46 protein-coding genes and 3 tRNA genes (1 of these 49 cut by a window edge) are annotated in these 51,703 nt (G+C 39.5%); 34 read left to right on the top strand and 15 right to left on the bottom strand.

Going from position 1 to position 51,703, the window contains the following annotated elements; all coding sequences use genetic code 11:
- Positions 1–229 precede the first annotated feature (229 nt).
- Complete coding sequence (locus tag HDE70_RS19700; protein ID WP_041883359.1) at positions 230–706, bottom strand: Lrp/AsnC ligand binding domain-containing protein; 477 nt, start codon at positions 704–706, stop codon at positions 230–232.
- A gap of 154 nt (positions 707–860) precedes the next feature.
- Between HDE70_RS19700 and HDE70_RS19695 the strand changes: the two genes are divergently transcribed.
- The 12 genes from HDE70_RS19695 (at position 861) to HDE70_RS19640 (ending at position 9,236) form a co-directional block, all read left to right on the top strand.
- Positions 861–971, top strand: a tRNA-Asp gene (locus HDE70_RS19695).
- Between the two features lie 23 nt (positions 972–994).
- Positions 995–1,140: transfer RNA gene (locus tag HDE70_RS19690), tRNA-Asp, on the top strand.
- 175 nt (positions 1,141–1,315) lie between these two features.
- Positions 1,316–2,302, top strand: coding sequence for a phosphatidylinositol-specific phospholipase C (locus tag HDE70_RS19685; RefSeq protein WP_183891633.1), 987 nt, complete (start codon positions 1,316–1,318; stop codon positions 2,300–2,302).
- A 59-nt stretch (positions 2,303–2,361) separates the two neighbouring features.
- Positions 2,362–2,826: a cytochrome B gene (locus tag HDE70_RS19680; protein ID WP_317617423.1), complete on the top strand. Its 465-nt coding sequence runs from the start codon at positions 2,362–2,364 to the stop codon at positions 2,824–2,826.
- Positions 2,827–3,041: 215 nt separating this feature from the next.
- Positions 3,042–4,454, top strand: a complete 1,413-nt coding sequence (locus tag HDE70_RS19675; protein WP_183868435.1) for an anthranilate synthase component I family protein — start codon at positions 3,042–3,044, stop codon at positions 4,452–4,454.
- A gap of 9 nt (positions 4,455–4,463) precedes the next feature.
- Complete coding sequence (locus HDE70_RS19670) at positions 4,464–5,036, top strand: anthranilate synthase component II (protein WP_183868434.1); 573 nt, start codon at positions 4,464–4,466, stop codon at positions 5,034–5,036.
- Positions 5,037–5,045: 9 nt separating this feature from the next.
- The gene (gene trpC / locus HDE70_RS19665) at positions 5,046–5,837 is read left to right on the top strand and encodes an indole-3-glycerol phosphate synthase TrpC (RefSeq protein WP_183868433.1); all 792 of its coding nucleotides are present in this window, start codon (positions 5,046–5,048) and stop codon (positions 5,835–5,837) included.
- A 22-nt stretch (positions 5,838–5,859) separates the two neighbouring features.
- Entirely contained in the window at positions 5,860–7,053 is a 1,194-nt protein-coding gene (gene hflX, locus HDE70_RS19660) for a GTPase HflX (protein ID WP_183868432.1), read from the top strand.
- A 19-nt stretch (positions 7,054–7,072) separates the two neighbouring features.
- Positions 7,073–7,462 (top strand): 30S ribosome-binding factor RbfA, encoded by a 390-nt coding sequence (gene rbfA / locus HDE70_RS19655; protein WP_183868431.1) that lies wholly within the window; start codon positions 7,073–7,075, stop codon positions 7,460–7,462.
- 6 nt (positions 7,463–7,468) lie between these two features.
- Entirely contained in the window at positions 7,469–8,176 is a 708-nt protein-coding gene (locus tag HDE70_RS19650) for a peptidoglycan DD-metalloendopeptidase family protein (protein ID WP_183891632.1), read from the top strand.
- 16 nt (positions 8,177–8,192) lie between these two features.
- A complete protein-coding gene (locus tag HDE70_RS19645) occupies positions 8,193–8,843 on the top strand; it encodes an energy transducer TonB (protein ID WP_183891631.1) in 651 nt (216 codons plus the stop codon).
- Complete coding sequence (locus HDE70_RS19640) at positions 8,844–9,236, top strand: hypothetical protein (RefSeq protein ID WP_183891630.1); 393 nt, start codon at positions 8,844–8,846, stop codon at positions 9,234–9,236.
- A 12-nt stretch (positions 9,237–9,248) separates the two neighbouring features.
- Here HDE70_RS19640 and HDE70_RS19635 read toward each other — a convergent pair whose 3' ends face one another.
- Positions 9,249–10,112: a diacylglycerol/lipid kinase family protein gene (locus tag HDE70_RS19635; RefSeq protein WP_183868427.1), complete on the bottom strand. Its 864-nt coding sequence runs from the start codon at positions 10,110–10,112 to the stop codon at positions 9,249–9,251.
- A gap of 67 nt (positions 10,113–10,179) precedes the next feature.
- Between HDE70_RS19635 and HDE70_RS19630 the strand changes: the two genes are divergently transcribed.
- Entirely contained in the window at positions 10,180–11,157 is a 978-nt protein-coding gene (locus tag HDE70_RS19630; RefSeq protein WP_183891629.1) for an App1 family protein, read from the top strand.
- On the opposite strand, the gene HDE70_RS19625 is transcribed toward HDE70_RS19630, so the two are convergent.
- Both HDE70_RS19625 and HDE70_RS19620 read right to left on the bottom strand, forming a co-directional pair.
- Positions 11,154–12,353, bottom strand: a complete 1,200-nt coding sequence (locus tag HDE70_RS19625; RefSeq protein ID WP_183891628.1) for a DUF1501 domain-containing protein — start codon at positions 12,351–12,353, stop codon at positions 11,154–11,156. The genes HDE70_RS19630 and HDE70_RS19625 overlap by 4 nt on opposite strands.
- 10 nt (positions 12,354–12,363) lie before the next feature.
- Positions 12,364–13,791 (bottom strand): DUF1800 family protein, encoded by a 1,428-nt coding sequence (locus HDE70_RS19620; RefSeq protein ID WP_183891627.1) that lies wholly within the window; start codon positions 13,789–13,791, stop codon positions 12,364–12,366.
- A 72-nt stretch (positions 13,792–13,863) separates the two neighbouring features.
- On the opposite strand from HDE70_RS19620, the gene aat reads away from it, so the two are divergent.
- Complete coding sequence (gene aat, locus HDE70_RS19615) at positions 13,864–14,502, top strand: leucyl/phenylalanyl-tRNA--protein transferase (RefSeq protein WP_183891626.1); 639 nt, start codon at positions 13,864–13,866, stop codon at positions 14,500–14,502.
- 31 nt (positions 14,503–14,533) lie between these two features.
- Here aat and HDE70_RS19610 read toward each other — a convergent pair whose 3' ends face one another.
- On the bottom strand, positions 14,534–17,428 hold the full coding sequence (locus HDE70_RS19610) for a DEAD/DEAH box helicase (protein ID WP_183891625.1): 2,895 nt from the start codon (positions 17,426–17,428) through the stop codon (positions 14,534–14,536).
- 320 nt (positions 17,429–17,748) lie between these two features.
- Here HDE70_RS19610 and HDE70_RS19605 point away from each other — a divergent pair, with 320 nt between their 5' ends.
- A complete protein-coding gene (locus tag HDE70_RS19605; protein WP_183891624.1) occupies positions 17,749–18,381 on the top strand; it encodes a GIN domain-containing protein in 633 nt (210 codons plus the stop codon).
- A 168-nt stretch (positions 18,382–18,549) separates the two neighbouring features.
- On the top strand, positions 18,550–18,954 hold the full coding sequence (locus HDE70_RS19600; RefSeq protein WP_183891623.1) for a hypothetical protein: 405 nt from the start codon (positions 18,550–18,552) through the stop codon (positions 18,952–18,954).
- A gap of 48 nt (positions 18,955–19,002) precedes the next feature.
- Here the strand turns inward: HDE70_RS19600 and HDE70_RS19595 are convergent, their stop codons facing one another.
- A complete protein-coding gene (locus HDE70_RS19595; protein ID WP_183891622.1) occupies positions 19,003–20,541 on the bottom strand; it encodes an aldehyde dehydrogenase family protein in 1,539 nt (512 codons plus the stop codon).
- 381 nt (positions 20,542–20,922) lie between these two features.
- Here HDE70_RS19595 and HDE70_RS19590 point away from each other — a divergent pair, with 381 nt between their 5' ends.
- From HDE70_RS19590 to HDE70_RS19560, 7 genes are all read left to right on the top strand, one after another.
- Positions 20,923–22,326 (top strand): tetratricopeptide repeat protein, encoded by a 1,404-nt coding sequence (locus HDE70_RS19590; RefSeq protein WP_183868419.1) that lies wholly within the window; start codon positions 20,923–20,925, stop codon positions 22,324–22,326.
- Between the two features lie 155 nt (positions 22,327–22,481).
- Complete coding sequence (locus HDE70_RS19585) at positions 22,482–23,249, top strand: phosphosulfolactate synthase (RefSeq protein WP_183868418.1); 768 nt, start codon at positions 22,482–22,484, stop codon at positions 23,247–23,249.
- A gap of 22 nt (positions 23,250–23,271) precedes the next feature.
- Positions 23,272–24,015, top strand: a complete 744-nt coding sequence (locus tag HDE70_RS19580) for a shikimate dehydrogenase family protein (protein ID WP_183868417.1) — start codon at positions 23,272–23,274, stop codon at positions 24,013–24,015.
- 12 nt (positions 24,016–24,027) lie between these two features.
- Complete coding sequence (locus HDE70_RS19575) at positions 24,028–24,615, top strand: gliding motility lipoprotein GldD (protein WP_183868416.1); 588 nt, start codon at positions 24,028–24,030, stop codon at positions 24,613–24,615.
- Between the two features lie 12 nt (positions 24,616–24,627).
- Positions 24,628–25,266: an MBL fold metallo-hydrolase gene (locus HDE70_RS19570; RefSeq protein ID WP_183868415.1), complete on the top strand. Its 639-nt coding sequence runs from the start codon at positions 24,628–24,630 to the stop codon at positions 25,264–25,266.
- A 31-nt stretch (positions 25,267–25,297) separates the two neighbouring features.
- On the top strand, positions 25,298–26,530 hold the full coding sequence (locus tag HDE70_RS19565; RefSeq protein ID WP_183868414.1) for an ABC transporter permease: 1,233 nt from the start codon (positions 25,298–25,300) through the stop codon (positions 26,528–26,530).
- A 1-nt stretch (position 26,531) separates the two neighbouring features.
- Positions 26,532–26,912: a hypothetical protein gene (locus tag HDE70_RS19560; RefSeq protein ID WP_068405022.1), complete on the top strand. Its 381-nt coding sequence runs from the start codon at positions 26,532–26,534 to the stop codon at positions 26,910–26,912.
- Between the two features lie 11 nt (positions 26,913–26,923).
- Here HDE70_RS19560 and HDE70_RS19555 read toward each other — a convergent pair whose 3' ends face one another.
- Together HDE70_RS19555 and mqnB are read right to left on the bottom strand one after the other, a co-directional pair.
- Positions 26,924–27,775, bottom strand: coding sequence for a menaquinone biosynthesis family protein (locus HDE70_RS19555; RefSeq protein ID WP_183891621.1), 852 nt, complete (start codon positions 27,773–27,775; stop codon positions 26,924–26,926).
- A 34-nt stretch (positions 27,776–27,809) separates the two neighbouring features.
- Positions 27,810–28,460: a futalosine hydrolase gene (gene mqnB / locus HDE70_RS19550; RefSeq protein WP_183891620.1), complete on the bottom strand. Its 651-nt coding sequence runs from the start codon at positions 28,458–28,460 to the stop codon at positions 27,810–27,812.
- A 99-nt stretch (positions 28,461–28,559) separates the two neighbouring features.
- Here mqnB and HDE70_RS19545 point away from each other — a divergent pair, with 99 nt between their 5' ends.
- Genes HDE70_RS19545 through HDE70_RS19530 form a run of 4 tightly spaced genes read left to right on the top strand, consistent with a single transcriptional unit; the run spans position 28,560 to position 34,279 of the window.
- Complete coding sequence (locus HDE70_RS19545) at positions 28,560–28,970, top strand: 6-carboxytetrahydropterin synthase (RefSeq protein ID WP_068405027.1); 411 nt, start codon at positions 28,560–28,562, stop codon at positions 28,968–28,970.
- Positions 28,971–28,983: 13 nt separating this feature from the next.
- Entirely contained in the window at positions 28,984–29,619 is a 636-nt protein-coding gene (folE, locus tag HDE70_RS19540) for a GTP cyclohydrolase I FolE (protein ID WP_183868411.1), read from the top strand.
- An 18-nt stretch (positions 29,620–29,637) separates the two neighbouring features.
- The gene (gene fabD / locus HDE70_RS19535; RefSeq protein ID WP_183891619.1) at positions 29,638–30,522 is read left to right on the top strand and encodes an ACP S-malonyltransferase; all 885 of its coding nucleotides are present in this window, start codon (positions 29,638–29,640) and stop codon (positions 30,520–30,522) included.
- A 28-nt stretch (positions 30,523–30,550) separates the two neighbouring features.
- Entirely contained in the window at positions 30,551–34,279 is a 3,729-nt protein-coding gene (locus HDE70_RS19530) for a HAMP domain-containing sensor histidine kinase (RefSeq protein ID WP_317617422.1), read from the top strand.
- A gap of 1 nt (position 34,280) precedes the next feature.
- Here HDE70_RS19530 and HDE70_RS19525 read toward each other — a convergent pair whose 3' ends face one another.
- Positions 34,281–35,189: a hypothetical protein gene (locus HDE70_RS19525; RefSeq protein WP_183868409.1), complete on the bottom strand. Its 909-nt coding sequence runs from the start codon at positions 35,187–35,189 to the stop codon at positions 34,281–34,283.
- 216 nt (positions 35,190–35,405) lie between these two features.
- Between HDE70_RS19525 and HDE70_RS19520 the strand changes: the two genes are divergently transcribed.
- On the top strand, positions 35,406–36,938 hold the full coding sequence (locus HDE70_RS19520) for a glycoside hydrolase family 10 protein (protein ID WP_183891618.1): 1,533 nt from the start codon (positions 35,406–35,408) through the stop codon (positions 36,936–36,938).
- A 52-nt stretch (positions 36,939–36,990) separates the two neighbouring features.
- Here the strand turns inward: HDE70_RS19520 and HDE70_RS19515 are convergent, their stop codons facing one another.
- From HDE70_RS19515 to HDE70_RS19500, 4 genes are all read right to left on the bottom strand, one after another.
- Entirely contained in the window at positions 36,991–39,846 is a 2,856-nt protein-coding gene (locus HDE70_RS19515) for a M16 family metallopeptidase (RefSeq protein WP_183891617.1), read from the bottom strand.
- A gap of 107 nt (positions 39,847–39,953) precedes the next feature.
- Positions 39,954–41,879, bottom strand: coding sequence for a glucosamine-6-phosphate deaminase (gene nagB / locus HDE70_RS19510; protein WP_317617424.1), 1,926 nt, complete (start codon positions 41,877–41,879; stop codon positions 39,954–39,956).
- A 650-nt stretch (positions 41,880–42,529) separates the two neighbouring features.
- Positions 42,530–43,231 carry an ABC transporter ATP-binding protein gene (locus HDE70_RS19505; protein ID WP_183868405.1) on the bottom strand — a complete coding sequence of 234 codons (702 nt, stop codon included), beginning with the start codon at positions 43,229–43,231 and terminating at the stop codon, positions 42,530–42,532.
- 1 nt (position 43,232) lies between these two features.
- On the bottom strand, positions 43,233–44,708 hold the full coding sequence (locus HDE70_RS19500) for a DUF5687 family protein (protein WP_183891615.1): 1,476 nt from the start codon (positions 44,706–44,708) through the stop codon (positions 43,233–43,235).
- Between the two features lie 143 nt (positions 44,709–44,851).
- Here HDE70_RS19500 and HDE70_RS19495 point away from each other — a divergent pair, with 143 nt between their 5' ends.
- A complete protein-coding gene (locus HDE70_RS19495; protein ID WP_111636124.1) occupies positions 44,852–45,067 on the top strand; it encodes a hypothetical protein in 216 nt (71 codons plus the stop codon).
- 41 nt (positions 45,068–45,108) lie between these two features.
- Complete coding sequence (locus tag HDE70_RS19490; RefSeq protein WP_183891614.1) at positions 45,109–46,806, top strand: S41 family peptidase; 1,698 nt, start codon at positions 45,109–45,111, stop codon at positions 46,804–46,806.
- Here the strand turns inward: HDE70_RS19490 and HDE70_RS19485 are convergent.
- Positions 46,803–47,132: a 2Fe-2S iron-sulfur cluster-binding protein gene (locus HDE70_RS19485; protein WP_068405051.1), complete on the bottom strand. Its 330-nt coding sequence runs from the start codon at positions 47,130–47,132 to the stop codon at positions 46,803–46,805. The two genes, HDE70_RS19490 and HDE70_RS19485, sit on opposite strands and share 4 nt — an antisense overlap.
- A 3-nt stretch (positions 47,133–47,135) precedes the next feature.
- Positions 47,136–48,146 (bottom strand): NAD(P)/FAD-dependent oxidoreductase, encoded by a 1,011-nt coding sequence (locus HDE70_RS19480; protein ID WP_183868402.1) that lies wholly within the window; start codon positions 48,144–48,146, stop codon positions 47,136–47,138.
- 203 nt (positions 48,147–48,349) lie between these two features.
- Between HDE70_RS19480 and HDE70_RS19475 the strand changes: the two genes are divergently transcribed.
- From HDE70_RS19475 to HDE70_RS19460, 4 genes are all read left to right on the top strand, one after another.
- Positions 48,350–49,105: a UDP-2,3-diacylglucosamine diphosphatase gene (locus tag HDE70_RS19475; RefSeq protein ID WP_183891613.1), complete on the top strand. Its 756-nt coding sequence runs from the start codon at positions 48,350–48,352 to the stop codon at positions 49,103–49,105.
- Between the two features lie 225 nt (positions 49,106–49,330).
- Complete coding sequence (prfA, locus tag HDE70_RS19470; protein ID WP_183868400.1) at positions 49,331–50,404, top strand: peptide chain release factor 1; 1,074 nt, start codon at positions 49,331–49,333, stop codon at positions 50,402–50,404.
- 89 nt (positions 50,405–50,493) lie between these two features.
- Positions 50,494–50,567: transfer RNA gene (locus HDE70_RS19465), tRNA-Asp, on the top strand.
- Positions 50,568–50,814: 247 nt separating this feature from the next.
- On the top strand, positions 50,815–51,703 hold the 5' portion of the coding sequence (locus HDE70_RS19460; RefSeq protein ID WP_183891612.1) for a site-specific integrase. 353 nt of this gene lie beyond the right edge of the window; 889 of the gene's 1,242 nt are visible here — the first part of the coding sequence; its start codon is at positions 50,815–50,817; its stop codon lies off the right edge, out of view.

Here is a 51,703-nt window from a genome sequence, read left to right as displayed (position 1 = left end):
TGGTACTGCGGTAACACGTGGGAGAGTAGGTCGGTGCCAAATCTTAAAGAAAGCCTGTAGGAAACTACAGGCTTTTCTTGTTATAGGACATTTTTTATTAAACAGGATAAGCCCTGTCCTGATATAACCAGGTATCCCCCATTATAAGCCCTGTAAAGCATTATCTATAACTGATCATCATAACGTATTACCTTATGCGTATTATTTGATCTGAGCGCAGGTAAATATTCTATCCTAACTCTATTTGCCTTCTGATACTTTCTTCCAGAGAGATCAATGTCTCCGTTCGCTGTATACCTGCCACTGCCTGGATCTCCTCATTTAATACGTGCCGTAAATGATTGGTATCTCTGCATATGATTTTAGCGAACATACTATAAGCACCAGTCGTATAATGTAACTCCACAACTTCTTTAATTCTGCTCAGCTGTTCCACTGCGTCTTTATATTGAATCCCTTTTTCCAGGTATATACCAAGAAAAGCACAGATGTCATATCCCGCTTTTTGCGGATCTATAATTAAATGTGATCCTTTTATAATCCCCATCTCCTGTAATTTTTTCATCCGGACGTGAATTGTTCCTCCCGAAACGATCAAATCTTTCGCTATTTCTGTGTAGGGTTTGGTTGCATCCTGCATCAGTTGCTTTAAAATGTCAATATCGAGGTTATCAATTTCTAAATTTTGGCTTTCTTTTTTGAGCATGATTTCAATTAATTATAATGATGATCTAATATAATTACAATAGTCGTAATAATGAAATTAAATCGTTAAAATATTTGCAACGTATGTAGTCTATCATTACATTTGTATCAAGCAAGTAAGAAAAAAACGTTCATTTTAATAATTGCTTATACTCTGTAGGGTGGTGGAACTGGCAGACGCACCTCCTTGTCTCGGTGGTGGAGAATATGGAAAACCTGTAAAGGCTAACTACTCCTTGAAGGTTCGACTCCTTCCCCTACAGCCAAAGAATGATTGTTCTTTATTTAATGTTGGGTGGTGAAATTGGCAGACACACCTTCTTGTCTCGGTGGTGGGGATCATGGGATAAACACAGTTTATGGGTTGACCACAAATTAATTTTTTGAACTGCGGCTAACTTCCCCTTGAAGGTTCGACTCCTTCCCCAACAGCCAGTTTTTTTATTTTAATAAGTTAGTTAATTAGGGTGATCCGGAGGCGGATTACCCTTTTTAGTTTTAAACTTAATCCGTTGTGCGTAGTAAATTAACAATTCAAGGGTAGCTTCGTGGTATAGAATAACGATAAAAAAAATCGTATTTTCACAACAATCTAACCGAAAAACAATTTATGAACAACAACGGAAAACTACAGCTTTTCTTAATGGCAATTGGTGTATTCACCATGACCTCTTGTAAGAAACAAGGAATTCAGGATAATGCTCCTGCAACGAGAAACGAAAGCGCAATGACAAAGCAAAATGCTTTGCCAAATTACTCGCTTAATAACTGGATGAGTTTCCTGCCAGACACTACAAACATTGCGCAGATATCAATTCCTGGAACACATGACTCAGGTGCACGGGTTGAACCTATATCTGGTACCGCAAAATGTCAGACGCTGAGTATAGCAGAACAGTTAAATGCTGGTGTGCGGTATCTGGATGTCAGATGCAGACATATTAACAATAGCTTTGCTATTCATCACGGTGCTATCTACCAGAATTTGAACTATAGCGACGTTTTAAAGGAATGTATTGACTTCCTGAATGCAAATCCCTCAGAAACCATTATCATGAGCGTAAAGGAAGAACACACGGCTGCTGATAATACACGAAGCTTTGAACAGACTTTTGATAGCTACGTGCAGGAAAATGCTACTAAATGGGATCTGGGTACCGGGATTTCGAAACTTTCTGCTATCCGTGGTAAAATTAAACTGCTGAGAAGATTTGGTTCAGGAAATGCAAAAGGGATAGATGCTACGCAGTGGGGAGATAATACCACTTTTGATATTAATAACCCGGCAGCGAATCTGAGCGTACAGGACGAATATAAAGTTTCCAATGTAGATACCAAATGGACCAGGGTAAAAACACAATTGGATGCTGCACATGCTGATCATTCTAACAGACTGTATTTAAACTATAGCAGCGGATACAAATCACTTATTTTTGGTATTCCTGATATCAATGCAGTACACAATTCAGTTAACCCAAAAATTGCAGCCTACTTTGTTGGCAACATCAGTGGCAGGTATGGCGTAATCCCAATGGATTTTGTTACGGCCGATTTAGCAAGAGGGATTGTAAAGACAAATTTCAGTCAGACCTTATAATGATTCTAAATACCAATAAAAGGCTGCTGATCTTATAAGCAAGCATTAATTTCTTATTTTTGAAGAAAAAACTTGTTATGGGTATTTATGAAATCTTGAAGAGTGCGCACTCTGGATGGCGTTATTTAGTAATCATCTTATTGCTGGTTGCTTTTATTAATGCATTAATGGGATATGTGGGTAAGAAACCATATACTGAAGGGAACCGTAAGTTAAATGTGTTCGCTTTGATCAGTGCGCATATTCAATTGGTTTTAGGTTTAGTGATCTATTTTATGCATGATTGGTACAAAGGTGATAGTTCCGTTGCGATACAACGTTACTGGAAAATGGAACATTTATCCATGATGTTACTTGCAATTGTCTTAATCACAATAGGTAATGCGCGTTCTAAAAGAGGTGCTACTGCATTAGCTAAACATAAAACTATATTTATTTATTTTGGTTTGGCGCTTTTATTAATCACAATCGCAATTTTTACAATGGTTAGACTAGATCCAACCAGACATCTATTCGGAATGTGATAATTATTTTACGATTTAATTTTGGTTTGTAAGATTTATTTCTATTTTTGCTACTCAATGATTAACAATAAACATACTACTTGGCAATGGCGCGGTAATTCTGAAAAGAGTTTCGTCGTAGTCTCGTGTACCTTATAGTTTATCAACCTAAACCAAACCACACATACTAACCCGACGTACAACACGTCGGGTTTTTTTTGTTTTAATAATTTCAGATGGAGAAGATCAAAATCAATACCGTTTTTAAAAAGAGATTAGCAGATACTATTACTCCTGTAAGTATCTATCTGCGATTGAGGGATGTTTTTCCAAACTCCCTGTTGCTGGAAAGTTCTGATTACCATAGCCGGGAGAACTCCGTAAGTTACGTTTGTGCAGATCCTGTCGCAGGAATTATGCTGGAAAACGGAAAGCTGTCTTCTTATTTTCCCAATGGAGAAAAAGAAGTAAAGGATGAATTTGTCCTGACCGGGGAAATCGAAGCTTTTAAAGCAAGATTTGACCCGCAAACTGTGGAAGAACAGCGCCGTATCTCTACGGGAATGTTTGGTTATTTTACCTGGAACACGGTGCAGTATTTTGAGGATATCAAATTTACAGCTCAATCTCCAAAAGGAGAAGAGATCCCAATGATGCAATATCATGTTTACCGCTATATTATTGCTATTGATCACTTTAAGAATGAGATTACCCTGTTTAAGAATAACTTCAATGAGGAAGACGATGAAGATTTAGAGCGAATTGAATACCTGATTCAAAATAAAAACTTCCCTGAATATAGTTTTGACACTGTAGGTGAGGAGCAATCTAACCTGACGAATGAAGGCTTCATGGATATCGTGGAGAAAATGAAGAAACATATCCTGCGTGGTGATGTTTTTCAGATCGTTCCATCCAGAGCCTACAATCAGAAGTTTTCTGGTGATGAGTTTAATGTTTACCGCTGTTTGCGCTCTATTAACCCTTCTCCTTACTTGTTCTATTTTGATTACGGAAGCTTTAAGCTTTTTGGCTCATCGCCGGAAGCCCAGATTACGATTAAAAACGGAGCTGCTAATATCTTTCCAATCGCCGGAACCTTTAAACGCACAGGTAATGATGAAGAAGATGCTGAATTAGCGAGAAAGCTGGAACAAGATCCTAAGGAAAGTGCAGAGCATGTGATGCTGGTAGATTTAGCCAGGAATGATCTGAGCAGACATTGCAGGGGAGTTGAAGTTAAATCGTTTAAAGAAGTTCAGTATTATTCTCACTTGATCCACCTGGTTTCAAAAGTAAGTGGAAATATTCAGCCTGATGTTTCCGCTTTTAAAGTGGTCGCGGATACTTATCCGGCAGGTACTTTAAGTGGCGCACCAAAATACAAAGCGATGCAGCTGATCGATGAATATGAAGGATTGGCGCGTAATTTTTATGCGGGTGCAATTGGGTATATGGACTTCGGCAGTTCATTTAATCATGCCATTATGATCCGTACGTTTATGAGTAAGAATAACCAGTTGCATTATAGAGCTGGTGCTGGTATTGTAGCAGATTCTATCGCCATTAATGAGCTGAATGAAGTAAACAATAAGATTGCTGCCTTGCGTAAAGCAGTGGAGATGGCCAAAGGGATTAATAAAATTTAAATTAAAGACATGCAAAAGAAAATATTAGTCATAGATAATTATGACTCCTTTACCTATAATTTAGTGCATTTAATTAATGAATTGGGTAGAGAAGCAGAAGTGTGGAGAAATGATAAATTTGCCCTGGCTGATGTCGCTCAATTTGATAAGATTTTATTGTCACCTGGCCCTGGTATACCTTCAGAAGCTGGTTTACTTTTAGAAGTGATCAAAACCTATGCTGCTGAAAAAAGTATTCTGGGGATCTGCCTTGGGCAACAGGCTATAGCCGAAGCATTTGGCGGTCAGTTGTTAAATTTAGGCAGGCCTATGCACGGAATAGCTACACCTATAAACGTAATTGATAAGGAAGAATTCTTATTTAATGACTGTCCTGAAGTGATTAACGTCGGCCGTTATCATTCATGGGTAGTTAGCCGGGAAGGTTTTCCTGCTGAACTGACTATTACTGCTACAGATACAGGTGAGGAAATCATGGCACTCAGACATCAGACTTATGATGTGCGCGGCGTACAGTTCCATCCGGAAAGCGTGCTGACGGAATATGGAAAAGAAATGATGAAAAATTGGTTAGATAATTAAAATAGGCAAATGAATATTTTAGATAAAATTGTACTCAGAAAAAAAGAAGAAGTGGAACAGGCTAAAAAGCTGGTTTCTATCAAAGAGCTTGAACAGGGTGTTTATTTTAACAGAACGCCTTATTCTTTAAAAGAATTCATGCTGAGTCCTGAACGTACAGGTATCATCGCAGAATTTAAGCGGCGTTCTCCTTCAAAAGGAATTATCAATGACCACTCTACAGTTGTAGAAGTGACTAATGGATATGCAGCAGCAGGAGCTTCGGCTATTTCTGTATTAACCGATATAGATTTCTTTGGTGGTCACCCGAATGATTTACTGGAAGCAAGGGCAGCTAACGATGTTCCGCTATTGCGGAAAGATTTCATGATCGATGAATACCAGATTGTAGAAGCAAAAGGTCTAGGCGCCGATATTATTCTGCTGATTGCGGCAATTCTTACCCCTGTACAAATCGATACTTTTAGCAGGTTGTCTAAAAGCTTAGGCCTGAATGTCCTGCTTGAAGTGCATAACCTGGAAGAATTACAACGCAGTATCAATCCCTATATTGATGCAATTGGTGTGAATAACCGTAATCTGGCAGACTTTTCTGTCAATATTCAGACGTCATTTGATCTGGCAGATGAAATCCCAAAAGAATTTCTGAAAGTATCTGAGAGCGCGATCAGTGATCCACAGACAATTAAGCAGCTGAAAACAGCTGGATTTAACGGTTTTCTAATTGGTGAAAACTTTATGAAGACTTCTGACCCGGGAGCTGCAATGCATCAGTTCGTAGGGGAGTTGATCTCGGTATAACTTTTGTATCTTTGTACTTTACATGGGAAAAGAGAAAACTTATGATACCGCGGTTAAGCAGGAACGGGCAGTCCTGGTAGGTGTGATCAGACCGGGAGAAAAACCGGAAGAAACAAAAGAATATTTAGACGAACTGACATTTTTGGTAGATACAGCAGGTGGTGTAGTGGATAACATCTTCACACAAAAAATGCTGAAGCCCGATAGAGGTACCTTTGTTGGAACGGGAAAATTAGAAGAAATAAGAGCCTACGTGAAGTCGGAGGAAATTGATATGGTCGTTTTTGACGATGAACTATCTCCTTCGCAACTGCGGAATATAGAGCGTGAACTGGAAGTAAAAGTCCTGGACAGGAGTAATCTTATCCTTGATATTTTTGCCGGAAGAGCACAAACTTCACAGGCTAAAACTCAGGTTGAATTAGCGCAGCTGCAATATTTATTACCACGTTTAACGCGCTTATGGACTCACCTGGAGCGCCAAAAGGGTGGTATTGGTATGCGTGGACCGGGTGAAACTCAGATTGAGAGTGACAGAAGGATGATCCTGGAGAAAATCTCCCTGTTAAAAGGAAGATTGAGACTGATCGATAAACAGAATGAAACACAGCGGAAAAACCGTACTGAATTAATCAGGGTCGCTTTAGTAGGCTATACCAACGTAGGTAAGTCTACAATCATGAACATGATTTCAAAATCAGAGGTGTTTGCAGAGAACAAGTTGTTTGCAACTTTAGATACTACGGTAAGAAAAGTTGTGATTGATAATCTGCCATTCTTATTGTCTGACACGGTTGGTTTTATCCGTAAACTGCCGCATCACCTGGTAGAATGTTTCAAATCAACATTGGATGAAGTCAGAGAAGCTGATATATTAATCCATGTGGTAGATGTGTCTCATACGAGTTTCGAAGACCAGATCAGGGTAGTAAATGAAACGCTGAAAGATCTGGGCGCAAGGGATAAAGAGACGATCGTGGTTTTCAATAAAATTGATGCTTACGTGAATCCTGAAGCCGATGAAATGAACGAAGATGAGAAGGTGACTTTAACACTGGAAGACTTTAAAAAGAGCTGGATGGCACAACATAATACGCCGTCGTTATTTATCTCAGCGCTGCATAAGGAAAACCTGGAAGAATTTAAACAACTTTTATATGATAAGGTTGTTGCCCTTCATACGGTTAGGTATCCTTATGACAAATTATTATACTAAATAAAAGATTACAAAAATCATGGAAAGTAAACGTCAACAGAAATTTGCTGGTGTACTGCAAGAGGAATTAGCGACATTATTTCAAAGAGAAGGGGCAGAGTACTTACCCAATACATTAGTTACGATTACAAAAGTCCGCGTGTCTCCGGATTTAGCGGTAGCCAAGGTTTACCTGAGCTTTTTAAGCACAAATAATACAGGACTATCAATTGCAACCGTAAATTCTCATGCCGGAGAAATCAGGTATAAACTGGGTGCGCGTATTCGGCATCAGGTGAGGGTTGTACCAAGTTTGACTTTCTTTCTGGATGATACCAACACCTATGTAGAACATATGGATAAGATCTTCGATAAGATTTCAAAAGAACGTAAAGAACAAGGCGGAGAAGAAGAAACAACAGAAGACTAAATTCTGATGGAATCTCTGGAAAAGCTTAAGGGGTGGTTATCAAACCCTGAAAATCAGATCAGCAGTGTGGTAGATTTCGATCCTTCTGCTGATCGGTTATACCCTTTTGATTTTACAGCAGCTAACCTGGAACTTACTGACGAAATCCTTGCAGATACGTCAGTTTTTTCTTCATGGGTAACAAACAAGCTGGAAGATACCCATTCACGTTATGGTATCGGAGGATACAATGAACACCGGACAATTTATTCAAGAAGTATTCATTTCGATACGCTGGAAGAACCACGGAGATTACATCTTGGAGTAGATATCTGGGGGCCTGCGGGAACTCCGGTATATAATTTCTCTGATGCACAGGTGCACAGTTTCAAAAACAATGATCATTTCGGTGATTATGGGGCAACGATTATCCTGAAATATCAATTGGATGACCTGACTTTATATGCGCTTTACGGACATTTAAGCCTGAAATCATTGGATGGGCTTCAGGCAGGTCAGTTTATTGCCGGCGGAAGTTTATTTGCTTCTTTTGGGGTTCCTGCGGAAAATGGAAACTGGCCTCCTCACCTTCATTTTCAACTGATGTTTGATATGCAGGGGAAAGAAGGCGATTATCCTGGCGTTTGTCAGTTCTCGAACAAAGCTGTTTATCTGAAGAATTGCCCGGACCCGGGGCTGATTCTTAAACACACCTTTAATATTCCTGCCGAATAATTTCGTAAATTAGGGAATGAAGAAGATTCTTGCTGTATTCCTGTTTTTTATCGGTTTGTCTGTACAGGCGCAACCTGTACTTAAAGGCGGTCTGGATGCTTTTATTCAAACAAATATCATTTATCCCGGATTTTCCTTACAACATTGTCTGGAGGGAAAGATTATGGTCAGTTTTAAAGTTAACCTGGCAGGGGAAGTTTATACCTCGAAGGTGAGCAGTGGAATGGGCATTGATCTTGATCAGGAGGCTTTACGTTTAATCAGGTTGAGTAGCGGAAAATGGCAGGTACCTGAAGGTTACGATACAGCTTATGTGATTATTGCTCCTGTCAGCTTTAGCATTTCTGGTGGAGATTGTGCAACGACGGGCATTACTGAAAAAAATAAAGCTATTGCAGCTTATCAGGCGAATGAAGGATTGACTGAGGTCATTACTAACTTCTACCGGAATAAGGCTTCAGGAACGTTTAAAGAGGCTGAGGAAGGCAGAATAGTCGCTTTGAAGCAGGAATTAGGTTATGATGATGCTTACCTGAAAAAAAAGATAGAAGAGGGGCAAAAGAAATTAAAACAAAAAGACAAGCAAGGAGCCTGCGAGGACTTTCTGTTTGTCAAATATATGGGGTCGGCTCTGGCTGATGAACTACTGGAAAAATATTGTAAGTAAATGCGTCTTTTATTCAAATTATTCGCGTTGCTGGATCTGATCAGCATCGTTTCTCTAAGCCCTCAGATCTGGGCTGTTTTAGTTAAATATCAGGAAATCCCACACGAATCATTTGCTGTAGGAAGGGTTGTTTTTACCCTGCTGATCTTCTGCTCCCTGTTTGTTTCTGCTGCTGGCCTGTTTCAGTTCCGGAAATATGGAATTATAACATATTACCTGCAATTTCCTTTCCGGCTGGCATTATGGGTGTTTTCTATTGGGTTTATTACTTTTTTACCGGAACTGCTTCATCAGGGAGAACAATGGTTTGGTATCCTGTTCAGGATCTGTATCATTGCTGAGTTTTTCAGGGGATATTACAGCTTACAGGTACACCGTAAATATTTCAGATAAGCTCCTCACGGTTTACATCGGTTTAAAAACGACTGTTATAGCCGCAGGCAATAGTTCTGCTGTTACAGTATTGACTTTACCTATATATTCTCCGTCTACCTGAAAATGTGCCTTATGCTTAGCTTTAATACGCAGCCCTTTCGTTTGAAAGGATTCAATCTTTTCCGGATTAAAAGGTAAATCGGTGAACCGTATCTTAATGATTTCCATTAAAGAGTATTTTTTGACCAGGATAACCTCAAAAACATCATCATCCAGTTTGCCGTCCGGATTGATTTTAACACCAGTTCCATACATAGTTGCATTCGCAATAACCACCATTGCAGCTTCAGACCGGATAGTTTCTTTCCCGATTTGAAATTCTACTTCCATTTTATGATGGCTCCACAATGCTTTCCACAAAGCTTTGGTATATCCCCACATTCCTCTTTGTGGCAGGTCATCAAACTTTTTAACGATATAAGCATTAAAGCCAATGTCAGATAAATGGATGCATAGTTCTCCATTTACAACAACAGCATGAATTTCTTTAGTTTCGCCATTGATGGCTAAATCAAGCGCTTCATTGATGTCTAATGGTACGCCCAACTCTTTAGCCATGCCATTTGCTGAACCGGCAGGTATAATTCCAATTGGCGTTTTCGTTCCTTTTAATAACTCACAAACCAGTTTCAAAGTCCCATCTCCACCCACTGCAACCACCCGTGTTGCTTTTGCCTGGTCAATAGCTGCTTTAACCTGATCAGGACTGCAATTGGTAGTGAGTTCATAGATTTCAAATTGATGTTCCAGTGTCTTAAAAAAATCTGTGATCACCGTTTTGAAGTCTGTATCATCACTTCCCGAGCCTGGGTTGACAATAAATAATAATTTCATAGGTAAATTAATGTATAGTAATGTTCAATAGCACAAACAACTATGCGTCTGCTCTGTTTGATTTATAATGAATAATTCTGTCACAGTAAAAGTATATCATGGCTATGGTCACACACACAACCTTGTGGTGTACGGACATGTCTTTAAATTTAAGGCGAAGAATACCCAGAACTACAGCAATAATTTCTTTGTAAATATCCTTTATCTGATCAGGATGTTTATTTTAAAGCCCTATCCGTGGGTTAAAGTCAGGCTTAGTTTTTACACCCAGACGGTTACTCAAACTACAGAATACGACGGTTTTTTTAAGTTTGAGTGGAGTGCTGAAGAAAATGTGAGTGCAGGCTGGCACCAGGTAAAAGTAGAAGCACTAGGCGATAACGGGGAAGCGCTGGCGGGGAGTACCGGGGATGTTTATGTTCCTCATGTTACTCAATATGCATTCATATCTGATATAGACGATACGATTATGATTTCGCATTCTGCCACTATAGGCAGAAGGTTAAGAGAACTTTTTATTAAAAATCCACATACCAGGAAAACTTTCCCGGGCGTGAGTTCTCAATATAATTTACTGGCACTATCACATACCGATGCTGAACATCCAAATCCTTTTTTCTATGTTTCCAGTAGTGAATGGAACCTATATGATTATCTGGTCAGTACTTTCAGATTCAATAATTTGCCGGAAGGAACTTTTTTGCTCAACCAGATTAAGCGGTGGAAAGATTTGTTGAAAACCGGAAAAACAGGCCATGAAGGTAAGCTAATACGGGTCTTGCGGATTATAGACGCTTTTCCGAATCAGAAGTTTATACTTTTTGGTGATAATTCGCAGCAAGATCCGGACATTTATTCATCAATTGCTATAAAGTATCCAAAGAATATAGAGGCTATCTATATCAGGAACATCAGGAAAGAGAAAGAAGCTGCGACGCTTGAATTACTCAGTAAAGTAACAGCACAAAACATCCATACTTGTCTTTTTACAGAGAGTAAAGAGGCGATGTTACATGCAGCTCAAATCGGTCTGATTAAGGTTTAAATAAATCCCAGCGTATTAAATCGCTTGTTGAGTACTTGTGAGTTGTTGACGTCCAGCCATTTATCCAGTATAGTACCATAAACTTCTCTGAAGTCTATCTGGTATTTTAAATCTCCATTGTCCAGGTTTGCCAGATCAGGGGCCGCATTATAGATTCCCTGTTTTTTTAGCCGGCCGCCAAATAAGAACATATTATTTGCTGTACCATGATCAGTCCCGTTGCTTGCATTTTGAGCAACCCGTCTGCCAAATTCAGAAAAAGTGATTACCAGCGTATCATCCAGTTTATTGTTCTGATGCAGATCTTTCACAAAAGCATTCATCCCCTCTGCATATTGCTGTAGTAATCGTCCTTGCTGATTAAGTTGGTTCACATGGGTATCAAAGCCGCTTAAGGACACATAATAAACCCTGGTTTTTAAGCCCGAACAAATGAATTTAGAAACAGTTTTTAACTGATTGGCAAAGCCTGAATTCGGATAAGTATAATTGGGTTTATAAATCTTAGAAGTATTCTGGATATAATTAGCAGAAGAAGAGGTCTCAATCATCGTTTTATAGAGATAACCTAAGTTTTCTTCGTCCAGATGATCCTTGTCGCTCTGAATCATTTCTCTGAAAAATGGTTCATTTGTATTGCGGAACAATGCAGCCGGGTCTTTAAGTGCGATTCCTTTTTTGCTTAACCCTTTCATCGCTAAAGAAAGGCTGTCATCGACTTCGATAGCCGTATAGGGAAATTTACAAGTTTGACAATTGGAGTCCAGATAACGACCTATCCAGCCTGTAGAAAGGTATTGGTTCGCATCGCTTGCGGTCTGCCAGATATCCATAGAACGGAAATGTGACCGGTCAGGATTGGGATAACCGACATCATTGATAATGGACATCCAGCCCTGATCATAAAGCTCTTTTAAACAGGTCAGATTGGGATTCAGGCCCTGCATATCATTCAATTTGATAACGTCATCCGGCTTAATTGCTATCCCATTTCTCATTTGATAATAAATATCATTTCCAAAAGGTACTACAGTATTTAAGCCGTCATTGCCTCCGGACAGCTGTACGACTACCAGGTTTTTGTATAAGCTTAGTTCATCTAATGCCAGGGCCTCAAATGGTTTCATGAAAGCCGGAACAACCATTGTACCCGCTGCTGCAAAGGCTGCCTTTCTTAAAAAATCTCTTCTTTCCATGTGATTCGGGTTAGCATAATTGATACTCCGGCATGCTGGTTACAGCAATGACGGTGTTTTTTAGATTGACATTACTGGAAACCAGGTCACTGATTTTTTTCCCTACAGTGGGCTCCAATAAATAGGCCGCCATTTCTGTTTGTTTCATATCCTTCGGAAAACAGGATAAAAACTTCGGCCAGTCTGCTTGTGCATTTACATAAGACTTAACGGGCTTTGGCTTTTGTTTTTTATTCAGGGCAATGACAGCTTCTTCTTCAGGATCTGCCTTCCCGTCAAAATCAAGGATTCCGTCATTTAAAACCAACGAAGGTATTTTGAGGCGGAGCATCAAAGAGGAGCTGTCGATCCAGCTTTTACCTCCCGGCCATCCTGCCACATTAGGGGGATTAAATAAATACTGGCCTAAACTGCTTTGTAACTGAATTAAAATCTGGGGTTTATTATAAGTAACGTAAAATTCCCTGCTCAAATTGACCAGAAACTCTACAGGAGATTTTATTTTGTTGCCCATATTTTCTTTGCTATAAAACCATTCTGCATTAAATATGCGTTGCATCAATGCAGTGATATTATATTGCTGGCTATAGAAATAAGTCGCGAGTTCTTTGACATGGGCCTCATTAGGTGTGTCATTGACAAAGAAGACATAGAGCTTACGGCAAATGAAGACTGAAGTTTCTGGTTTAGCCAATATATGGTCAATGATTGCTTCTCCATCAAAATTTCCTGTCTGTCCAAAGAATGTTTTTTCTTGTGGATCGTGTGTCCTGGGATTAAATTCAAATGCCCCATCCTTATTGTAAGCCCATCCGGTAAACGATCTTGCCGCTTCCTTGATATCGGTTTCTGTGTAATTCCCCCTGCTTAAAGTGAATAACTCCATGAGTTCTCTGGAGAAATTCTCATTGGGATGACCCTTTTTATTCTGCTGATTATTCAGATAATCGAGCATAGCCGGGGATTTCGAAACTTCCATCAGCAATGTCTTAAAACTGCCCAGTGCATTGTTTCTTTGAATATTGTTGAGTTGTTGTGCGTAGAACGGATTATTGGCGCGGCAAGCAAAATGGCCATGCCAAAACAGTGTCATCTTCTCCAATAAAGGGTTTTCTGTGGAGATCATCCTTTGTACCCAATTCAAATTAAGATCGCGGCTTTTTTCATTCCTTGCTTTGGTAATGTCTTCACGCTGCTGCTTTTCTTCGGGGGTTAATTCTTTTTTGCCATTTAAACCGGATAAAATAAGTTGCTGTTGTTTAAATTCATCAGGAGTAACCGTGGTCAGGTCAGTTCCCGGAGCCGGGCTGACAAACAAGCCATTGATCGCCTTGCTTATTTTTCTTTTGCTCAATTGCAACAAATCAGGGTAGGCTATGCCGAAACCGGCTCTGTTATAAAGGTGCTTGATGTTAGAGAAATTATCTTTTCTATCCATGAGGGCAGGCTATTTTCAAAGGTTATGACAGTTATAAAACGTTTAGGTTTAAAATTTTATATTTTTGTCTCTATGATATTTCAGTTACCTGAAGAAGAATTGGTTTTTCCTAACCCCTCCTTAGCAGAGGAAGACGGATTGCTGGCTATTGGAGGAGATCTGAGTAAAGACAGGCTGGTACTTGCTTACCAGAACGGTATCTTTCCGTGGTTTAGCGAAGGAGATCCGATTTGCTGGTTTGCTCCTCCCGAACGCTGTGTGATCTTCCCTGAGCAAGTTAAGGTGAGTAAAAGTATGCGGAAGGTAATTGCGGACGGTATTTTCACAGTGACAGTGGATCAGGTTTTTGAGGACGTGATTCTTTGCTGTGCACAAACACCCAGAAAAGAGCAGGATGGTACCTGGATCACCAATGCGATGCAGCAGGCTTATATCAACCTGCATCAGCACGGTTGGGCACACAGTGTAGAAGTCTGGTATGAGGGAGAACTGGCCGGAGGTTTATATGGTTTAACAATCAATGGTGTATTTGTTGGAGAAAGCATGTTCAGCTTAAGAAGTAATGCTTCTAAAACGGCCTTGATCTGGCTTTGTCAGCAAGGGGATTACAGGCTGATTGACTGCCAGGTGCCTAATGACCATTTAATGAGCTTAGGTGCTGAAATGATTACCCGCGAAGCTTATACCGAAATTCTACAGGCAAACTTTTAATTTACACCTCAACCTTTCTGGCTTGTAAAGCCTATTTTAAGATCTCTCTGATATCCTCTTTACTCAAAGATTTGAAGAAACTTTCTTCTGTAGTAATCAATGAACTTGCCAGGCGCTTCTTGCGGTTTTGAAGGGCAAGTATTTTTTCCTCGACAGTATCCTTCGCAATAAATTTATAGATAAAGACCTTCTTTTCCTGACCGATACGGTGCGATCTGTCAATGGCCTGCTGTTCAACGGCAGGATTCCACCACGGGTCTAAAATAAAGACGTAATCTGCCTGAGTAAGGTTTAAACCAACCCCGCCAGCCTTAATCGAAATCAAAAAGACCTTAAGATCTTTGTTCTCCTGAAATTCAGCAACAATCTCCCCGCGGTTTTTTGTAGAACCATCCAGATAGGCAAATGGAATTAGCTCTTTTTCAAAATGATGTTTGAAAATACTCAGGTGCTTTACAAACTGTGAGAAGATCAGAACCTTATGGCCGCCTTTAAGTACGTTGTCGAGCGTATGGATTACGTTCTCAAATTTACCCGAATCCGATAAATATTCATCGTCAATCATACTCGGATGATTGGCCAGCTGACGCAAAGCAGTTAAACCTTGCAGGAGTTGCACTTGTTTTTTAGCATAAGTACCATCATCCATGCTACTCAGCAAGTCATTCCGGTAAGCAGACTTTGTTTTTTCGTAATAAGAAGCCTGATCTTCGCTCATATCACAATAAATAATCTGTTCAGTTTTTGCCGGCAGCTCTTCTGCAACCTGTTCTTTGGTACGTCTGAGTACAAAAGGTTTGATAATGGCCTGTAATTTCTTTGCCTTATCTTCATCCTTTCTCTTTTCAATAGCTTGAACATACTCCTCATTGAAAAAGGCTTGTGTACCCAATAATCCTGGATTCAGGAAAGTAAGCTGCGTCCAAAGGTCTCCCACTGAATTTTCAACAGGCGTACCGCTTAGAATCAAGCGGTGTCTTGACTTTAACTGTCTGACAGATTTGAATGACTTTGAAGAAGGGTTTTTGATATTCTGACTCTCATCAAGAATAATATAATTGAAATAAAAATCCTGTATCTCGTTGACATCAACTCTGGTGATTCCATAAGTGGTAATCACGATATCATATTTTATAAAATGACTGACGTCCTTATTTCGCGTACTGCCAGTATGTGCAAGGATTTTCAGTTTTGGAGTGAATTTCTTTGCTTCAGCCAGCCAGTTATAAATTAACGAAGTAGGCATAATGATCAGAGAAGTGCTGTGTGTATGGTTCAGCTCGTCTTCCTCTTTTAATTTTTGCAGCATCGCCAGTGTCTGGATGGTTTTACCCAGTCCCATGTCATCTGCTAAACAACCACCAAAGTTATATTCTCTTAAAAAGCTGAACCAGTTATAACCTGCTTTCTGATAACTTCTTAATTCACCTTTAAAATGAACAGGCATCTGAACATCATCAATGTTCTCAAAATCATTCAGCTTCTGAAGCTTGCGCTGCAAAGTTACGTTGGCAATCCCATCACCAGCCAGATCGTTGATCAGGCCAATATGATGCTTTTTAAGCTTCAGCATTTTTCCTCCGTCAGAGAGGCTGAATAAACTTCCGTATTGAGAGAACCATTTTTCCGGTATGATCGCTATAGTGCCATCGGGAAGTGGGAATTCTCTCTTTTTATGTAGAATATGCTGTTTAAGGGAAATAAAAGGGACAGGATGTATCCCGAAATATACAATCGCATTAATATCAAACCAGTCGTTATCTTCTTTAATTTCAAAGTCGATTTTACTCGATGCGAACAGGAACTTTTTCTGACCTGTTGACTGCTCAATACTATAACCTTTAGCTGCTAACTGTTCGATATGTTCGTTAACCCAGTTCAGAATGCCATACGATTTATCTTCAGTATCAGTTGCTGCGAGTTCCAGGTTATAAAAGAGTGCACTTGTTTTTTTAAGACCCAGTTTTGTTAACTCGGTATATTTATGTTTTTCCCATACTGTATCCCTTTTGACACGGGTAAATACATAATTGTTCTCCTGCTTTTCAACATGAACGGTTACTTTTTTCTCATTTCCAAGTGCAAAAACATGCGCACCATATTTGAAATAAAGCTGAAGTTGTGAAATACCGCCCTCTATATAAATTACTTTCAGGATTGCTGTAGGTTCATGTTTTTCTGTCTGGATATCAAACCCTTCTGCATAAACGTGATATTTCTCTATTAAAGGAGCTACGAATTTCTCAAAATAAGTCTCTTCTTTGGCTGTAGGGATCGTGATATAACGCTTATTCAGAAAAGGGAACAGCTTTTTACCTTCGATATCCTGTTCAAAGAAATAAAGCACATCGTTTAATAAGAGCCATGCAGGTTGATTACTAACAATCTGCGCTTCTTTAAACATAAAATCTATTCGCAATGACTGGTATTTGATAGTTGGGAAGTACCGCGTTTCTACCTCACTTCTTCTAAAGTGAAACAAGATCGTAGCGGGCTCAGTAGCCAGCTCTATTTTACGCTCTGCCGGCCATCCATCTTTATCCATGAGGTATAACTCATCTTTAATTTTAAGGATTTCCAGGACTTCAGCTAATTTCTTCTCAATTTTAGGCCTCGCGTTTTCATAGAACTTATCATCATAGAATTTACTGAAAAATTCAAAAGGCCTGATTGCTTTTTTATGATATTTCTTAATCACATGATCCTGCTCTGTTTCATCAAGCATCTTAATGATTTTGAGATCAGAATCTGTTAGATGTTTGGCAAATTCCTGAGCAGTATGGCTGAATAGACGCTGATAGGTTAAAGAAAAATCACCCTGAGGATTAAGTTGAACAATATGCGGTTCAATTAAATAGCCTAAATACTCATGCTTGCACAGTGAATATACGATTTTGCAGGGTTTAGAACTATCTACGCGTAACATGAGGCAAATGATTAAAAAAAGAGGAGTCTTTAAGCTAGTAAAGCTTTAAACATACATCAAATTTGAATCGTGGTCAAATAGAAAATTGATTTTTCGGGCGATTATTCAAAAAAAAACATAGATAAGGAGCTTTGATTGAAAAATTTTTACTTAAAGGGCTTGATGAGCAGGTGGGGTTTGTCGGAAAATTAAGGGCGTTCGTCGGGTTTGACAGGGCTATGGTATAAAAGACAAGAAACTTTGCAACGTATTGTAAATGTCTGCGTCTTAATTACAAACTGTTTAGAAACAGACCATTAGAAAACCTTAAATATAAAGATATGAAAACTTCATTCAAAACATTAGTAGCATCGGCATTAACTGCCATCGTTTTATCAACTACAGTAGTTACTGCTTTCGCTACAGAAAAAGTAACAGCAAAAGAAAAAGTATCCGAAAATATGGATATTAAAAGAGTCGTTGTCAATGGCAATACGAAAGTGTTTATTGTGCAAAGTAATCGTGATTGGGTATCTATAGGTGATGACAACATGGATAAGGTATCGGTTAAACAAATTGGAAATACGCTGAGTATTAATTCATCAGAAGCAACGCCCGTAGTCGTGACTGTTTATGTGAAAGATCTATACAGGATCACTGCCACTGATCACGCAGATGTAAATACTGTTGGAACAGTTAATCTGTCTGCGCTGCAAGTAATTATGAGTGATCATGCTAAGGCACGTATCAAAGCTAAAACAGAAAGCTTATACACTGATCTGAAAGGTGAAGCAAATCTGGAATTATTAGGCGCAACAGATAGTCATACCATAAAAAATACTGGTATTGGAAACTTGAAAGTGGACAAACTGGCTGCTGCTAAAACTGAAAACTTACCAGCAGGAACAAGACTGGCGATGAATGATACTGTTCATCACGCTAAAAGAATAAACGAGGGAGCTTCAAAAAGATAGTCCTGCTAATTACCTGACCTGATCAGCATAAGATGTTTTTACTGTAAACAAGATTACAGCAGGGAAATGTCTTATGCTTTTTTAGTTTATTGAATTTGTCTTTAATTAATATTTTTAATTAAATTGTGTTAATTAACCTTTTGACCATCCTGATTAAATTAAAGAGAAATGAAAAGAACCTTGATTTTAAGTTTAGCTCTTGCACTGGGCTTTAGTACTTTCAACGCGAATGCGCATGAAGATCATCAGACAATAAATACGGCTCCGGCGAAAAATAATCCCCGGAATAACATTCAGGGGCCATCAACAGTTTATTTAAGTGGCGGAACCTATACCTATTCGATTTCTGGTTTAGACAATAACTTTCCGACTGATGCGATATGGAGTATCGGTGGAAATCCAAGTATTCAATTTCCTGTAGATACACCAATAAACGGAACTACCTCCATTACTTTCACTGGTGCTGATTTTGCTTCTGGTTCTACAGGGACCCGTTTCATTTATCTGATCGGTACAACTGCGGATGGTTTGATCACTATTTTTGCAACCAAATTAGTTACGGTTTATAATTAATCAGCGACATGCAGGTCTTTTAAATGGAAAAACCTGCATGTTGTTTATTTATAAATCAAACTTGATGCCTTGGGCAAGCGGTAAAGTATCCGCGTAGTTGATTGTATTCGTTTGTCTGCGCATGTATCCTTTCCAGGCATCAGACCCACTTTCTCTACCACCCCCGGTTTCTTTCTCTCCACCAAAAGCACCGCCGATTTCCGCTCCCGAAGTACCAATATTTACGTTGGCAATACCGCAATCTGATCCCGAACAAGAAAGGAAAAGCTCAGCTTCTCTCAGGTTCAAGGTCATAATCGCAGAGGATAGTCCTTGTGGAACATCGTTTTGAAGCGCAATTGCTTCTTCCAGTGTTTTATATTTAATCAGGTATAAGATTGGCGCGAAGGTTTCTTCCTGTACAATTTCATAGTGGTTTTTGACTTCAGCTACACAAGGTTTAACATAACAACCAGAATTATAATGTTCACCCGTTAGTGTACCACCTTCAACCACAAATTGAGCGCCTTCAGTTTTTCCTTTCTCAATAGCTTTATTATATTGATCAACCGCATCTTTGTCAATCAGTGGGCCAACATGGTTATGCTGATCTAAAGGATCTCCGATTCTAAGCTGACCATAAGCCTTTACCAGTTTATTTTTGAAATCCTCATAAATCTCTTCATGGATGATCAAACGTCTGGTCGAAGTACAACGCTGACCAGCAGTACCCACAGCGCCAAATACTGCGCCGATGATAGACATATCCAGGTCTGCATCTTTAGAAATGATAATCGCATTGTTACCACCCAATTCTAAAATGCTTTTTCCGAACCTTGTAGCTACAGCAGCAGAAACTTTTCTTCCAATACGGGTAGAACCTGTAAAGGAAACCAGTGGAATTCTTTTATCATTATTGATCAGATCCCCAACGGCATTACCGATCAGCAGAGAACTGATTCCTTCGGGCATTTTATTATCCTGAAGTACTCTCGCCAGTATGTGCTGACAAGCTACAGCGCATAACGGTGTTTTAGAAGAAGGTTTCCACACACAAACATTACCACATACTAAAGCCAGTGCTGTATTCCAGCTCCAAACAGCTACAGGAAAGTTAAAAGCAGATATTATGCCTACAATTCCAAGCGGGTGCCATTGCTCATACATGCGGTGATTTGGCCGTTCTGAGTGCATAGTTAAGCCATATAATTGACGGGAAAGTCCGATTGCAAAATCACAGATATCAATCATTTCCTGTACTTCACCAAATCCTTCCTGCAAACTTTTTCCCATCTCATAAGAGACAAGTGTGCCCAAATCTTCTTTATGCTTACGTAAAGCATCACCAAGCTGGCGTACAATATCACCCCGTTTAGGTGCCGGCAAATTGCGCCAGTAAATAGCAGCGGTCTGTGCGTGAGTTAATACCGTTTCATAATCCTGCTGACTGGCCATCTGTACTGTAGCGATCTTTTTGCCATCTACCGGCGAATAGCTATCGATAGTTCCAGTGCTTGCTACTCCTCCCCATACACTTCCGGTACTATATGCTGGATTTGACTCCTGTATACCTAAATTTTTTAAAACTGAGTTGATATTGGTTTGCATAGTTTATTGGTATTGATTTATACAAATCAACAAAAAAAATACTGTTAATTTCTTGACTTGAATTTTACGCAGATTAAAATTAAGTTGCGTTACTTTGTATCAATTCAGGAAAAACCCCAAATAGCAATATAAACCTGCATGAGTTTTTTTACTCATAACATGGACATGCTTAAGCAAGTTTCATTACAGCTAAAACTGTAAATCGTATGAATAATGCTGACCCAGGCCAGGGGCTTATTTACCGCTAAATTTAATACTATCAACGAATTACGATGTCAGTTGTTTGGATGTTGATAATTATTTCGGTTGCATGCTATATAATACTGTAAACTTATACTGTATTTTAGGAAAAAAGGGAGCTGTTCTTTAATTATTCATACAATGGAAGAGGAATTTTACTTTGATTTTAGTGATGATGCGCAGCGTTCGGTAGAGCGTTACGAAGAGATGATAAGGAACCAGGATCAGTATTTTTTTGATGCCCAGGCTTTTGAGAACATCATTGACTACTATATAGAAAAGAGTGACCCCGTAAAGGCACTTCAGGTGATAGAGTATGCCCTAAACCAGCATCCATATGCCGCAATTTTTTTAATTAAGCAAGCGCAGCTTTATTTTGTTACTGATCAGATAGACAAGGCATTTTTCTCTTTGCAAAAAGCAGAAATGCTCGAAGCATCAGAATCAGAGATCTATGTACTTCGCGGAAATATATACAATAGCCTGGAGCGTTATGCCGAAGCATTGGATAACTTTCAGATTGCATTGACTTTCGCGGAAACTACAGACGAAATACTGCTTCAAATCGCTTATGTTTATCAGAATATGCTGGATTACGAAAGTGCAATCAAGTATATCAAGCAGAGTCTGGAACAAAATATGGAGAATAAAGACGGTTTATATGAACTGGCTTTCTGCTACGATATTTTAGACAAACAAGAAGAAAGTATCCAGTTTTATATGGAATATATCGACAACGATCCCTATTCTTATGCAGCATGGTATAACCTGGCAAACTCTTATCATAAGCTTGATCTGTTTGAAAAAGCGATCGATGCCTACGATTATGCGATTCTGATTAAAGATAATTTTGCTTCAGCTTATTATAATAAAGGAAATGCACTGGTACAACTTGACCGTTATGCCGAGGCTATAGAAGTTTATAAACAAACCTGGGAATATGAGCAGCCAAATGCAGATACCTATTGTGCAATAGGGGAATGTTATGAAAAGCTGGAACGTATGGATGAAGCACGCGCTTACTATAAAAAGTCTGTGAAGATGGATAGTAAGCTGGCAGATGCCTGGTTTGGAATAGGGGTAACGCTGAATTTTGAGGAGCGCTATTTCGAATCGCTGCACTTTTATAAGAAAGCGATAGAGCTGGACGATGAAAATCCTGACTTTTGGTTTGCCATGGCTGATGCTTATTACAAACTGGGACAAATAGAACAATCTGTCGAAGCTTATTATAAAGTATTGGAATATAACCCGCTTGATATAGAGGCATGGCTGGATTTTTCCACTGTTCTTTATGAGCAGGGAAGGTTATTGGAAGCCTCAGAAACTATTTCTGACGGGATCAAGAATAACCCCGATGCGGCAGAACTTTATTACAGGCAGGTCGCGTACTTATTTGCGCTTGGACAGCATAAAGAGGCATTGGTTTACCTGGAAACAGCTTTAGTGACTGATCCGGACAAACATTACATCTTGTTTGAATACCTGCCGCAGTTACAGGACAACAATTCAATTATTGAGGTAATTAACAGATATATTAAATAGCCACATTGTTGTTACCTGATCATACAAGATGCAATTTTATTATGCAATTAATGACCTTAAAAAGCTTATATCAGATAATGGTATAAGCTTTTTTGAGTGAAAAACAAATTTATAGTGATGAAATAAGCCTTATTTTTTTCACCTTTACAGCAGATATGAATTACCCATTAAATAATATTCCCGAACGTCCAGTAAAACCACGCCAGAGCGGCATAACTATGGTGATGGACAAGGGCCTCAGTTTGAGACAGACAGAAGATTTTATTGATGTCGCAGGTGTCCATTCCGACATCGTAAAATTAGGTTGGGCTACATCCTTTGTTACCCCAAGATTGAAAGAAAAACTAGATATATATCGCAGTGCAGGTATCCCGACTTATTTTGGAGGTACTTTGTTCGAGGCGTTTATTATCCGTAATCAATTTGAAGATTATATTCGTGTACTGGAGCAGTTTGGTATGGAATACGCAGAAGTTTCTGACGGTTCTATTGAAATTGAACATGATCTTAAATGTGAATACATCCATAAATTAGCTAAACACGTTACTGTAATTTCAGAAGTAGGTTCTAAAGATGCTACGAAAATATTTGCACCTTATAAATGGATCAAGCTGATGAATGCTGAAATTGAAGCAGGTTCATGGAAAGTGATTGCTGAAGCCAGAGAAGGTGGAAATGTAGGCATCTACAGAGGATCAGGTGAAGTACGTGAAGGATTAGTAGATGAAATACTGACACAGATACCGGCTGAAACTATTATCTGGGAAGCTCCTCAAAAAGAACAGCAGGTTTGGTTTATCAAACTGATTGGTACCAATGTGAATTTAGGTAATATTGCTCCGGCAGAAGTTATTCCATTGGAAACTATTCGTTTGGGATTAAGAGGAGATACATTTGATTACTTCCTTAATTTAGCAAAATAACCGGTTTGCTATTGTTGCATATATGAGAACATTCGGACTAATTGGCTATCCGCTCGCACATTCATTTTCAAAGAAATTCTTTACAGAGAAATTTGCGGAGGAAGGAATTGCTGACCATCAATATGAGCTTTTTCCTATAGAAAATATAGCTGCTGTAGTCTCTTTGATTGCAGCAGATGATTCTCTTGCAGGTCTGAATGTTACTATTCCTCATAAAGTAGGGGTAATGACTTACCTGAATGAGCTGGATCCGGCGGCAGAAACCATAGGTGCGGTGAACTGTATCTCTATTCAGCATAAAGACGGGCAAACCTGGCTTAAAGGATTTAATACAGATGCATATGGCTTCCAGGAGTCTCTTAAGCCGTATTTAAAGAAACACCATACCCATGCGCTGATCCTTGGTGATGGGGGGGCAGCAAAAGCAGTGAAATACGTATTGGATCAATTGCAGATTACTTATCTTTCTGTAGTGCGTACAGTGGCTCCGAATGCGATTTTATATAGTGATTTAACCGAAGACCTGCTGCAAAAGCACCAGGTCATTATCAATACGACTCCGCTGGGTACTTTCCCGAATGTGGAGGCGGCACCGGCTATTCCTTATCAGTGGCTTACTGATCAGCATCTGGCTTACGATCTGGTTTATAACCCGGAAGAGACTGAGTTTCTGAAACGTGCCAAAGCAAAGGGAGCAGCGATTAAAAATGGATTTGAAATGTTGCAGCTTCAGGCAGAACGGTCCTGGTTTATCTGGAACCCTTAGGCTAAAATAAGCATGAAATCATATTTACTGTACAGCGTCTTTTTTATTTTATGCCTGAGTGCGGCGTGTACCAGTAATGAAACTTATACACCTAAGCCAAGAGGTTACTTTCAGATTAAATTCCCTAAAAAAGAATACCTGACCTACAACGACGGTTGTCCGTTTACGTTCGACTATCCAAAATATACAAAAATAGAAGCTGATCAGGAGCGTGGAGCAGGCGACTGCTGGAGCAATGTTCACTTTACACAGTTTAATGCACGTCTTCACCTTACTTATTATGGTGTTTCCTCTCAAAAGGAATACGAAGGATTAGTAGAGGATGCACGTACATTGGCATTTAAACATACGGTTAAGGCGAATGCCATAGATCAGAAACTTATCAACTTTCCAGACCGGAAAGTTTATGGTATTTACTATGCAATTGAAGGAAATACAGCATCCTCTGTGCAATTTTTTCTGACAGATAGTGCTAAACATTACTTCAGGGGAGCTTTATATTTTAATGAGCGTCCGCAATATGACTCGGTTGCACCCGTTGTGACTTTTATAAAGAAGGATATCGACCGGATGATTGATACCTTCAGATGGAAAAACTAATTTTAAACTCCAATGATTACTCTTAAGCAATTTACATTTAACCCATACCAGGAAAACACCTATGTTTTATATGATGAAACAGGGGAGTGCGTAATTATTGACCCGGGTATGTACGATGGCAGTGAGCAGAATATACTGGCCAGCTGGATTAAAGAAACCAAGTTGAAACCAGTTTTGCTGTTAAATACGCATTGCCATCTGGATCATGTTTTCGGCAATAAGTTTGTTTTCGATACCTGGGGTTTAAAGCCGCAATTTCATAAAGGAGAGTTATATATTCTTCAGGCAGTTCCAGGATATGCTCCACAAATGGGCTTAAACTACGAACTTTCACCAGAGCCAGAAGTCTTTTTAGAAGAAACAGGAACGGTGACTTTTGGAAACAGCGAGCTGGAATTGATTTTCGCACCTGGTCATTCTCCGGCACACTTGTGTTTTTATGCAAAAGAGGACGGGTTTATTGTAGGCGGTGATGTTTTATTCTATACTTCAATTGGCCGGACAGATTTGCCGGGTGGTAACCATCAGCAACTGATAGATAATATCAGGGAGAAGCTGTTTATCCTGCCAGACAAGGTAGAAGTATTTCCTGGACATGGCCATCTGACTACAATAGGCTATGAAAAACGAAACAATCCTTTTTTAAAATAAGTACGTGTATATTTGACCAAACCACCATCATTTGAACACAGCCCTTTATATTGCCCGCAGGTATCTCTTTGCTAAAAAGTCTACCAATGCTATAAATATCATTTCTACCATATCAGTGTTGGGGGTTTTTGTAGGCAGTGCAGCATTGATTATTGTTTTATCAGTATTCAATGGATTTGAAGATGTTGTGCTGAAGATGTTCAATACCATTACCCCGCAACTGGTCATTGCACCCGCAGAAGGAAAGACCTTTGATCCGCATAGTGTTTTTTTTACGGAGCTGAAATCTGCAAAAGAAGTCTATTCCTTTACTGAAGTACTTTCTGAAAATGCTTTGCTGCGGTACCGTGATAAGCAATCTGTAGGGATGGTCAAGGGGGTAAGTACGTCTTATCTTAAAAATAAAAGCCTGGATAGTATTACTGTGCAGGGAAAGTTTGTCCTCAAAACCGAGGCTGGCCCTAATGCGGTGATCGGTTCGGCTTTGCAAAACTATTTAATGGTCAATACCAATGACCCTTTTACCCAGTTGCAGGTGTTTTCTCCTAAAAAAGGACTGAAAACAAGTTCTGTTAATCCTGCCGATGATTTTATGGATTTGTATATCCCGGTATCAGGCATTTTTGAAGTTCAGCAGGATTTTGATAACATCGCTATTGTACCTTTAAGCTTCGCCAGAAAATTATTAAACGAGGAAATAAAAGTCTCTTCGATAGAGCTTAATCTGCAAAAAGGAGTAGACCCTGATGTTTTTAAAGCTAAGATTGCACAACAGCTGGGCAAGAACTACGTTGTTAAAGATAGAGTGGAGCAGAATAAAGCATTGTATAATATTTTAAGTACCGAAAAGTGGGCAGTATATATCATTTTAACATTTATCCTGATTATTGCCATTTTTAATATCATAGGCTCACTGACCATGCTGGTTATTGATAAGCTGAAAGATATTGCGATATTAAGCAGCCTGGGAGCCGGAAAAGGGCTCATTAGAAAGATATTCCTTTTCGAAGGAATGATGATCACCCTGGCAGGTTGTGTCTTTGGCCTTTTTGTTGGGTTGGTGTTTTGTTTATTGCAGCAGAAATTTGGGTTAGTCAAAATGTCACAGGAGAACCTGCTGATGAGTAACGCTTACCCGATTGGCCTTAAATGGAAAGATTTTTTATTAGTATTCATCACAGTGAGTATTTTCTCGTTTATGGCATCAGCTTTGTCATCTAATTTGAGCGTGAAGAATATTAATCACTTAAATCAAGATCTCTGACATGAATTCCTTAAAACATACATTTTTATTATTATTCGTCCTTTCTATTGCTTTTACAGCTTGTAACCATACCGGCACAGAGACTCAAAAAAGTAAAACCAGAATAATCAAGGGATTGTATAGCTATGGCCCGGAAATCAAATCTTTTACAGATTGTGAAGAGGGCAGGGAATACTGGGTTGCTGACAGCTCTAAAACGTTAGAGCTGGGTTATAGTAAGTTCAATTTTGAGAAACCTTACGAACCTGTTTATATTGAGGCAGAATGTCATGCCATTAAATCGGACAGCCTGGTGGTCTCAGCAGATTTTGATTCTACTTTAGTGGTGACTAAACTGATTAAAATTACACGTGAAATTCCTGATGGCCCCTGCAATCAATAGCGGACTGATGCTTAGTTAGTCACGTAAAGATTTTGATTAATCTCAGGGATAATCCCTTTTTCCTGAGCCATTTTGAACAGGATATCTATCGCTTTTCTGCCTTCAGTACCTAAATCAATGGAGTATTTGTTGACATATAAATCAATGTGTTTATACATCACTGCTTCTTCCATTTCCTGCGCATGTGCGGAAATAAAGTCAATTCCTGATTTTGGATTCTGGAAAGCGAACTCTACAGATTTGCGGATCAGGCGATTTACCTTCAGTTGTACTTCATGATCAAGCTTACGGTTAATTACAATGCCTCCGAGCGGGATTGCACAGCCTGTCAGTTCTTCCCAGTAACTACCCAGGTCAACTATTTTATGTAATCCTTTGTCTGTATAAGTAAAACGGTTCTCATGAATAATCAGGCCAAGGTCAATACTATGATTTAATAACGCGTCCTGGATTTCTGAGAAAACCATTACCTGTTTATTGAGCAAGTTGGGAAAAGCAATACCCAACAGGAAATTTGCAGTAGTCAGTTCACCGGGAATAGCGACACTTAATGTAGAATCTTTTTGAGTTAAACGCGCACTGCCAATTAAATCTTCATTCTTGCAGATAAGTAATGGGCCAACTCCGAAGCCTAATGCACTTCCGGCATCCAGCAGCGCATATTTTTCTACCACATGGGCAAAAGCATGAAAACTCAGTTTGGTGATATCCAGTTCTGAACGTAATGCTTTTTGATTTAAGGTTTCCACATCATCAAAGAATACTTCAAACTCCAGGCCCTCTGTATCAATTTTATGATGGATCAATGCGTCAAAAATAAAAGTATCGTTTGGACAAGGAGAAAAGCCGAGTGAAAGTTTCATGTGGTAAATGTAAGGAGTTCCTGTAGCTGCTTGGTTAACTGTTTGTCAAAAATTCAATTGCCCAATCGTTCAGGTTTTTAATAGCAAGGCCTATCTTCCAGCTGTCCCGGTTCCTTTCTTCTACATAGTTAGAAATACTGCGGACTTGAATACAAGGGATATTCAGGTGTGTACAGCAATAAAATACAGCTGCACCTTCCATGCTTTCAGTAACGGGGTTAAGGCGGCTGGTTAAAGCCTGGATACTTGTCTTATTGCCATGTACTTTGTTAACTGTAATGCCATTTACTTCTGGTAAATTGAGTTGCAGGCCGGATAAATTAACAGAAGAAGGGATATCTTCCATTGTATAATTGCTTTTTCCAAAACCGAGGTCTTCAATCGTCAGAAACTCATCCTTATTTTCCGCACCCAATTCTGAAAACTCATCACGCACAATATTAACCAGGCTGCCCAGGGGGATAGTACGGTCAAAACAGCCTGCGATTCCTAAATTAAGCACTAATTTATAACGCGCAGCTGCGGATAAATGCTGTCCCAGTGCAAATGCGGTGGCAGTCATTCCTACACCAGTAATTAAAAGGTCGAAATGAGGGGTTTCTATAAAATTTCCTTCGGCCAGCTCAAAAGCTGTACAACATCCGGCTAATTCGGCTCTTGTCGCTGCTACTACCAGTATCTTCATTTAACGAAGTTACAAAACACCGCGGTAAAACGGCTGAGCCAGAACATACCTTGCTTGTTTTTAGATAGTCTTCGTATATTTGCGGTCAATTACTGAAATATGATTTATATAACCCGCAAAGAATCTTTCAACGCCGCACATAAATTAGCAAGACCGGACTGGTCTGATGATCATAACCTGGAGGTTTTTGGCAAATGTGCCAATCCTAACTGGCATGGTCATAATTATCAGCTATTTGTTACTGTAAAGGGAGAAATAAACCCTGAAACGGGTTTTTTAGTTGACCTGAAATGGATGAAAGAAATTATCAATGAGCATATTATTGACAAACTTGACCACAGAAATCTCAATCTGGATGTAGATTTCATGAAAGACAAACTGGCTTCAACAGAAAACCTGGTAATTGCAGTTTGGGATCAATTACTGCCCCATATTCAACAAGGTGGTGCGATACTGCATTGCGTTAAAATTTACGAAACTGAAAACAACTTTGTAGAGTACTTCGGTTAAGCACACGATATACATGGAAAATAATACACTAGATGCCTTCGATGAAGAAAACGAAGGGTATGTTAAAATAGATCGTTACAATACAGCAAAAACAGTTTCTATTTCCAGTCACTATACGGATATATTGACTCAGCTGGGAGAAGATCCTCAGCGTGAGGGTTTATTAAAAACACCTGAACGTGTAGCTAAAGCGCTGCAATATCTGACGCATGGTTATGATATTAAGCCAGCAGAAATTCTGCGTTCAGCTATGTTTAAAGAAGATTACAGTCAGATGGTTGTGGTTAAAGACATAGAAGTTTACTCGATGTGCGAACATCATATGCTGCCTTTCTTTGGAAAAGCGCATGTAGCTTATATTCCTAATGGTCATATTGTTGGTTTAAGCAAGATCCCACGTGTTGTGGATGCTTTTGCGAGAAGGTTACAGGTACAGGAAAGACTGACGAATGAAATCAGAGATTGTATCCAGGAAACTTTAAACCCGGCAGGCGTAGCAGTCGTGATTGAATGCCAGCATTTATGTATGGCAATGAGAGGGATACAAAAGCAAAATTCAGTGACAACTACCTCGGCTTTTACAGGAGAATTTGCCAAAGATAAAACGAGGGCAGAGTTTTTGAGGTTAATAACAGCACGGTTACATTAGAAAACAATAATAATATAAATGAAAGCATATTTATTTCCAGGGCAGGGCGCGCAATTTTCAGGTATGGGTAAAGAACTGTACGAAACTGAAATGGCCAGAGAATTATTTGAAAAAGCAAATAATATTATTGGCTTCCGCATAAGCGACATCATGTTCTCGGGTACTGAAGAAGAGTTGAAACAAACGAATGTTACTCAACCTGCCATATTCCTGCACTCGGTGATCCTTGCCAAATCTTTAGGAGATGATTTTAAACCTGATATGGTTGCCGGACACTCCTTAGGAGAGTTTTCAGCCTTGGTTGCTGCCTCAGCAATCTCTTTTGAAGATGGATTAAAACTCGTAATTGCACGTGCAAATGCGATGCAGAAGGCCTGCGAATTACAACCTTCAACTATGGCTGCAATCTTAGGGCTGGCAGATGATGTAGTAGAAAAAATCTGCGCAGAAATTGACGAAGTAGTTGTAGCAGCAAATTATAATTGCCCGGGCCAGCTGGTTATTTCCGGCAGTATAGAAGGTATAGATCTTGCCTGCGCAAAATTAACAGAAGCAGGAGCAAAGAGAGCATTAAAATTAAATGTAGGTGGTGCATTTCACTCTCCGCTGATGGAACCAGCAAGAATCGAACTGAAAGAAGCCATAGAAAACACTACAATTTTACCTCCGGTATGTCCGATTTACCAGAATGTTGACCCAATGCCACAAACAGATCCTGAAAAGATTAAATTTAATTTAATCACGCAATTGACAGGTGCAGTGAGATGGACACAGACAGTAGAGCGTATGCTGGCAGACGGAGCAAATGAATTTATAGAAGTAGGACCTGGTAAAGTTTTACAAGGGCTGGTTAAAAAAGTAAGCAGAGAAGCACAGACCAGTTCGGCTGCTGTCCCTGTTTAATCGGTATTTATAAAAAAAAAGATCCGGCGTGAATATAGGGGGTAAAATAAGATTTCTTTTATTGATTCTGGGGATATGCTGTATAGTTACTGCATTATCGTTAAAACACTCTATAACAGAAAAAGACCTCCTGCAACATGAGGCAAGTAAACTTCAGGAAAACCTTGCCTTAAACGAACAGACTGTATATGATTTCTTAGCAGATGCGCAGCAGCTTGAAAGAGCCAAGCAATTTCACCTGAATGAAACATTTGCTTTGAATTATATTAATTCCTTTGGTGCCAAAGGAATTAATATCCTGACCTACGACCATTCCGTCCTTAAATTCTGGAGTTCTTATAAAGCAATACCACCAAATCTGGATAAGGTAAAAGAAGGATCTTCCTTCTTGCAACTGGCCAATGGATGGTATGAAGCGATAAAAAAGACAGAAGGAAGTTATACCTTGATCTTTCTGATCGATATCAAAGATCAGTTCAGTATTCAGAACCGGTATCTTAAAAACGGGATTGTTAAAGATTTATCTTCTTCTAATTCTCTCGCCCTGGCTTCCTTTATGGATGAACAGGTGAACGGTATTATGAACCTCGATGGCAAATTGCTGTTTGAAGTTAAGCTTAAGCCCAACTACACAGAAAGCGTTTATTCTACCATACAAATCTGGCTTTGGATAGTCGGTTTATTCAGTTTTGCCCTTTTTGTAAATTCATTTTGCGCGCGGCTGGCTAAAAGAGGTTATCTGATCCCGGCGACACTGCTGATTATTGTTTTTTTCTTAGGTGTAAGAGTTACAGACCTGGAATACGGCTGGTATAACCATCAGTTCAGTCTGGAAATCTTCAGCCCTGTTATTTATGCAGAGAGCTTCTTCTTGCCCTCTCTTGGAGACTTCCTGCTCAATGTACTCTCCATTACCTGGGTTGTACTTTTTATGTTTACTTATAAAGACCAATACCGGCTTCCGCAATGGATGGTCAGGAGCAAAATAGCGGGTTTATTTTTCCATTTATTTTTGTTGCTGCTGTTTTCTGGTATTGCCTTTTTGATGAATGAAGTCTTTTTTGGTCTTATTTATAATTCTAAAATCAACTTTGATATTACCAATATTATCAACCTGAGCTGGTTAAGCTGGGTATGTATTATTATTCTTTGCCTGGTCTGGTTTAATGTTTATCTGCTGGCTAATATCTGTATAGAACTGACCAGGCAATTAAACGTGACCAATAAAGAGCGGTTGATTGTATTCCTGAGCCTGTTTGTTTTGTACTTCATTTACATGTTGTGTATAGACTTTACAGCCTTTTTTATCGCATACGCGTTATTCCTGTTTATCATTTCCTATAATGGCTATATTCAGAAGAATAAGTTTTCGATAGGTGTTTTTGCTGCTGTTTTTTTCTGTCTTGCTTTTATTTCTTCTATTAAGTATTTGAAATTCAATGATATTAAAGAGCGGAGCAACCGGTATGTGATCGCCCAGAAGTTACAGTCTTCGGATGATCCGAAAGTTATTAACTCTATTGAAAGCCTTGGGAATGGGATTTCCAATGATTTATTTATTACCGATTATTTTAAAAGTCCGGGATCAAACCGGCATCTTGCGCTACAGAATTATATTATCAAGACCTTTTTGGATGGGTATTTGTCTCCATTTGAACATAATTTTTATGAATTTAATGCAACCGATTCGACACTTGCTGTAAGAGAAGACCGGTCACTGCAACACTATCAAAACCTGGTTAAATCGGGTTCTGTAAAGATTTCTAATTTCTTTTACCGCCTGAATGATACTTTTGGTTATCAGAATTACTTCGGGATCATCCCGATTTTTGATGATAACCATATTCTGGGTACGCTGGTCATCGAGCTGAAGTCACAACAGTATAATTATAACAGCCAGTTCCCTGAGATCCTGATTGATGGTAAATTGAAAAATGATGAAGATTATAGTAATTATTCTTTTGCCTTTTATAACAATAATAAGCTGATCAAGCAGGCCGGAAAGTATACTTATAAAATAGCCAATACAGAGTTTAAGGGCGTTTACGGAGAACCTGTAATTGTAAATGAGCCTAAATTAGGGTATAGCCATTTAATCTATTCTGCGAGTAACTCTAAAATCATTGTCATCAGTAAAGAGAAGGTGAACTATATTGTAAGGCTCGCCGCATTGTCTTTCTTCTTTTTGATGTTTATTATCTTTTCTGCGGCGTTGTATATGCTGATCTGGCTATTGAAGAACATTGATAAGAGCTGGGGGGGATGGTTTAATATCAACCGCTCTTTAATGATCAATGCGAATAAGATCTTGTACAAGACCAGGATACAGCTTTCCATTGTGCTTTCGGTTGTAGCCACTTTACTGATCGTTGGCTGGTCTACTTTCTTTTATATCCGTGACGAATACAGAAAACAACAAGAAGATTTTATCAGAGAAAAGATCCGGAAAGTACAGCTCTCTTATGAGAAGCAAATATTCAGTACCGGGATACCGGAAGCAACTGATATGGCTGTGATTAATTTCAACCAGTTTGCGGATATCAATTCTGCCTATTTAAACTTGTTTGACACAGATGGGAACCTGTTGTTCACTTCATTGCCTAAAATGTATGATTATGGCATTATAGGCACTAAAATGGAGCCTAAAGCCTATATCTATCTGAAGCAGGTTCAACGGTCAGAATATTCCAATCCTCAGGAAACTATTGGGGAATTCAAATATTCGTCTGCTTATGCGCCGATCCGTAATGCACAAAATCAGACTGTAGCTTATATTGGTTTGCCTTATTATGGAAATGAAGCCGATTATCAGTCGAAAATAGGACTGTTCATCAATACACTGATTAATATTTATGCACTCGTTTTTGTAGCCATTGGTATTCTGGCAGTATTTCTGGCCAATCAGATCACGAGTCCTTTAACTTTTATTCAGGAGAGTATTAAAAAGACTAAACTCGGACAGAAAAATCAGCCGATTATCTGGTCGCGTCATGATGAGATTGGTTCATTGATCAAAGAATATAATAAAATGATTGCTGCGCTGGAAGAAAGTGCGGTTAAGCTGGCTAAATCTGAAAGAGAGAGTGCGTGGCGTGAAATGGCCAAGCAAGTTGCCCATGAAATCAAAAACCCACTTACTCCTTTAAAGCTGGGGGTACAATTGCTGGAGAAATCATGGAAAGAGAAAGATCCTAATTTCGAACAGAAATTTGAGCGGTTCTACAGATCTTTTGTAGAGCAGATTGATAGTCTGGCAACTATTGCTTCGGAGTTTTCGAACTTTGCCAAAATGCCGGATACCAAGCTGGAAAATTTGAAGCTGATCCCAATTATTGAACAGACAAGAGATGTCTTTGTAAACACTAAAAATGTAGAAATCTATATTTCTAACCTGACCAATAAAGAAGTGCTGATACAGGGCGATAAAGATCAGATGCTGCGTTCGTTCAATAACCTGATGAAGAATGCGATAGAAGCTGCAAATATGAAAGATAAGTGCATGATCTTTATCAAGATTACCAACGATCAGCATTATGTTTGGGTGGAGGTAGAGGATAACGGAAAGGGGATCGATCTTGATCTGCAACCGAAAATCTTTGTTCCGAATTTCACGACCAAATCTTCTGGAACAGGTTTAGGTTTGGCTTTTGTGAAACAGGCTGTAGAAAATGCAGGAGGAACAATAGACTTCAAATCAGTGGCTGATACAGGGACAACCTTTTATCTGAGTTTCCCGCTTGTTCAGGGACAAGCTTAAATTACTTTAACGTAATAGCTGCTTTCCCCATGTTAAAGCCATTTGCATAAAGCAGAATCGCATAAGTCCCTTTTACAAAAGGTCTTGGGTTTACCCATTCAATGGTATAAGCCGTTGCATCATTGTTATAAGAAATAGTAATCATATCACTATACTGCATTTCCTGACCCTCTGCTTCAAACATGTTCTGTTCATCGGCAATCAGGTTTCCTGAAGGATCAAAAACACGGATATAAATTTTGTGATAGTCTTTTGTTGCCAGTTCATTAGGAATGATGTTAAAATAAGTGATCAGTTTCTTAGCAGTTGATGCTTTAGTTACTTCTACATTTTTACCGCTATTTTTAACTTTAAATGCAGCAAGAGCTACATTAAAAGCCTTTAAAGCTGCACCGCTTTTTACTTTGGCATTTAATTCTGTGTTTTTCTTTTCCAATGCATTTGCTTTGGCAGATACTGTGGTCACTGATCTGACCAAACTGTCTCTTTCGGCCTTAAGAAAAGAGTTTTCCTTCTCTAAACGGGAGAAATCGTCTTTGTAATCCGTTAAAAATGCGCGTAATTTTTTAAGTTCTGCCTGAGCGGCGATGAGTTCTGCTTGGGTAACCTGTCCTTTTTGTAAGGATTGTTTAAGTGCGGAAATTTTTACTCTGGCCAGTTTCTGCTCATTCTGAAGCTTTTCTGTCAGGGCAACATTCATAGTATTCACCTTATCAAATTCGACCTCTATCTTTTCTACTTCCAGTTTTAGCCTTTCTTTTTCGGTATTGGTAGTGACAAAGCGCTCTTTTTCATATTTATCCTTGAAATATAAAAACGCATTTGTACCTAATAAGGCCACTATTACTACAATTAGAAAATATATTTTATTACGGTCTCCTTTATTTACGGGATCTTTACGGTCTAACATTTGAAATCAAAAATTGAGGTTTCTTTGTCGAATTGTTTATAATACTTATTGATAAAAAAAACGAACATAGGATAAATAATATGATTTGTGGTAAAAAAAATGACCCAATTTGTATGAGAGCTAAAAAAAAATCGTTTAATTGCTAACGTTGGGGCTCAAATTTGAGTATTACATCCCCACATTTATTTTAAATTTAAACTACCAAAAGAACCAATAATGCTGAAAAAGATTGTTTTTGCAATTCTAACAACTTTAATCACCCCAATTTTTATCTATGCACAAACAGCAGCAAAAATTGCTCCAAAAAGGGAGTTCAGAGGGGTTTGGGTTGCAACTGTTACGAATATTGACTGGCCTTCAAGACCAGGCCTGAGTGTGGATGAACAAAAGCAGGAATTGATTGCCCTGCTTGATCAGCATAAAAGAAATGGAATGAACGCTATTATGCTGCAAGTAAGACCAGCAGCCGATGCATTTTACCGCAAATCAAGAGAACCATGGAGCCAGTGGCTGATGGGCAGACAAGGTGTTGCACCGAGCCCGGGATATGACCCTTTAGAGTTTGCGATTACAGAAGCGCACTCCCGTGGTATGGAATTACATGCCTGGTTTAACCCATATCGGGCAAGTATGAGCGCGAATACTGTATTCAGCGAAGACCATATGACTAAAAAAAGGCCGGATATGTTTTTTACCTATGGCGGAAAAAAACAATTTGATCCCGGAATACCTGAGGTCAGAGAATATATTGTGCAGGTTATTTTAGACGTGGTTAAAGGTTACGATGTAGATGGGATTCATTTTGATGATTATTTCTATCCTTATCCTATTGCCGGGCAGCGCATTAATGATGGGGCTACTTTCAGTAAATACTCCAATGGTTTTACAAATCTGAATGATTGGAGAAGAAATAATGTTGACCTGCTGATTAAACAGCTGGATGACAGTATCCACCATTATAAAAAATACGTAAAATTCGGAATCAGTCCTTTTGGGATCTGGAAAAACAGGAAAGAAGATCCTCAGGGATCTGAAACGAATGGCCTTTCGAACTTTACAGAATTGTACGCCGATTCAAGGAAATGGATTAAGGAAGGCTGGGTAGATTATATCAATCCGCAGGTTTATTTCAGTTTTACCAGGAAGGCTGCGCCATTCGACACTTTAGTAGACTGGTGGAGTAACAATACTTACGGCAGACATCTTTATATCGGACAGGCTGCTTATCTGATGAATCAGCGAATGGAAGCTGCCTGGAGGGATCCAAGCCAGATTCCAGATCAGATCAGGTATATGCGCGAGAATAACCGGGTGCAGGGAAGTGTGTTTTTTAGTTCCAAGTCATTTTCTACTGTGGCAAGAGCAACGGCAGATTCTCTGAGGAATGATTTATACAAATATCCGGCACTTCCTCCGCAAATGCCATGGCTGGACGAGATTGTACCAAATATGCCACAGGGTTTAAGTGCAGAGGCAGTAGGCATTGGTGTACAGTTAAAATGGTCGGCACCGTTAAAAGCAGAAGATGGAGAAACGGCTTCGGGATATGTAATTTACCGGTTTGATGAAGGAGAAAAAATCAGTGTGGTCAATCCTAAGAATATTATCAAAATCAGCTTTAATGATACTCCATCCTTTCTGGATACCAATACGATTAAAGGCAAAAGATATACTTACCTCGTGACAGCGCTTGACAGGCTGAAGAATGAGAGTGATGCCAGCGGCCCGGTAGGGGTCGAGACTAAATAAAAAAAGCGGACATGATTTAATTCATGTCCGCTTTTGGTTAATGCCTTATTTGTTATTGCTGCGGCATCAGGACCATCCGGATATAGTTATCCTGTTTTAGATATTTTTGCGCATTCGTTTTAGAAGATTCAGTGGTCACTTCATTGAGTCTTTCTTTTGCGGTCAGTAACTGGTTCAGGTCGTCTTCATATTTAAGCCTGGTGGTCAGATAACCAAGCCAGTAGCCATTGTTACGCAGGTTTAATTCTTGCTGGCGTTGTACCTCAGACTTGAATTTCGCCAGGTCCTGAGCGGTTGCTCCGTTGGTCCTGATTGTTTTTACTTCGTCCAATGCAGCAGCAATTAGCTTTTCTACATTCGCTGGCGCACAACTGAAAGAGATGGTGAAATAGTAATGTGCTCTGGGATATTTATTCACACTCAGTGATACACCCGGAGAATAAACACCACTTTCTTTTTCGCGCAGTCTTTCGAGAATTTTAATTTCTAAAGCACTGCTTAAAGCATCAAGCTGTACATTATTCGCGGCTGTATAGTCGTAGTCACCGTGAATATATAATTGAACACTGGCCTTTTCTTCCAGGCCTTTGTAGACTGTTTTACTAACGACTCCACTTGGCGCGCGTGAGCCAAGATCAATATAATCCGTCTTTTTATTCAAGGTTGGTAAACTGGCAATATAAGTCTCTATAAGGGGCTTGATCGTATTCAGGTCAAAGTTACCCACAAACACAAAGCTTTGCTCTCCAAGGTCTGCAAAACGTGCTTTATAGAAAGAGAAAGCTTTGTCCAGAGAGATTTTATCAATATCTGCCAGTGTATAAGGCATATTTCTTTTGTTGTAAGAAGAAAGCACAGCCTGTACCGTATCTGCAAAAACGCTTTCTGGATCTGCATCTTTATTCTCCAGACTTACTTTAGCATCGCTGATTGATTTGTTAAAAATTTCTATGTCTTTACGCGGGGTCAATGCCGAGGCGGTAACCATTTGAAGTGCATTTTCCAGATCTTTAGGTGCGGCACTTCCACTAAAGCCCTGGTACAACTCTCCTACATAAGCACCTGCGCTACCTGTATTTCCAGCTAAAAGCCTGTTCAGTTGTGAAGGGTTGAAATCGCCCAGTCCACTTTGAGAAATGATCCCAACATTATCAGCAGACTGATAATCATCCGGATCTGCTAATGAAGTCCCTCCTTTGGAAAAAGAACTGAAAAGGATCTGATCGTTCTTGAAGTCTGTTGGCTTCAGTAAAACTTTAATTCCATTGCTCAGTGTCCACTGGGTAACGCCGATGTCTTCAAATTTCTTTTCTGAGATCACTTTCCCGGCTACTGGTTTTTGTGCTAAAAGAGGTTTGTTAACAGCATTATCCACATAAGGTTTCAGGTTTTTTTCTGCATTGGATAAGGCAGCAAGCAATTGAGCTGTAGTTGGAAGGTTCGCTTTTTCCTTTTCAGGAGCTGTTACAATGATGATTTGATTTTCTTTGGTAATCAATGTTTTTGCCAGCGCATTTACTTCGGCAAGGGTAATCGTTTTCAGATTTTCTTTCGTGTCTTTATAGTTGAACTCGATTGAACCGATTGCAGAGCCGGTTAGAAAATGACTCAGGTATTCTCCTACAAAAGCAGCAGAGGAAGTTTTGTCTTTTTCTTTTAACAGCATCTCATTCCCGGCTTCAATATTCTTTTTAACGACATCAAGTTCTGATTGCAGGAAGCCAAATTTGACAGCCCTTTCACTCTCAGTAACTGCTGCGGTGAATGCGTGCAAGAGGTCTTTCCCTGATTTTGCTCCGGCAGTAGTTTGAAAAGCATTGATTTCAGGAATTAAGCCTCCCTGATAACCGCCAAAAGAACCTTGCGCAAACAGGAATGGTGCGTTGTCTTTTTCCAGGATTTCCTGAAAACGTGCAGACAGCATGGAGTTAATCATGCTGTAAACAATATTTTTTCTTTGATCTGCGGTCGTTTTTAAGATCTTTCCACGTTGTTTCCAGGTTACAGAAGCGACATTATACTGCTGTTCTGCATCAGTAATAATTTTGACCAGTGGTGCTTTGTTATCCGGAAGGTCATAACTTAATCTTTCCCTTTCTTTGACCGGGTTTTTTAAACCGGAGAAGTTGGCAATAATTAATTTCTCCACTTCATTGACGTCAAAATCTCCAACTGCAATTACTGCCTGCAAATCCGGCCTGTACCAGTCTGCATAAAAGTTTCTGATCTTATCGTGCGTGAAAGTTTTTAAGAGGTCTATTTTTCCAATGGGAAGCCTGTTTTCATAACGGGAGTCTTTAAGCATGACCGGAAGCAGTTGTTTTCTGATCCGTTCTCCTGAGTTTTTTCCACTCTGGCGGTCTTCTTCAATGATGACGCCTCTTTCTCTATCTATTTCGTCTCCATCCATAGAGATTTTTCCTGCCCAGTTGGCCAGAATTTTAAAACCAGTATGAAAGAGTTCAGTGCTGTCTGTTGGGATCGGCAATTGATAAACGGTCTGGTCAAATGAAGTATAAGCATTTAAATCAGCGCCGAAACGTACTCCTGCTTTTTGCAGGTAATTAATGATTTCATTTTTAGGGAAATCCTTTGTACCGTTAAAAGCCATGTGTTCGGTAAAATGAGCTAGTCCTAGCTGATCGTCATTTTCCATTAAAGAACCAATACGGTTGGCCAGGTAGAGTTCAGCCCTGTTTTTAGGCTCCACATTTTTCCTGATATAATAAGTGAGGCCATTGGGTAATCTGCCGATTTTAACGGCCGGGTCATTGGGGATTAATTTTCCAGTGCTTACGGTGTGTTGAGCAGCTGGTTGATGTTTTGTAGTCTTTTGTTGTCCTGATACCGGGTTGTTAATTGCTGCAAGCAAAGCTAATCCGATAATCGGGAAGATATTTTTATACATATGGTTTTAATTTAAAGCGCCTGTTTAAGAAACGGTCTAAAACTGTGTTTTGATATAGTTTTGGACGATTTCTTAAACAGGCGCTAAGATTTTATTGGAAATGTTGTTTAGAATTTCCAGCGGACAAAGGCTTCCATTGCTTCGTATTCCGCTAATCCTAAGTCATCATAAGCTCTTGCAGTGTCTCTGTTTCTATCTTCTGCACGCTCCCAGAATTCTCTGGAATCATCACCTGGAAATACTGCTCTGTCTTTTTGTGACTGGTGTTTGAAAATTGCATATTTCTTTTTCAGCAGCTCCTGAGGGCTCAAAGGAACAGCCATCTCAATTTCATGTGTATCAAATTCCTGCCATGCACCGCGGTACATCCATAACCAGCAATCTTTTGCCCATTCTTCTGTTTTGCGCAGGCGGTTCATCGCTTCAATAATAATGTTAAAGCAAACCAGGTGTGTGCCGTGCGGATCTTCAAAATCTCCTGCGGCAAAAATTTGCTCAGGTTTAACTTTTTGAAGTAATTCAATTGTCAGTTCCACATCCAGGTTGGTTACCGGATTTTTCTTGTTCTTTCCGCTTTCATAAAAAGGAAGCGCCATAAAATGGATATGATCATCTTGTAGTCCGCAGTAACGTGCTCCTGCAATGGCTTCTCCTTTTCTGATCAGTCCTTTTACGGATTGGATTTCTGGTGTATCTACCTGATTCGGTTTTTTAGCTGCGATGAAAGTACGCATGTTGTCGTAAATCCCTTTTAGCTCTTTTTGATCCAGTCCCATTTTCTCTGCAAAGTCAATGCTGAATTCTACAAATCTTAAGGCGTCATCATCCCAAACTGCCGTATTTCCTGAGGTCTGGTAAGCGACATGGACATCGTGCTGCTGATCAACCAGGCGAATAAAGGTACCGCCCATAGAGATCACATCGTCATCTGGGTGCGGGGAGAAAATAACGACTCTTTTTTTAGCAGGCGTTGCTCTTTCCGGACGCTGAGAGTCGTCTGCGTTTGGTTTTCCTCCCGGCCATCCGGTAATGGTATGTTGTAATTTATTAAAAATATGAATGTTAATGTTGTAAACAGGACCTCTTTCGATGGCCAATTGTGCCATACCATGATTATTGAAATCATCTTCAGTAAGTTTCAAAATCGGCTTTTTCAGCGTGTTCGCTAACCAAATTACTGCTTTTCTGATTAATTTATCTTCCCATACACAGTCTTTAACAAGCCATGGTGTGTCAAAACGGGTCAGTAAGGAGGCTGCGTCTTTATCAAGGATAAATTCTACATGATCAGATAATTGCAGATAGGTAGCGGGTACTTCACTTGAAATTTCTCCTTCTACTGCTTTTTTGATGATGGAGGCTTTTTTCTGATTCCATGCCATCAGGATGATTTCACGGGCTTTGAAAATAGTTCCGATTCCCATTGTGATTGCTTTGGAAGGGACGAAAGATTTTCCACCGAAGTCTCTTGCTGCATCTCTTCTGGTCAGGTCATCAAGGGTAACCAGGCGGGTTCCTGAGTTGGGTGCAGAACCTGGTTCGTTAAATCCAATGTGTCCTGTACGTCCAATTCCGAGGATTTGAATATCCAGACCACCGAGCTCTCCGATTTTACGTTCGTAATCGAGACAGAATGCTGGGATAGCTTCCAGTTCGAGTGTACCGTCAGGGATATTGATATTTTCTTTAGGGATATCAATGTGATCGAATAAATTCTCATTCATAAAGGTCACGTAACTCTGGGCAGCGTTAGGCTGCATCGGGTAATACTCGTCCAGGTTGAAGGTAATGACGTTGCTGAAGCTCAGATTTTCCTCTTTGTGTAAACGTACAAGTTCTGCGTATACTGCAACTGGCGTAACACCGGTCGCAAGGCCTAGAACTGCCTTTTGCTTCTTTTCTTGTTTGTCTCTGATGAGATTAGCGATACGTTGTGCAACGTTAATGGATGCTGATGCTGGGTTATCAAATACTGAAACAGGGAGTTTTTCGAAACGTGTTTCTTCCAAAAGATTTAATCTTGCCATTGTAATTATGGTATTTTGAGGATTTAAGGAAGACGTAAATATAAAAAAGTTTTTGAGTCTTCGATAAAAAAGGGATGTAGTGTTTTTTTGACGCATTCATGAAGAATGAATGCACGTCAAAAAAACACTACATCCCTTTTTTATCTCAGCTTATGGGTGAAGTGGGGAGGGAGGCAGATTGAAAGGGTCTAATTTGCAGGAGGATAGTTGGAATGTTTAAAAAGAACTTAATTAGAAAGGACTCAATTGGAAAAACCCAATCAAAAAAACAATCCAATGAAACCAATTACTGAGAACTGAATCACAGAGAATTCGATTAGAAAGGACTTAATTGGAAAAACCCAATCAACAAAACAATCCAATGAAACCAATTACTGAGAACTGAATCACAGAGAATTCGATTAGAAAAGACTTAATTGGAAAAACCCAATCAAAAAAACAATCCAATGAAACCAATTACTGATAACTGAATCACAGAGAACTCGATTAGAAAGGACTCGATTGGAAAAACCCAATCAAAAAACCAATCCAATGAAACCAATTACTGATAACTGAATCACAGAGAACTCGATTAGAAAGGACTTAATTGGAAAAACCCAATCAAAAAACCAATCCAATGAAACCAATTACTAAGAACCGAATCACAGAGAACTCAATTAGAAAGTCCTTAATGAGAAATAGGCTTCGAGTTCTTTCAGGGTGTTTTCGTTGGTGTACATATCTTTGATGATTTTTCCTTTTTCAAATAAAATGATGCGTTCGCAGACGTCTGTCACGTGGTTGAGGTCGTGGCTGGAAATCAGGGTAGTAAGTTGTTTTGCTTTTAAAGTTTTTAAGTGGTCTTTAAGCCTGATTTGTGTGGTTGGGTCAAGGTTTGCAAAGGGTTCGTCCAGAATCAGCAATTCTGGGTTTTGGAGCAGGGCAGCCACAATGCCTATTTTATTTTGATTTCCCATGGAGAAGTCGCGGATGTATTTGCCGCTGTTCATAATTTCTCCGTTAAAGAGTTCTGTATAGGGGATTAAGTAATTCATGACCTCTGATGGGCTGTAGTGTTGGAGGGAGCCGATAAAAATAAAGTATTCTTCTGGGGTGAGGTAATTGATCAGAAATCCTTCGTCAAGAAAGGAGGCTGTGTAGTTTTTCCACTGGTCGTCCCGGGCTACGTTTTTACCTTTGGAGAGTATCTCTCCTGAAAAGGGACGGATCAGGTCTAATAGCATTCTGAACAGGGTTGTTTTACCTGCACCATTATTGCCTACGATACCAACGGTTTCTCCGGGGTTAATGGTTAGATGGTCAATATCTACTACGGTAGTACCTGCGTATTCTTTTTTTAATTGTTTAATTTCCAGCATCTTATTTTTGTCTAAAGCCTTCTGCGATTTTGTATTTTCTTTCCTGGAATTCTTTGGTGAGGAAGTTTATCCAGAAGTTCCTGGTTGATAAGCCTGCAAGGCCTGTAATAGCGACCCCGGCAATCCCCCAATAGGGGTTTGAAATCAGGGATATGGGTAAATAAATTAAATAAGGGCTGAGCATGAGCGGAATGGTTTGCAGCATGGTAGATGCTGTAATTCCCTGCCAGTTCATGGCAGATCCTTTACTGAGGTCAAGTGCTTTGTAATTTTTTGTGGCAAAGTATAAAGTAATCACTGAAGTGACCCCGATGTTATAGAAATAGACTGCAAACTGAAGGATCAGGATTTTCCAGCTGATTAATCCATAAAGACTCACTGCGGCGGTTAAAAGGGTTGATCCAATGGTGAATAGTAGAAATTTTGCTTTGAAAAAAGTCTTTATGTTTAATTTGCTGGTTAAGAGTCCGTCAAATTCTGCGCTTTGCCAGCCAAACATAAATTGTCCGTAGAGCATAATCATGTTTCCGGTCATAAAAGTGGCGGGAAAAATCAGGGACCAGAATTTATTGGCGTCCAGTGTTTCCTGTTTATAGAAAAGAAGGCCGTAGAAGATAAAAAGAAGCCCTTTGGTTAGTGTTGAACGTGTTCTTTTGTTGCGCAGTATTAATTTGATTTCCAGTGCAAGGTAAACTCCTGTTTCACCAAAGCGGTCCAGAAAGGGGTAGTCTGTACTTGATTTTTTCTGTTTTGCGGACTGTAATTCTTCGAGATATAGGTTCCCTTTTAAAAAACGGGTGTTGATGGTGAGCATGATGACTGCTGCAATGGGAAAAATGATTGCGATTAGTGGCGTAATAGTTATCTCATGGAAAACATGGTTGGACAATGACGCGATGGAGAAGACTTTGAAGTATTCAAGCAGACCAACAGCAACTAAAAAAATTGAGCCGAGAATTCCTGCTTTAAGGTTTCCTATAGTCAGCCTTTTGAAATAAAGCGCAGCATAATTATTGAAAACCACTAAAGAGCTAATGGCGAGTAAATACATGATACAGGCAAACGGGCCAAAATCATTGTTGATTTTTAGAATAGCAAAGGGAAAAAAGAGCAGCAGTGGGAGCAGGTTGAAAACTGAAAAAAGTGCTGTGATATTTAAAAAAGAGATCAGTTTCCTTTTGGGTATATTCAGGTGCAGGTAGGGTTGTACGGCGAGTGTAGGGAGCTCTTGTAATTGTAAGCGCATCAGGAATTCCAGGGTGAAATAATAAAGGATCATTCCGTTGAAGACCAGCATGACGTCTTTGCCGGGAAGCATTTCTTCAATGATATGTTCCATATTATATCCGATGAAAATGGAAACAGCGGCCAGGTAAAGTACAATGAAGCCCATAATCAGTTGGGTTGCAATTGTACCGCCCTTGCCTTTGGATCTCCAGAAACCCATCCACTGATGTGCTAAAAATGTTGTGTACATAATCGTAAATATATATAAAAATTAACGCCATCGTACGCCGGAATTTAGTTCAGAAGCAGGTGGCCGGGAGATCTGCTATATAGAAGGTGCTTTGTTGGGTTATTGCTGTTTTTTTTTCATATTTTTGCGGGAAAGAATATATTATGGCAAGCTTTACGTTCACTCCTGAATCAGCAGAAAGAGTTAAAATCAAAGTCCTTAGAAAGTATAGAGATTTAGCTAAAGAGAATTTAATATTTGCACCTGGTCAGGAAGATCAGCTGGTTAATCAATTGACTGCTTTATTAAAAAGGGATGTCAGATATGTTGAATTTACCATCAATAAGGCGCTTGCTGATCCTAACGGAAACAGATTGTAAGCAATAGGCAAAGCCATCCTCTTTAACTTATCCGCGTGCCCATGAAAAGAAACAAGTTTGCACTTCTATTTGCACTTATTGCATTTGCGTCTTTAACCTGGTCTTTTAAGGAGGATCTATTCCTGGTATCTAAAAATATGGACATTTTCGCGTCCTTATACAGGGAGATTAACATCAATTATGTGGATGAAACCAATGCCGGGGATTTAATGAAAAGCGGTATTGATGCAATGCTGGATACATTAGATCCTTATACTACCTATATTCCTGAATCTGAAGTAGAAGATTATAAGCTGAAATATGTGAGCACACAGTTTGGCGGTATCGGTGCAAGTACAGTTTTTATCGAAGGCAAACTTTTTGTAAATGAAGTGAGTGCAGGTTATCCGGCATTTAAACTTGGCGTTCTGCCTGGCGATCAGATCGTAAAGATCAACGGCATTGAAGTAAAAGGAAAAGAACGTGCGGAAGTGAGCCGTTTGCTTCGCGGCCCGCGTGGTTCTGCTGTAGATCTGCTTTTGGTCAGAGAGGGGACAGTTATTCAAAAACAGCTGGTCAGAGACGAAATCAAACAACTTAATGTTTCTTATTCTGGGATGGTCGGTGACCTTGCCTATATCAGGCTGGATAAGTTTCTGGAGAATTCTGCGCAGGAAGTACAGGACGCAGCAATCGAGTTGAATAAACAACATCCAAAAGGAATGATCCTTGATCTGAGATATAATGGAGGAGGAATCTTGCAGGAAGCTGTAAAAATTGTCAATCTGTTTGTCAATAAAGATCTGGTTGTAGTGACCCAAAAAGGCCGCAATCCTGAAAAAACAATCAATTATAAAACAAGTAATGTGCCGCTGCTGCCGGATCTTCCGCTGGTGGTATTGATCAATGGTTCTTCTGCCTCGGCTTCAGAAATAGTAGCAGGAGCATTGCAGGATCTGGACAGAGGTGTGGTGATCGGACAACGCAGTTATGGTAAGGGGCTGGTTCAGCAAACTTTCAACCTGCCTTATAATAGCCTGGTGAAAGTTACAGTAGCCAAGTATTTTACGCCTTCAGGAAGATGTATTCAGGCGGTAGATTATGCGCATAAAAATAAAGAAGGGAAAAATGTGAAAATGGCAGACTCCCTGATCGCGAAATACAATACTAAGACGGGAAGGATCGTCTATAATGGAAGTGGTGTTTATCCTGATGTGGAGGTAGGGGCTGTCAAATTGAGTCCGATAACGATTTCTTTAATTAGTAAGAGCATGTTCTTTGATTTCGCCAATGCTTATAAAAAGAGCCATGCGACAATCAGCCCGGCTACAGATTTCCAGGTGTCGGAAGAGGATTATACTGCTTTTGCAAATTCGCTGGATGGTAAGGATTATTCTTATACTTCTACAGCAGAAAGATTACTGTCAGATTTAAGAACTGAAGCGGAAAAAGAACAAAAACTGTCACTGGTTAAGAAGGATCTGGAAGAGCTGAAAGCTAAGATGCTGGTAGCTAAAAAAACAGAGATATTTACGCACAAGGCAGAAATTAAAAGAATACTTGAAACACAGATTGTAAGCAGGTATTATTTTGAGAAAGGTAAAATAGTGCAAGCATTCCAGTATGATAAGGAATTGGAAGCCGCTAAATCAGTGCTTGGCAATTCCACTAAAATGCTTGCAATATTAAAAGGTGAGGGTACTTATAAAACTATAGGTGATCCTGCAAAAGTAATTGCAGCACCGGCAGATAGTAATTAGTCAGTACCGTGCAGCTTGACAACCAGCCCGTCCATTTCGTGGCTTAATTGCAACTGACAAGCTAATCTTGAATTCGGTAAAAGGTCAGGTAAAGTATCCAGCATGGCATATTCGTCATCTGTCATTTCCTTTAACTTGTCTTCACCTTCCAAAACATCCACACAGCAGGTTGCGCATAAAGCCATCCCGCCGCAGGTAGCTAAAATATCATATTCACACGCTTTAAGGTACTCCATCAGGCTTAATCCCATATCAACAGGGGCTTCCAGTGAAGTTAAAGTGCCATCAGGGTTCTGAACGTGTACGGTAATATTATTTTCTTCCATTATTTAAAATTCTGCTACTCCGTTAACTGTCGTATATTTCATAGTGTATTTAATACCAGGGTTCATGTACTGGTAAGCACTGTGACTCATTAATGCAGCCTCGTGGAATCCGCAAAGGATTAGTTTCAATTTATTTGTATAAGTATTGATATCACCGATTGCATAAATACCCGGGATGTTAGTCGAGTAATCATCAGTGTTAACTTCAATCGCACTTTTATTAATATTCAGGTTCCATTGCTCAATCGGGCCTAATTTAGGACTTAATCCGAAAAGAGGAATCAAATGATCGGCATCAACGATAGTTTTTTCAAGCGTTTTGTTATGTACAATCTCTACCTTTTCCAGCTTGCCTGTTCCTGTTACGGCACCCAGGTTACTGTTTAATACAAGATTGATTTTTCCGCTCTCTGCCAGTTGCATTACTTTAGCTACAGAGTCTGGTGCTCCACGGAAGCTCTCGCTGCGGTGCACAAGTGTTAATTCTTCTACAATATCAGCCAGGAATATAGTCCAGTCCAATGCAGAGTCACCACCACCTGCAATTACCATTTTTTGTCCGCGGTACTGCTCTGGATCAAGGATCATATAGTTTACACCACGTCCGTTTTCAAATTGCTCCAATCCGGATACCACAGGTTTACGAGGTTCAAAACAACCTAATCCACCAGCAATTACTACAACTTTGGCTTCTATGATCGTACCCATGTTGGTCGTCAGGACGAAATCACCTTCGCCACGTTTCTCCAGGCCTTCAATACGTTCGCCCAAAGTATAACCAGGGTGAAATGGTTTAGCTTGTTCTACCAGGTTATCAACCAGTTCCTGAGCTAATACACTCGGATAACCAGGGATATCATATATAGGTTTTTTAGGATAAATTTCGGAAAGCTGACCTCCAACCTGAGGTAAGTAATCAATTAAATGACAACGCATTTTAAGCAAACCTGCTTCGAAAATAGCAAACAAACCTACGGGTCCGGCGCCAATGATGGCTATATCTGTAGAAATCATGTATTTAAATTTGTTGCGAATTTACAAAATTTGTTTGTAATGATTCTCAATTGTCTGCATTTGATTCAAAATTGAGGCTGATTTGACAAAGTTGACTGATCTAATGGGTTAAGTATTCATTTTATTATAGGGTTAAGGGCGATTGCCAGTAAAAAATATTTTTGAACATGATTGATAAAATGGTTGACTATCTTTGAATATTGATGAAAAAGAACATATATTTTGCCTCTGATTTTCATTTAGGCTCACCAAATCATGCTGCAAGCCGTCTTCGTGAAGACAGGATTGTACGCTGGCTTAATGCCATTGAACCAACTTGTGCAGAGTTATTTTTGATGGGAGATATTTTTGATTTTTGGTTTGAGTATAAAACCGTTGTACCTAAAGGATATATCCGTTTACTCGGAAAATTGGCTTCCATGTCTGATGCTGGTGTTAAAATTTATTTTTTTAAGGGGAACCACGACATGTGGGTGGATGATTATTTTACCAAAGAAATGGGAATACAGATCGTTAGTGATGAGCTGGTTATCCATAGAGGTGGTAAAAGTTTTTATCTGCATCATGGCGATGGCCTGGGGCCTGGGGATGCGGGTTACCGGGTGCTGCGGAAATTCTTCCGGAACCCGGTTTGCAGGTGGTTATTTTCTGTCCTTCCACCAAGAATTGGTTTAGGAATCGCTACGGGCTGGTCCGGGCATAGCCGGATTGTGAATACGGCTACAGAAGAAGTTTTTCTGGGTGAGGATAAGGAGTGGCTGGCGGTATATTCGAGGGAAGTGCTGGAAAAACAGCATTATGATTATTTCATTTATGGGCACCGTCATTTACCGATGATCGTTGACCTGGGTAAAGGAAGCAAATATTACAATATCGGAGAGTGGTTTGGATTTAATTCTTATGCTGTTTTTGACGGTGAAGAGTTGAGTTTAAAGTATTTTGAGAAGGCAGGGGAGTAAAATCTGTACTAATGTGCTGACCAATTATTAGTTGCGTGGCCTGACTGTCCTTGAAAAACAATCCTATATTTCACCGAAATTCCTTATTTTTGTAATCCTATAAATACCAAGTGCTTCAGTATGCCTTTCTGATCCGGTAATTTCCAGCCAAATGAGCCAGGAATTAACGGTGGAAACATTGTTTAAAGGAGCTGAGCAGCTATTTATTTGCTGAATAAAAAGATTATGTTAGAGAAATTAGAAGCTATAAAAATTCGCTGGGAAGATGTAGAAGAGCAATTGACTAATCCTGATACTATGCAGGATATGAAACGTTTTGCCCAGTTAAATAAAGAATATAAAGATTTAAGCAAGATTGTAAATGAGTATCTGGTTTACAAAAATGTAATGAGCAACATTGACGCCAACAAAGAAATCCTGCTGACTGAGAAGGATGCGGAGATGCGTGAAATGGCTAAGGAAGAATTGGATTTACTGTTAAAACAACAGGAAGAGATTGAGGAAAAGGTTCGCCTGATGCTGATCCCTGTAGATCCTGAAGATTCTAAAAATGCAGTATTCGAGATCAGAGGTGGTACTGGTGGTGATGAAGCAGCTTTATTTGCTGGTGATTTATTCCGGATGTATACCCGTTTCTTCGAGCAGAAACGCTGGAAAGTTGAAGTTGTGGATGTTACTGAAGGTACAGCCGGCGGATACAAAGAGGTAATCATGAAAGTTAGCGGAGAAGATGTATACGGACAATTGAAATATGAGTCTGGTGTACACCGTGTACAGCGTGTGCCTGATACAGAAACACAGGGAAGGGTACATACTTCAGCTGCTTCGGTAGCGGTATTGCCTGAGGCTGAGGAAATCGATTTCTATTTGAACCCTGCTGATATTGATCTGCAAACTTCGCGCTCAGGTGGTGCGGGTGGACAGAACGTAAATAAGGTAGAGACCAAAGTACAGTTGACACACAGGCCATCAGGTATGGTTGTTGTTTGTCAGCAGGAACGTTCACAATTAGGTAACAGAGAGATTGCGATGGAGATGTTACGTAGTAAGTTATATGATATCGAATTGCAGAAACGTAATGGGGATATTGCTTCAAGACGTAAAACGATGGTATCTACTGGTGACCGTTCAGCTAAGATCAGAACCTATAATTATCCACAGGGAAGAGTAACGGATCACCGTATTGGTTTGACGTTATATAACCTGAATGGGGTGATGGATGGTGGCGTACAAGAGCTTATTGATGCGTTACAGTTCGCTGAGAATGCAGAAAAGATGAAAGAGGGCTCTGTAGCTTAATGAGTTAGGTTTTTATTCAAAAATAATTGAAATATTAATTTTGAATTGTAATTATAGTTCCTATATTTGCAATCCCGAAAGGGAAAGACGGACCGGTAGTTCAGCTGGTTAGAATGCCGCCCTGTCACGGCGGAGGTCGCGGGTTCGAGTCCCGTCCGGTCCGCAATTTAAGTAGTAAAACATTCAGAAAGCCTTTAATCACACGATTAAGGGCTTTTTTGATTTACGGCCTCTCCGAAATATTCAATTTTTCTCATATGCACAGTGAGACATTCAGTGAGTCAATGCAGGCGGATGCCCTACTCACTAAAACACTTGTAAGTTATTGATTTACAAGCTAATTCATAATATGAACGTCTTGACTGCCCATAGCTGCAACGCTAATTTTGTTTAACTCTAATCTGAAAAAGATGAAAAACACTTTTAGCCTGCTCTTCTATTTGAAGAAGCCAAAAAACTATGTTGCCGGTTCCATGCCAATTTACATGCGTATTACTGTAGATGGAGTACCTAAAGAATTATCCATCGGAAAACAGTGTGAGCCAGAACGCTGGAATCCACAGATTAACCGCGTAGACGGAAAAAAAGAAGATGCCAGAACAATCAATGCCTATCTTAAAATAGTTGAAGACAAGGTAGATCAGGCGCATACCGACCTATTTAAAGCAGATAAGGAGATTACAGCGGTATCCCTTAAAAACAAGTTTTTAGGCGTTGAAGAAGAAGCGCATACCCTGCTCACTGCTTTTCAAGATCATAATGATAAGATGGAAGCATTGATAGGAAAAGACTTCACAGAAGGAACGCTAAGTAAGTACAATACTACTTTAATGCATACAACCTCTTTCATCCTGCATAAATTTAAAGTTTCTGATCTGCTCGTTGAAAAGGTAGACAACTATTTTATTACCGAATTTGATTTTTATTTGAGAAGTAAATGCGGTTGTGCAAATAACGCAGCGGTAAAACATCTTAAAAATCTTGGTAAAGTGATACGGATCTGCCTGGCGAATCGTTGGATGACCTATGATCCATTTAGTGGTCATAAAAACAAGATTACAAAGGTTCAACAGGTCATTCTTACTCCTACCGATATACAAGCCATTTACAATAAAGAATTTGCCATAGAGCGGCTAAGAATAGTTCGTGATGCTTTTATTTTCTGCTGTTATACCGGATTAAGTTTTATTGACCTTGTAGAACTAAAGAGATCAGAAGTGGTCACTGGCGTTGATGGTTCATTATGGATCATTAAAAAAAGGCATAAGTCTGGTATTCCCTGTAATGTTCCATTATTGC

Source organism: Pedobacter cryoconitis, from assembly GCF_014200595.1.
Taxonomy (GTDB): Bacteria; Bacteroidota; Bacteroidia; order Sphingobacteriales; family Sphingobacteriaceae; genus Pedobacter; species Pedobacter cryoconitis_C.
This window is presented reverse-complemented; position numbering and strand designations above follow the sequence as displayed.

What these genes read in the sequence shown, in the direction of transcription:
- HDE70_RS19635 (WP_183868427.1), bottom strand. Translation starts at nt 10,112, where the DNA reads ATGAAATTATTATTTATTGTCAACCCAGGCTCGGGAAGTGATGATACA.
- trpC (WP_183868433.1), top strand. Translation starts at nt 5,046, where the DNA reads ATGAATATTTTAGATAAAATTGTACTCAGAAAAAAAGAAGAAGTGGAA.
- HDE70_RS19580 (WP_183868417.1), top strand. Translation starts at nt 23,272, where the DNA reads ATGAGAACATTCGGACTAATTGGCTATCCGCTCGCACATTCATTTTCA.
- HDE70_RS19595 (WP_183891622.1), bottom strand. Translation starts at nt 20,541, where the DNA reads ATGCAAACCAATATCAACTCAGTTTTAAAAAATTTAGGTATACAGGAG.
- HDE70_RS19545 (WP_068405027.1), top strand. Translation starts at nt 28,560, where the DNA reads ATGATTTATATAACCCGCAAAGAATCTTTCAACGCCGCACATAAATTA.
- HDE70_RS19485 (WP_068405051.1), bottom strand. Translation starts at nt 47,132, where the DNA reads ATGGAAGAAAATAATATTACCGTACACGTTCAGAACCCTGATGGCACT.
- HDE70_RS19505 (WP_183868405.1), bottom strand. Translation starts at nt 43,231, where the DNA reads ATGCTGGAAATTAAACAATTAAAAAAAGAATACGCAGGTACTACCGTA.
- HDE70_RS19575 (WP_183868416.1), top strand. Translation starts at nt 24,028, where the DNA reads ATGAAATCATATTTACTGTACAGCGTCTTTTTTATTTTATGCCTGAGT.
- HDE70_RS19520 (WP_183891618.1), top strand. Translation starts at nt 35,406, where the DNA reads ATGCTGAAAAAGATTGTTTTTGCAATTCTAACAACTTTAATCACCCCA.
- HDE70_RS19495 (WP_111636124.1), top strand. Translation starts at nt 44,852, where the DNA reads ATGGCAAGCTTTACGTTCACTCCTGAATCAGCAGAAAGAGTTAAAATC.
- HDE70_RS19490 (WP_183891614.1), top strand. Translation starts at nt 45,109, where the DNA reads ATGAAAAGAAACAAGTTTGCACTTCTATTTGCACTTATTGCATTTGCG.
- HDE70_RS19670 (WP_183868434.1), top strand. Translation starts at nt 4,464, where the DNA reads ATGCAAAAGAAAATATTAGTCATAGATAATTATGACTCCTTTACCTAT.
- prfA (WP_183868400.1), top strand. Translation starts at nt 49,331, where the DNA reads ATGTTAGAGAAATTAGAAGCTATAAAAATTCGCTGGGAAGATGTAGAA.
- rbfA (WP_183868431.1), top strand. Translation starts at nt 7,073, where the DNA reads ATGGAAAGTAAACGTCAACAGAAATTTGCTGGTGTACTGCAAGAGGAA.
- HDE70_RS19600 (WP_183891623.1), top strand. Translation starts at nt 18,550, where the DNA reads ATGAAAAGAACCTTGATTTTAAGTTTAGCTCTTGCACTGGGCTTTAGT.
- HDE70_RS19475 (WP_183891613.1), top strand. Translation starts at nt 48,350, where the DNA reads ATGAAAAAGAACATATATTTTGCCTCTGATTTTCATTTAGGCTCACCA.
- hflX (WP_183868432.1), top strand. Translation starts at nt 5,860, where the DNA reads ATGGGAAAAGAGAAAACTTATGATACCGCGGTTAAGCAGGAACGGGCA.
- HDE70_RS19500 (WP_183891615.1), bottom strand. Translation starts at nt 44,708, where the DNA reads ATGTACACAACATTTTTAGCACATCAGTGGATGGGTTTCTGGAGATCC.
- folE (WP_183868411.1), top strand. Translation starts at nt 28,984, where the DNA reads ATGGAAAATAATACACTAGATGCCTTCGATGAAGAAAACGAAGGGTAT.
- HDE70_RS19555 (WP_183891621.1), bottom strand. Translation starts at nt 27,775, where the DNA reads ATGAAACTTTCACTCGGCTTTTCTCCTTGTCCAAACGATACTTTTATT.
- HDE70_RS19610 (WP_183891625.1), bottom strand. Translation starts at nt 17,428, where the DNA reads ATGTTACGCGTAGATAGTTCTAAACCCTGCAAAATCGTATATTCACTG.
- HDE70_RS19605 (WP_183891624.1), top strand. Translation starts at nt 17,749, where the DNA reads ATGAAAACTTCATTCAAAACATTAGTAGCATCGGCATTAACTGCCATC.
- HDE70_RS19560 (WP_068405022.1), top strand. Translation starts at nt 26,532, where the DNA reads ATGAATTCCTTAAAACATACATTTTTATTATTATTCGTCCTTTCTATT.
- HDE70_RS19480 (WP_183868402.1), bottom strand. Translation starts at nt 48,146, where the DNA reads ATGATTTCTACAGATATAGCCATCATTGGCGCCGGACCCGTAGGTTTG.
- HDE70_RS19525 (WP_183868409.1), bottom strand. Translation starts at nt 35,189, where the DNA reads ATGTTAGACCGTAAAGATCCCGTAAATAAAGGAGACCGTAATAAAATA.
- HDE70_RS19590 (WP_183868419.1), top strand. Translation starts at nt 20,923, where the DNA reads ATGGAAGAGGAATTTTACTTTGATTTTAGTGATGATGCGCAGCGTTCG.
- HDE70_RS19630 (WP_183891629.1), top strand. Translation starts at nt 10,180, where the DNA reads ATGAATAATTCTGTCACAGTAAAAGTATATCATGGCTATGGTCACACA.
- HDE70_RS19685 (WP_183891633.1), top strand. Translation starts at nt 1,316, where the DNA reads ATGAACAACAACGGAAAACTACAGCTTTTCTTAATGGCAATTGGTGTA.
- HDE70_RS19585 (WP_183868418.1), top strand. Translation starts at nt 22,482, where the DNA reads ATGAATTACCCATTAAATAATATTCCCGAACGTCCAGTAAAACCACGC.
- HDE70_RS19515 (WP_183891617.1), bottom strand. Translation starts at nt 39,846, where the DNA reads ATGTATAAAAATATCTTCCCGATTATCGGATTAGCTTTGCTTGCAGCA.
- mqnB (WP_183891620.1), bottom strand. Translation starts at nt 28,460, where the DNA reads ATGAAGATACTGGTAGTAGCAGCGACAAGAGCCGAATTAGCCGGATGT.
- fabD (WP_183891619.1), top strand. Translation starts at nt 29,638, where the DNA reads ATGAAAGCATATTTATTTCCAGGGCAGGGCGCGCAATTTTCAGGTATG.
- HDE70_RS19570 (WP_183868415.1), top strand. Translation starts at nt 24,628, where the DNA reads ATGATTACTCTTAAGCAATTTACATTTAACCCATACCAGGAAAACACC.
- HDE70_RS19650 (WP_183891632.1), top strand. Translation starts at nt 7,469, where the DNA reads ATGGAATCTCTGGAAAAGCTTAAGGGGTGGTTATCAAACCCTGAAAAT.
- HDE70_RS19675 (WP_183868435.1), top strand. Translation starts at nt 3,042, where the DNA reads ATGGAGAAGATCAAAATCAATACCGTTTTTAAAAAGAGATTAGCAGAT.
- HDE70_RS19645 (WP_183891631.1), top strand. Translation starts at nt 8,193, where the DNA reads ATGAAGAAGATTCTTGCTGTATTCCTGTTTTTTATCGGTTTGTCTGTA.
- HDE70_RS19625 (WP_183891628.1), bottom strand. Translation starts at nt 12,353, where the DNA reads ATGGAAAGAAGAGATTTTTTAAGAAAGGCAGCCTTTGCAGCAGCGGGT.
- HDE70_RS19620 (WP_183891627.1), bottom strand. Translation starts at nt 13,791, where the DNA reads ATGGATAGAAAAGATAATTTCTCTAACATCAAGCACCTTTATAACAGA.
- HDE70_RS19700 (WP_041883359.1), bottom strand. Translation starts at nt 706, where the DNA reads ATGCTCAAAAAAGAAAGCCAAAATTTAGAAATTGATAACCTCGATATT.
- aat (WP_183891626.1), top strand. Translation starts at nt 13,864, where the DNA reads ATGATATTTCAGTTACCTGAAGAAGAATTGGTTTTTCCTAACCCCTCC.
- HDE70_RS19640 (WP_183891630.1), top strand. Translation starts at nt 8,844, where the DNA reads ATGCGTCTTTTATTCAAATTATTCGCGTTGCTGGATCTGATCAGCATC.